At 72.1% G+C, this 54,346-nt stretch carries 57 protein-coding genes and 2 pseudogenes (1 of these 59 only partly in view); 31 read left to right on the top strand and 28 right to left on the bottom strand.

Annotation, left to right across the window (positions count from 1 at the left end):
* Positions 1-355, top strand: partial view of a DNA translocase FtsK gene (locus DK389_RS31580; protein ID WP_109895774.1) — the end only. Its footprint begins 2,309 nt before the window's first position; only the last 355 of its 2,664 coding nucleotides appear in the window; the start codon falls outside the window, past its left edge; it ends in the stop codon at positions 353-355.
* Positions 356-410: 55 nt separating this feature from the next.
* Here the strand turns inward: DK389_RS31580 and DK389_RS31575 are convergent, their stop codons facing one another.
* From DK389_RS31575 to DK389_RS31565, 3 genes are all read right to left on the bottom strand, one after another.
* Positions 411-1,451, bottom strand: coding sequence for an aldose epimerase family protein (locus tag DK389_RS31575; protein ID WP_109895772.1), 1,041 nt, complete (start codon positions 1,449-1,451; stop codon positions 411-413).
* A 54-nt stretch (positions 1,452-1,505) separates the two neighbouring features.
* Complete coding sequence (locus DK389_RS31570; RefSeq protein WP_109895770.1) at positions 1,506-3,299, bottom strand: ABC transporter ATP-binding protein; 1,794 nt, start codon at positions 3,297-3,299, stop codon at positions 1,506-1,508.
* A 117-nt stretch (positions 3,300-3,416) separates the two neighbouring features.
* The gene (locus DK389_RS31565) at positions 3,417-3,911 is read right to left on the bottom strand and encodes a Spy/CpxP family protein refolding chaperone (RefSeq protein WP_109895768.1); all 495 of its coding nucleotides are present in this window, start codon (positions 3,909-3,911) and stop codon (positions 3,417-3,419) included.
* Positions 3,912-4,140: 229 nt separating this feature from the next.
* Here DK389_RS31565 and DK389_RS31560 point away from each other — a divergent pair, with 229 nt between their 5' ends.
* A complete protein-coding gene (locus DK389_RS31560; RefSeq protein ID WP_109895766.1) occupies positions 4,141-5,097 on the top strand; it encodes a metal ABC transporter substrate-binding protein in 957 nt (318 codons plus the stop codon).
* 40 nt (positions 5,098-5,137) lie between these two features.
* On the opposite strand, the gene moaD is transcribed toward DK389_RS31560, so the two are convergent.
* The 4 genes from moaD to DK389_RS31540 all read right to left on the bottom strand — a co-directional run bounded on the left by moaD (position 5,138) and on the right by DK389_RS31540 (position 8,905).
* Positions 5,138-5,389, bottom strand: coding sequence for a molybdopterin converting factor subunit 1 (moaD, locus tag DK389_RS31555; protein WP_109897000.1), 252 nt, complete (start codon positions 5,387-5,389; stop codon positions 5,138-5,140).
* An 18-nt stretch (positions 5,390-5,407) separates the two neighbouring features.
* Complete coding sequence (gene pgsA / locus DK389_RS31550; RefSeq protein WP_109895764.1) at positions 5,408-6,007, bottom strand: CDP-diacylglycerol--glycerol-3-phosphate 3-phosphatidyltransferase; 600 nt, start codon at positions 6,005-6,007, stop codon at positions 5,408-5,410.
* A 73-nt stretch (positions 6,008-6,080) separates the two neighbouring features.
* Positions 6,081-8,129: an excinuclease ABC subunit UvrC gene (gene uvrC / locus DK389_RS31545; protein WP_109895762.1), complete on the bottom strand. Its 2,049-nt coding sequence runs from the start codon at positions 8,127-8,129 to the stop codon at positions 6,081-6,083.
* Positions 8,130-8,176: 47 nt separating this feature from the next.
* Positions 8,177-8,905: a chemotaxis protein gene (locus tag DK389_RS31540; protein WP_109895760.1), complete on the bottom strand. Its 729-nt coding sequence runs from the start codon at positions 8,903-8,905 to the stop codon at positions 8,177-8,179.
* Between the two features lie 257 nt (positions 8,906-9,162).
* Here DK389_RS31540 and DK389_RS31535 point away from each other — a divergent pair, with 257 nt between their 5' ends.
* Positions 9,163-9,966, top strand: coding sequence for a L,D-transpeptidase (locus tag DK389_RS31535; protein ID WP_109895758.1), 804 nt, complete (start codon positions 9,163-9,165; stop codon positions 9,964-9,966).
* 70 nt (positions 9,967-10,036) lie between these two features.
* On the opposite strand, the gene DK389_RS35835 is transcribed toward DK389_RS31535, so the two are convergent.
* The 3 genes and pseudogenes from DK389_RS35835 to DK389_RS31520 form a co-directional block, all read right to left on the bottom strand.
* Positions 10,037-10,432 (bottom strand): DUF2076 domain-containing protein, encoded by a 396-nt coding sequence (locus DK389_RS35835; RefSeq protein ID WP_109895756.1) that lies wholly within the window; start codon positions 10,430-10,432, stop codon positions 10,037-10,039.
* Positions 10,390-10,752 (bottom strand): annotated as a pseudogene (locus DK389_RS35830) (DUF2076 domain-containing protein); the annotation flags it as partial. The pseudogene DK389_RS35830 and the gene DK389_RS35835, both read right to left, overlap by 43 nt.
* A 274-nt stretch (positions 10,753-11,026) precedes the next feature.
* Positions 11,027-11,938, bottom strand: coding sequence for an outer membrane protein (locus DK389_RS31520; protein WP_109895754.1), 912 nt, complete (start codon positions 11,936-11,938; stop codon positions 11,027-11,029).
* Positions 11,939-12,024: 86 nt separating this feature from the next.
* Between DK389_RS31520 and DK389_RS33300 the strand changes: the two genes are divergently transcribed.
* Positions 12,025-12,177 (top strand): hypothetical protein, encoded by a 153-nt coding sequence (locus DK389_RS33300; RefSeq protein WP_162560982.1) that lies wholly within the window; start codon positions 12,025-12,027, stop codon positions 12,175-12,177.
* 36 nt (positions 12,178-12,213) lie between these two features.
* Here the strand turns inward: DK389_RS33300 and pgeF are convergent, their stop codons facing one another.
* On the bottom strand, positions 12,214-12,984 hold the full coding sequence (gene pgeF / locus DK389_RS31515) for a peptidoglycan editing factor PgeF (RefSeq protein WP_109895752.1): 771 nt from the start codon (positions 12,982-12,984) through the stop codon (positions 12,214-12,216).
* A 259-nt stretch (positions 12,985-13,243) separates the two neighbouring features.
* Here pgeF and DK389_RS31510 point away from each other — a divergent pair, with 259 nt between their 5' ends.
* Positions 13,244-13,447 (top strand): hypothetical protein, encoded by a 204-nt coding sequence (locus DK389_RS31510; RefSeq protein WP_109895750.1) that lies wholly within the window; start codon positions 13,244-13,246, stop codon positions 13,445-13,447.
* Between the two features lie 90 nt (positions 13,448-13,537).
* Here the strand turns inward: DK389_RS31510 and DK389_RS31505 are convergent, their stop codons facing one another.
* Both DK389_RS31505 and lgt read right to left on the bottom strand, forming a co-directional pair.
* Positions 13,538-14,608, bottom strand: coding sequence for a class I SAM-dependent methyltransferase (locus DK389_RS31505; protein ID WP_236960475.1), 1,071 nt, complete (start codon positions 14,606-14,608; stop codon positions 13,538-13,540).
* Positions 14,605-15,492, bottom strand: a complete 888-nt coding sequence (gene lgt, locus DK389_RS31500; RefSeq protein ID WP_109895748.1) for a prolipoprotein diacylglyceryl transferase — start codon at positions 15,490-15,492, stop codon at positions 14,605-14,607. The genes DK389_RS31505 and lgt overlap by 4 nt, the downstream gene beginning before the upstream one ends.
* Positions 15,493-15,679: 187 nt before the next feature.
* On the opposite strand from lgt, the gene DK389_RS31495 reads away from it, so the two are divergent.
* A complete protein-coding gene (locus tag DK389_RS31495; RefSeq protein ID WP_109895746.1) occupies positions 15,680-16,858 on the top strand; it encodes a PQQ-dependent sugar dehydrogenase in 1,179 nt (392 codons plus the stop codon).
* Between the two features lie 51 nt (positions 16,859-16,909).
* Here the strand turns inward: DK389_RS31495 and DK389_RS31490 are convergent.
* The 5 genes and pseudogenes from DK389_RS31490 to DK389_RS31470 form a co-directional block, all read right to left on the bottom strand.
* Positions 16,910-17,898: pseudogene (locus DK389_RS31490) on the bottom strand (catalase family peroxidase).
* Positions 17,899-18,027: 129 nt separating this feature from the next.
* Entirely contained in the window at positions 18,028-18,933 is a 906-nt protein-coding gene (locus tag DK389_RS31485) for a VOC family protein (protein ID WP_109895744.1), read from the bottom strand.
* A complete protein-coding gene (locus DK389_RS31480; RefSeq protein WP_109895742.1) occupies positions 18,930-19,829 on the bottom strand; it encodes an SMP-30/gluconolactonase/LRE family protein in 900 nt (299 codons plus the stop codon). The genes DK389_RS31485 and DK389_RS31480 overlap by 4 nt, the downstream gene beginning before the upstream one ends.
* Before the next feature lie 11 nt (positions 19,830-19,840).
* Entirely contained in the window at positions 19,841-20,305 is a 465-nt protein-coding gene (locus tag DK389_RS31475; protein WP_109895740.1) for a cupin domain-containing protein, read from the bottom strand.
* A 13-nt stretch (positions 20,306-20,318) separates the two neighbouring features.
* Positions 20,319-20,801 carry a DoxX family protein gene (locus DK389_RS31470; RefSeq protein ID WP_109895738.1) on the bottom strand — a complete coding sequence of 161 codons (483 nt, stop codon included), beginning with the start codon at positions 20,799-20,801 and terminating at the stop codon, positions 20,319-20,321.
* Positions 20,802-21,012: 211 nt separating this feature from the next.
* Here DK389_RS31470 and DK389_RS31465 point away from each other — a divergent pair, with 211 nt between their 5' ends.
* Entirely contained in the window at positions 21,013-22,581 is a 1,569-nt protein-coding gene (locus tag DK389_RS31465) for a GMC oxidoreductase (RefSeq protein WP_109895736.1), read from the top strand.
* 39 nt (positions 22,582-22,620) lie between these two features.
* Here the strand turns inward: DK389_RS31465 and DK389_RS31460 are convergent, their stop codons facing one another.
* Positions 22,621-23,484, bottom strand: a complete 864-nt coding sequence (locus tag DK389_RS31460; protein WP_109896998.1) for a carotenoid 1,2-hydratase — start codon at positions 23,482-23,484, stop codon at positions 22,621-22,623.
* Entirely contained in the window at positions 23,481-25,016 is a 1,536-nt protein-coding gene (crtD, locus tag DK389_RS31455; RefSeq protein WP_109895734.1) for a 1-hydroxycarotenoid 3,4-desaturase CrtD, read from the bottom strand. The genes DK389_RS31460 and crtD overlap by 4 nt, the downstream gene beginning before the upstream one ends.
* A gap of 116 nt (positions 25,017-25,132) precedes the next feature.
* Between crtD and DK389_RS31450 the strand changes: the two genes are divergently transcribed.
* From DK389_RS31450 to DK389_RS31370, 17 genes are all read left to right on the top strand, one after another.
* Positions 25,133-26,008, top strand: a complete 876-nt coding sequence (locus tag DK389_RS31450) for a polyprenyl synthetase family protein (RefSeq protein ID WP_109895732.1) — start codon at positions 25,133-25,135, stop codon at positions 26,006-26,008.
* Between the two features lie 16 nt (positions 26,009-26,024).
* Positions 26,025-27,212 carry a methyltransferase gene (locus tag DK389_RS31445; protein ID WP_109895730.1) on the top strand — a complete coding sequence of 396 codons (1,188 nt, stop codon included), beginning with the start codon at positions 26,025-26,027 and terminating at the stop codon, positions 27,210-27,212.
* A gap of 87 nt (positions 27,213-27,299) precedes the next feature.
* Complete coding sequence (gene bchC, locus DK389_RS31440; protein ID WP_109895727.1) at positions 27,300-28,238, top strand: chlorophyll synthesis pathway protein BchC; 939 nt, start codon at positions 27,300-27,302, stop codon at positions 28,236-28,238.
* A 2-nt stretch (positions 28,239-28,240) separates the two neighbouring features.
* Positions 28,241-29,218 carry a chlorophyllide a reductase iron protein subunit X gene (locus DK389_RS31435; RefSeq protein ID WP_109895725.1) on the top strand — a complete coding sequence of 326 codons (978 nt, stop codon included), beginning with the start codon at positions 28,241-28,243 and terminating at the stop codon, positions 29,216-29,218.
* Positions 29,219-29,229: 11 nt separating this feature from the next.
* Positions 29,230-30,837, top strand: coding sequence for a chlorophyllide a reductase subunit Y (bchY, locus tag DK389_RS31430; protein WP_109895723.1), 1,608 nt, complete (start codon positions 29,230-29,232; stop codon positions 30,835-30,837).
* Positions 30,837-32,303, top strand: a complete 1,467-nt coding sequence (bchZ, locus tag DK389_RS31425) for a chlorophyllide a reductase subunit Z (protein ID WP_109895721.1) — start codon at positions 30,837-30,839, stop codon at positions 32,301-32,303. Before bchY ends, bchZ begins: the two co-directional genes overlap by 1 nt.
* Before the next feature lie 104 nt (positions 32,304-32,407).
* Positions 32,408-32,626, top strand: a complete 219-nt coding sequence (locus DK389_RS31420) for a hypothetical protein (protein WP_109895719.1) — start codon at positions 32,408-32,410, stop codon at positions 32,624-32,626.
* A 133-nt stretch (positions 32,627-32,759) separates the two neighbouring features.
* Positions 32,760-32,987, top strand: coding sequence for a light-harvesting antenna LH1, beta subunit (gene pufB, locus DK389_RS31415; protein ID WP_109895717.1), 228 nt, complete (start codon positions 32,760-32,762; stop codon positions 32,985-32,987).
* Between the two features lie 13 nt (positions 32,988-33,000).
* The gene (pufA, locus tag DK389_RS31410) at positions 33,001-33,186 is read left to right on the top strand and encodes a light-harvesting antenna LH1, alpha subunit (protein WP_109895715.1); all 186 of its coding nucleotides are present in this window, start codon (positions 33,001-33,003) and stop codon (positions 33,184-33,186) included.
* 265 nt (positions 33,187-33,451) lie between these two features.
* Positions 33,452-34,276: a photosynthetic reaction center subunit L gene (pufL, locus tag DK389_RS31405; RefSeq protein ID WP_109895713.1), complete on the top strand. Its 825-nt coding sequence runs from the start codon at positions 33,452-33,454 to the stop codon at positions 34,274-34,276.
* Positions 34,277-34,292: 16 nt separating this feature from the next.
* Positions 34,293-35,270, top strand: a complete 978-nt coding sequence (gene pufM, locus DK389_RS31400; protein WP_109895711.1) for a photosynthetic reaction center subunit M — start codon at positions 34,293-34,295, stop codon at positions 35,268-35,270.
* Positions 35,267-36,442 (top strand): photosynthetic reaction center cytochrome PufC, encoded by a 1,176-nt coding sequence (gene pufC, locus DK389_RS31395; protein ID WP_109895709.1) that lies wholly within the window; start codon positions 35,267-35,269, stop codon positions 36,440-36,442. The genes pufM and pufC overlap by 4 nt, the downstream gene beginning before the upstream one ends.
* A 326-nt stretch (positions 36,443-36,768) precedes the next feature.
* Entirely contained in the window at positions 36,769-38,649 is a 1,881-nt protein-coding gene (locus DK389_RS31390; protein ID WP_109895707.1) for a type I secretion system permease/ATPase, read from the top strand.
* 115 nt (positions 38,650-38,764) lie between these two features.
* The gene (locus DK389_RS31385) at positions 38,765-40,102 is read left to right on the top strand and encodes an HlyD family type I secretion periplasmic adaptor subunit (RefSeq protein WP_418292090.1); all 1,338 of its coding nucleotides are present in this window, start codon (positions 38,765-38,767) and stop codon (positions 40,100-40,102) included.
* A 188-nt stretch (positions 40,103-40,290) separates the two neighbouring features.
* On the top strand, positions 40,291-40,416 hold the full coding sequence (gene ykgO, locus DK389_RS31380) for a type B 50S ribosomal protein L36 (RefSeq protein WP_003601867.1): 126 nt from the start codon (positions 40,291-40,293) through the stop codon (positions 40,414-40,416).
* Positions 40,417-40,515: 99 nt separating this feature from the next.
* Complete coding sequence (locus tag DK389_RS31375) at positions 40,516-41,178, top strand: tetratricopeptide repeat protein (protein ID WP_109895703.1); 663 nt, start codon at positions 40,516-40,518, stop codon at positions 41,176-41,178.
* The gene (locus tag DK389_RS31370) at positions 41,178-42,188 is read left to right on the top strand and encodes an alpha/beta hydrolase (RefSeq protein WP_109895701.1); all 1,011 of its coding nucleotides are present in this window, start codon (positions 41,178-41,180) and stop codon (positions 42,186-42,188) included. Before DK389_RS31375 ends, DK389_RS31370 begins: the two co-directional genes overlap by 1 nt.
* 4 nt (positions 42,189-42,192) lie before the next feature.
* On the opposite strand, the gene pyk is transcribed toward DK389_RS31370, so the two are convergent.
* The gene (gene pyk, locus DK389_RS31365) at positions 42,193-43,632 is read right to left on the bottom strand and encodes a pyruvate kinase (RefSeq protein ID WP_109896997.1); all 1,440 of its coding nucleotides are present in this window, start codon (positions 43,630-43,632) and stop codon (positions 42,193-42,195) included.
* A gap of 153 nt (positions 43,633-43,785) precedes the next feature.
* The gene (locus tag DK389_RS31360) at positions 43,786-44,463 is read right to left on the bottom strand and encodes a winged helix-turn-helix transcriptional regulator (RefSeq protein WP_109895699.1); all 678 of its coding nucleotides are present in this window, start codon (positions 44,461-44,463) and stop codon (positions 43,786-43,788) included.
* 84 nt (positions 44,464-44,547) lie between these two features.
* On the opposite strand from DK389_RS31360, the gene DK389_RS31355 reads away from it, so the two are divergent.
* Entirely contained in the window at positions 44,548-44,985 is a 438-nt protein-coding gene (locus tag DK389_RS31355; protein WP_109896996.1) for a VOC family protein, read from the top strand.
* Between the two features lie 71 nt (positions 44,986-45,056).
* Positions 45,057-45,827: a VOC family protein gene (locus DK389_RS31350; RefSeq protein WP_109895697.1), complete on the top strand. Its 771-nt coding sequence runs from the start codon at positions 45,057-45,059 to the stop codon at positions 45,825-45,827.
* 23 nt (positions 45,828-45,850) lie between these two features.
* On the opposite strand, the gene DK389_RS31345 is transcribed toward DK389_RS31350, so the two are convergent.
* Positions 45,851-46,330 (bottom strand): DUF1036 domain-containing protein, encoded by a 480-nt coding sequence (locus DK389_RS31345; protein WP_109895695.1) that lies wholly within the window; start codon positions 46,328-46,330, stop codon positions 45,851-45,853.
* Positions 46,296-47,627, bottom strand: a complete 1,332-nt coding sequence (locus DK389_RS31340; protein WP_109895693.1) for a glycerate kinase type-2 family protein — start codon at positions 47,625-47,627, stop codon at positions 46,296-46,298. Before DK389_RS31340 ends, DK389_RS31345 begins: the two co-directional genes overlap by 35 nt.
* Positions 47,628-47,795: 168 nt before the next feature.
* Between DK389_RS31340 and DK389_RS31335 the strand changes: the two genes are divergently transcribed.
* The 4 genes from DK389_RS31335 (at position 47,796) to DK389_RS31320 (ending at position 50,190) form a co-directional block, all read left to right on the top strand.
* Entirely contained in the window at positions 47,796-48,548 is a 753-nt protein-coding gene (locus DK389_RS31335) for an N-formylglutamate amidohydrolase (protein ID WP_109895691.1), read from the top strand.
* A 55-nt stretch (positions 48,549-48,603) separates the two neighbouring features.
* Positions 48,604-48,912: a DUF1244 domain-containing protein gene (locus DK389_RS31330; RefSeq protein ID WP_109895689.1), complete on the top strand. Its 309-nt coding sequence runs from the start codon at positions 48,604-48,606 to the stop codon at positions 48,910-48,912.
* 87 nt (positions 48,913-48,999) lie between these two features.
* Entirely contained in the window at positions 49,000-49,809 is an 810-nt protein-coding gene (locus DK389_RS31325; RefSeq protein WP_109895009.1) for an IS5 family transposase, read from the top strand.
* 114 nt (positions 49,810-49,923) lie between these two features.
* On the top strand, positions 49,924-50,190 hold the full coding sequence (locus DK389_RS31320) for a DUF2312 domain-containing protein (RefSeq protein WP_109895687.1): 267 nt from the start codon (positions 49,924-49,926) through the stop codon (positions 50,188-50,190).
* A 10-nt stretch (positions 50,191-50,200) separates the two neighbouring features.
* Here DK389_RS31320 and DK389_RS31315 read toward each other — a convergent pair whose 3' ends face one another.
* Entirely contained in the window at positions 50,201-50,686 is a 486-nt protein-coding gene (locus tag DK389_RS31315) for a MarR family winged helix-turn-helix transcriptional regulator (RefSeq protein WP_109895685.1), read from the bottom strand.
* Positions 50,687-50,926: 240 nt separating this feature from the next.
* Between DK389_RS31315 and DK389_RS31310 the strand changes: the two genes are divergently transcribed.
* Complete coding sequence (locus tag DK389_RS31310; RefSeq protein ID WP_109895683.1) at positions 50,927-51,706, top strand: DUF1499 domain-containing protein; 780 nt, start codon at positions 50,927-50,929, stop codon at positions 51,704-51,706.
* 7 nt (positions 51,707-51,713) lie between these two features.
* On the opposite strand, the gene DK389_RS31305 is transcribed toward DK389_RS31310, so the two are convergent.
* From DK389_RS31305 to DK389_RS33295, 3 genes are all read right to left on the bottom strand, one after another.
* Entirely contained in the window at positions 51,714-52,670 is a 957-nt protein-coding gene (locus DK389_RS31305; protein ID WP_109895681.1) for an MBL fold metallo-hydrolase, read from the bottom strand.
* A 107-nt stretch (positions 52,671-52,777) separates the two neighbouring features.
* A complete protein-coding gene (locus tag DK389_RS31300) occupies positions 52,778-53,770 on the bottom strand; it encodes a DUF2865 domain-containing protein (RefSeq protein WP_236960472.1) in 993 nt (330 codons plus the stop codon).
* Between the two features lie 258 nt (positions 53,771-54,028).
* Complete coding sequence (locus tag DK389_RS33295; protein WP_162560981.1) at positions 54,029-54,184, bottom strand: hypothetical protein; 156 nt, start codon at positions 54,182-54,184, stop codon at positions 54,029-54,031.
* Between the last annotated feature and the right edge of the window lie 162 nt (positions 54,185-54,346).

Raw genomic sequence — 54,346 nt, 5'->3', positions numbered from 1 at the left:
GGCGCATCTGAAGCGCCAGGGCCGGCCCGCCTACCTCGACGCCGTCACCGCCGACGACGCGTCGGAGGAGGGGGCCAAGGGGGCCAAGGGCGCTGCCGCCGAGATCGAGATGGACGGCGCCGTGTTCGACCAGGGCTCCTTCGGCGAGGCCGGCGGCGACCTCTACGAGCAGGCGGTGCAGGTGGTGCTGCGGGACAAGAAGGCGTCGACCAGCTACATCCAGCGCCGTCTCCAGATCGGCTACAACCGCGCCGCCTCGCTGATGGAGAAGATGGAGATCGACGGGATCGTCGGCCCGGCCAACCACGCCGGCAAGCGCGAGATCCTGGTCGAGACCGAGGGGCAGGGGATGTGACGCGCGATCACGTTTCGGACGTGCGGACGTAGATCGCGATCATCGCTCCGCCCCCTCACCCGATGTCGAACCGGTACTGCGTCGTCGCGGTGAAGCGGGTGCCGGGCCGCAGCACGGAGGAGGGGAAGTCCGGCCGGTTCGGGGCGTCGGGGAACCCTTGCGTCTCGAAGCAGACCGCGTCGCCCGAGCGGTAGAGGCGCCGGCTCGGGCCGGCGAGCGTCCCGTCGAGGTTGTTGGCCGTGTAGAGCTGCAATCCCGGCTCCGTGGTCGAAACCTCCAGGCGCCGGCCACTGCCCGGGTCGAGGCAGGTCGCGACGGGGCGCAGGCGCGTGCGGCCGCCGCGCAGCACGAAATTGTGGTCGTAGCCCTTGGCAAATGCCAATTGCGGCACCGCCTCCCGGATGCGCGACCCGAGCGCCGCCGGCTCCCGGAAGTCGAAAGGCGTACCGGCGACGGGCGCGATCTCTCCGGTCGGGATCTGCGAGGCGTCGGTCGGCGTGTAGGAATCCGCCGCGATCGCGACGACGTGGCCGAGCGCGTCGCCCGAGCCCTCGCCCGCGAGGTTGAAGTAGCTGTGGTTCGTCAGGTTCACGACCGTCGGCCGGTCGGTCCAGGCGGCGTAGTCGATCCGCAGCGCATCGTCCCCGGTCAGCGCGTAGGTGACGCTCACGTCGAGGTTGCCGGGGAATCCCTCCTCGCCGTCGCAGGAGCGGTAATGCAGGACGAGGCGGGCGGGCTCGGCTGCCGCCACTCGCCAGACCCGCTTGTCGAACCCGTTCGGGCCGCCGTGGAGCGTGTTCGGGCCGTCATTGACCGGCAGGCGGTATTCCTGCCCGTCGAGGCTGAAAGCTCCCCCCGCGATGCGGTTGGCGTAGCGGCCCGTCAGCGCCCCGAAATGCGGATTGCGGGCCTCGTAATCGGCGAAGTCCGAGAAGCCGAGCACCACGTTGGCGGGCCGGCCCGCCCGGTCCGGCACGTCGAGCCGGGTAAGGATGCCGCCGTAATCGATGATCTCGGCCTGGAGCCGCCCGCGGGCGAGGGCGTAGCGGGTGACGCCGCGCCCGTCGCGGGTGCGGCCGAAGGGTTCGCCTGCCATCGCCGGAGCCTCCTCGGATGAGGGCCGGCATATAGCATCCCGCCCGATCCCCGCTCAGGGAACGGCCGGTAACGACTCGGTGTGGGCCGGCTCGCCGTCCGAGAGCTGAAGCCGGTGGAGGCGGGCGTAGGTGCCCGCCCCGGCCATCAGCGCGGCGTGGGTCCCCGTCTCGACGACGCGGCCGGCCTCCATCACCACGATCTGGTCCGCCTCCCGCACGGTCGAGAGGCGGTGGGCGATGACGAGGGTGGTGCGGCCCCGCATCAGCCGCTCCAGCGCCCCCTGCACGAGCCGCTCGGACTCGGAATCGAGGGCCGAGGTCGCCTCGTCGAGGAGCAGGATCGGGGCGTCCTTGAGGAAGGCGCGGGCGAGCGAGATGCGCTGGCGTTCGCCCCCCGAGAGGCGGCCTCCGGCGGGGCCGACGCGGAAGCCGTAGCCTTCGGGGAGGCGGACGATGAAGTCGTGGGCGGCGGCCGCCCGCGCGGCGGCCTCGATCTCGGCCTCGGTCGCACCCGGGCGGCCGAAGCCGATATTGGCCGCGATGGTATCGTCGAACAGGACGACCTCCTGGGAGACGACCGCGACCGCCGCCCGCAGGGACGGGATCGTGACGGCGCGCACGTCCTGCCCGTCGATCGTCACGCGCCCGCCGGTCACGTCGTAGAGGCGCGGCACGAGGTTGAGGAGCGAGGACTTGCCGGAGCCCGAGCGCCCGACCAGCGCCGTGGTGCGGCCCGCCGGCACCGTGAGGTCGATCCCTTCGAGCGCCGGCACGTCCTCGCGGTAGCGGAACCGCACCGCCTCGAACCGGATCTCGCCGGGCCCCGCCGCCAGCGGCGTCGCGCCCGGCGCCTCTCGGATGCGGGGCGCCTCGTCCATCAGGGCGAAGTAGCGCTGGAGCGCCGCGGCCGCCTCCTGCAGGATCGCGTTGAGGGTGCCGAGCGCCCGCGCCGGCTGGGCGGCGAGAAGCAGGGCCGCCGTGTAGCCCGTGAAGTCGCCGACCGTGCGCTCGCCCGACATCACCCGCTGCCCGACGAGCATCAGGACGGCCGCGACCGCGACGCCTCCGCCGACCTCCAGAAGCGGGTCGAGCCGGCCGCGGGCATTCGCCGTCTTCATCTTGAGGCGGCGCACGTTCTCCAGCGCCTCCGCGGCGCGGCCCTTCAGGTAGCCCTCCAGCGCGTAGGTCTTGGCGACGCGGGCGCCGGCGAGGCTCTCGCTGATGAGGCTCGCGGTGGCGCCCATCTGCTCCTGCGTCGTCGTCGAGACCCGGCGAAGCTTCTTGCCGATCCGGCCGATCGGCCCCGCCACGAACGGCACCGTCACGGCGGCGATGAGGGTCAGGAGCGGGTCCATCCAGATCAGCGCCGCGACGAGGCCGATCAGCATGGCGACGTCCCGCAGCAGCACCGTCGAGATGCGCGTCAGCGCCTCCTTGATGAAGGCGAAGTCGGTGGTGAAGCGCTGGGTGAAGGCGGCCGGGCTCTCGCGGGCGAGCTGGGCGAGGTCGGACTCGATCAGGTGCCCGTAGAGCGCCGCCTGCATGTCCGCCTCGACCCGGGTCACGACCCGGTTCGTCAGCACCGTCTGGCCGAACAGGGCGAAGCCCCGCACCGAGGTGACGGCGATGACGATGAGCGGCCCGTAGGCCAGGGCCCCGATGTCCTTGTTGTCGAAGGCGTCGAAGGCGCTCTTGATCAGCATCGGGTAGAGGCCCGTCGCGGCGCCGACGAGAGCGATCAGCACCAGCACGACGGCGAGCGTGCCCCGGTGGGGCGAGAGCCACTCGCGCCAGACCCGCCAGATCAGCGGGAGCGTGTCGGTCTTCAAGCGGGGGCGGCGCGCCATTCTGTCTTCCTGGCGCCGCGGGACCCTCGATGTCCCCGCGGCGGCTCGGGCGGTGTTTGCCGCCGCCGCCGCCGCGGATCAAGCGCGGCCGCTCCCCGACGATTCGGGGGCGACGGGTCAGCGCTCCTCGCCGGGGCCCCGATGATGCCGGCGCCAGCCGCCGTGGCCCTCGCCGCGCATCGGCCGGGCCAGCACGAGGGCGCGCCGCTTCTGGTCCTGGTCGAGGGTAGCGTAGAGGGGCGTCGAGGCGTCGGCGAGCTTGCGGAGCGCCTCGCCGCGGGCGGTGGCGGCCTCCGCCATGGCGCGGATCGCGGCCGGCGCATCATCGACCATGCGGCCGCGCTCGGCCCGGGCCGCGCGCTGCTCGCGGCGCAGGCGCGCGAGGTCGCGGATCGCCGCCTCGACCGGCGGCCACAAGGTCTCCTGCTCGGGCTTGAGGCGCAGCCCGGCGTGGAGCGCGGCGATGCGGGCATCCGCGAAGGCCTCGCGGTCCTCCGGCGAGAAGGCATTCCAGCGCCCGGGCGGGCGGGAGAACGGGTCGTCCTTGGCGACGGCACCGCCGACGACGCCGAGGCCGACGAGAATCAAGCCGACGGTCACGAATCTGCGCATGGCTCTCTCCTTGGGAAACACCTGCGGGGCCTCCTCGCGGGCCCGCGCCGCCGGATCGCGACGCGGGACGCGGGGCCCAGAATGGCCAAGGTCGAATGGCCGCACCCTGTCGCGCGCATGAAAGCTTCGTCATGTTCGGCCATGGCCCGTGCCCGGCAGCGCGGCCGCCAGGGTTGGCAATGTAACACTATTACATTATTTCCGCGGCGGGACGAGCGGGAGCGGGACGATGCGGGGATACGGCGCGCGGCATTTCGGGGCGGGGCTCGCGCTCGCGCTGGCCGTGCTGGGGCTGGCGGGACGGGCGGAGGCGGCCGAGCGCCTGCGCGCCGTCGCGACCTTCTCGATCCTCGGCGATCTCGTGCGGCAGGTGGGCGGCGAGCGCGTCGAGGTCGCGACCCTGGTCGGGCCGGACGCGGACGCCCACGGCTACAGCCCGGCTCCGGGCGACGGCCGGATCCTGTCCAGGGCCGAGATCGTCTTCGTGAACGGGCTCGGCTTCGAGGGCTGGCTCGACCGGCTGATCCGGGCCTCCGGCGCGAAGGCGCCCGTGATCGTCGCGGCAAACGGCGTCCGGACCATCGCGACCCCGCACGACCACGCGGGCGATCACGGCCACGCGCATGCGGGCGAGGCGGAAGCGGGGGCCGCCCCGCATGCCGATCCCCATGCCTGGCAGAGCATCGCCAACGCCAAGGTCTACGTCGCCAACATCCGCGACGGCCTCGCGAAGGTCGATCCGGCCCACGCGGAGGATTTCTCGCGCAACGCCGCCGCGTATCTTGCGAAGCTCGACGCCCTCGACGGCGAGGTGCGCGCCGCCATCGCCGCGATCCCGCCCGAGCACCGCCGGGTGATCACCACCCACGACGCCTTCGGCTATTTCGGCGCGGCCTACGGCCTGCGCTTCATCGCGCCGCAGGGCGTCGCCAACGAGAGCGAGGCGAGCCCGCGCAGCGTGGCGCGGATCATCCGCCAGATCCGCCAGGAGCAGGTGCCGGCCGTCTTCCTGGAGACGATCGCGGATCCGCGCCTGATGGAGCAGATCGCCCGCGAGAGCGGCGCGAAGATCGGCGGCCGGGTCTATTCGGACGCCCTGTCTGGCCCCTCCGGCCCGGCCCCGACCTATCTCGACATGATGCGCAGCAACCTGCGTGAGTTCTCGGCGGCGCTCGGCCGCGGCTGAACCCCGCCTCTCCCGTTCGGGAGAGTGGCGCGGCCTGACCCTATCCCCCGGTCATCGGCGGGAAGAAGGCGATCTCCGCCGCGCCCGTGATCGGCGCGTCGGGCTTGGCGTGGACCCGGTCGATCGCGGCGCGCACCACGCCCGCGTTCTCGAAGGCGTAAGCGTATTCCTCGCCCCGGCCCTTCAGCCACGCCACCAGGTCGGAGACGGTGCCGATGCCGGGCGGCAGGTCGACGCTCTCCTCGGCCTTGCCGACGCGCTCGCGCACCCAGGCGAAATAGATGAGCTTCACCGAAAACATCCTCCGGCCTCAGCGCGGATCGTCGATCACGTGCTTGATCCCGGCTCTCATGTAGTCCCAGCCGGTCCAGATGGTGAGGGCCGCCGCGACCCAGAGGAGCACGATGCCGATGCGCTCGGTGCCGGGCAGCACCGTCTCGCCGGCCGGACCCGCCACGAGGAAGCCGATCGCGACGAGCTGCACCGTCGTCTTCCACTTGGCGATGCGGCTCACCGGCACGCTCACCTTCAGCTCGGCGAGATACTCGCGAAGCCCCGAGACCAGCACCTCCCGGCACAGGATCACGATGGCCGCCCACAGGCTCCAGCCCGCGATCGTGTTGTCGGCCGCGAGCATCAGCAGGCAGGCGGCGACGAGAAGCTTGTCGGCGATCGGGTCGAGCATGCGCCCGAGCGCCGAACTCTGCGCGTAGGTGCGGGCGACGTAGCCGTCGAGATAGTCGGTGATGCCGGCGAGCACGAACACCGCGAAGGCCGCGAAGCGGGCGCCGATCTCGTCCGGCCAGAAGAGCAGGCCGACCACGACGGGCACGGCGGCGAGGCGGCCGTAGGTCAGGCAGTTCGCGAGCGTCCAAGCCTGCGACCGACGTCGGGGGAGGACGGCGTTCATCGGCGCGGTGAAATCACGGGGCGGTGAACGCGTCAACCGTCCGGTTTCATCCCCGGCTTCCCGTCCCACGGAGTCAGGCGCCGGCATGGAAGAAGTCGTAGACGGCCCGTGCCGTGGCGGCGTTGACGCCCGGGGTCTTGGCGAGATCCTCGAGGGCCGCCCGCTGGATCGCCTTCACGGTCCCGAAATGATGGAGGAGGGCGCGCTTGCGGGTCGGCCCGATGCCGGCGATCTCGTCCAGCGGGTTCCTGACCATCTCGCGCTTGCGCTTGGCCCGGTGCGTGCCGATCGCGAAGCGGTGGGCCTCGTCGCGCAGGCGCTGCACGAAGTAGAGGGTCGGGTCGCGCGGGGGCAGCTTGAAGGGCGGGCGGCCGGGCACGAAGAAGGTCTCGCGGCCCGCGTCCCGGTCGCGTCCCTTGGCGATGCCGACGAGGGGCACGTCCGCGACGCCGACCTCCTGCAGCGCGGCGCGCGCCGCGTCGAGCTGACCCTTGCCGCCGTCGATCAGGACGAGGTCGGGCCAGGCCGGGAAGGCGTCGGAATCCGCCTGCGGCTCGGGCACGGGCTCGGGCGGGCCGCCCTCCAGCGCCGCCACCGCCGCTTCGTTGGCGGTCCGGGGCGCCTCCTTGACGAGGCGCTTGAAGCGGCGCTGCAGGACTTCCCGCATCATCCCGTAATCGTCGCCCGGCGTCAGCTCCTCCGACTTGATGTTGAAGGTGCGGTAATGCGGCTTCATGAAGCCCGTCGGCCCGGCCACGATCATGCCGCCGACCGCGTTCGTGCCCATGATGTGCGAGTTGTCGTAGACCTCGATGCGGCGCGGCGCCCTGTCGAGGCCGAAGGCTTGCCCGAGCGCCGCCAGCAGCTTGCCCTGGGAGGCGGTGTCGGCAAGCCGCCGGGCGAGCGCCTCCTTGGCGTTGCGGCGGGCGTAGTCGACGAGGTTCTTGCGCTCGCCCCGTTGAGGCAGGTGGATCTCGACCCGGTGCTCGGTGCGGCTCGACAGGGCGGCGGCGACGAGTTCCGCATCCTCGATGGCGTGGCTCGTCAGCACGATCCGGGGCGCCGGCTTGTCGTCGTAGAACTGGCTCATGAAGGAGCCCAGCACCTCCTCAGGGCTCATCGTCCGGTCGGCCTTCGGGAAGTAGGCGCGGTTGCCCCAGTTCTGGAAGTTCCGGAAGAAGAACACCTCGATGCAGAACTGGCCGGCCTGCTCGTCGAGGGCGAAGACGTCGGCCTCCTCGACCCCTTGCGTGTTCACCCCTTGCGTGCCCTGGATCGCCGAGAGCGCCGCGATCCGGTCGCGGAAGCGGGCGGCGCGCTCGAATTCCATGGCCTCGGAGGCGGCCTCCATCTCGGTCCGCATCCGGTCCTTCACGGCGTTCGACTTGCCGGCCAGGAACGCGTTGGCGGATTCCGCGAGCCCCCGGTACTCGTCGAGCGGAATCTCGCCGGTGCAGGGGCCCGAGCAGCGCTTGATCTGGAACAGCAGGCAGGGCCGGGTGCGGTTCTCGTAGTAGCTGTCCGTGCAGGTGCGCAGCAGGAAGGCGCGCTGGAGCGCGTTGACCGTGCGGTTGACCGCCCAGACGCTGGCGAAGGGCCCGTAATAATGGCCCTTGCGGCGGCGGGCGCCCCGGTGCTTGACGATTTGGGGCGCCTCGGAATCGCCGGTGACGAGGATGTAGGGGAAGGATTTGTCGTCCCGCATCAGCACGTTGAAGCGGGGCTTCAGCTGCTTGATGAGGTTGGCCTCGAGGAGCAGCGCCTCGGTCTCGGTGGCGGTGGTGACGAACTCCATCGCCGCCGTCTGCGAGATCATGCGGGCGATGCGGTTCGAGTGCGCCTGGCCCCGCGCGTAGGAGCCGACCCGGGCCTTCAGGTTCTTGGCCTTGCCGACGTAGAGGACGTCGCCCTTGTGGTCGAACATCCGGTAGACGCCGGGCGAGGTCGGCAGCGTCGTCCAGAAGCGGCGGATCACCTCGGTGCCGGCCGTGACCGCACCGGGCTCGAAATCGAAGTCGATCTCGGGGGATTCGTCGAGGGGGGCGGCGTCGGAGAAATCCTCCGGCCCCTCGCCGTCGTCGAACGTGTCGGGAGGTACGTCTGTCCGGGCTCTGCGGCTCATGCCGCAGATGTAAGCCGCGCCGATTCGCGAGGGAAGGGGCGGCTCCGTCAGTCGAACAGGGCGTCGATGTCGGTCTGGTCGACGTGGCCGATGTCGTCCGCGAGCTTCGGCCCGTTGAGCAGCGAGGATTCGTCGTCGATGCTCGGGCCGGTCTCCTGCAGGCTCGCGAAGTCGCGGAAGCTGTCGAGGCCGCTCCAGGCCTCGATGACCCGGTCGAGATGGTCCTCGACGAATTTCAGCACGCCGACGATCTTGCTGATGCGCTGCCCGGTCAGATCCTGGAAGTTGCAGGCCTCGTAGGCGACGATGACCTTCTCCAGGATCACGTCGACATGGTCCTGCCCGGCCTTGCCCAGCGAGGCCCGCAGCATGTTGGCGTTGGTCTCGATCTCCTCGATGGCGCCGAGCAGCGATGTGGTGGCGCGCTCCGTCGACTCGACGACCGCGTCGAGCTCGTCGGCGGCGCGGCGCATGCCCTTGCCGGTATTCTCCGAGCGGTGAAGCGCGGCGATCTCCTGCTTGGTGCGGGTGATCGCGTCCTTCATCAGGTCGAGTTCGCCCCGCATCGAGAACGCCTCGGACAGCTCCCGCCGGCAGGCGTCGATGGTCTCGCCGGCGCTCGCCTGCGTGACCCGGCGCAGATCCTGGATCGCCGAGAGGATCTCGTCGAGGCGCGCGCCCTGCGCGGCCGACACCTCGGGCGCGGCCGCGCCCGCGGCGGGGATCTGGGGGCCGAGACCGAGAGCGTCTTCGATGCGGTAGCGCTTGGTGGTCATCGTCTCGGGTCAACCGGCATGAGGGACGATGGCGAAAATGCCGGAAACTGGTTGCCAGTTGCTGAATGGAAAAGGCCGTGGTCACGCTTTTACGCGGCGTTGAGGATGACGGCATTCCGCGACCGGACAACGGCGTCTGCGTGAACGATTCACCACGTTCCTTCACGGGTTTCACGGCCATCGCGTCAAACCTTCGCGGAGCCCTGCGGCGAGCCCGGGGTAGCGCGCCATGAGGCGCCGGACGGAAGGTCATGAGGATGCGTGAAGCGTGGTGCGTGGCGGCGGCGCTCGCCGCGATGGGATGCGGCGTGGGATCCGGCGGAGCCGCGCAGGCGCAGAGCCGCGGATACCAGCAGCAGGCGGCGGCCGGCGCCTATGGCGGCGGCTTCATCGAGTTCCTGATGACGGGGGAAACGCCGCGCCCGCGGGCCGAGCGACCGAGCCCCCTCGGCCCCGCCGGGGCGACGCTGCCGGCGCATCAGGCGGCCTACGGCTACGGCGGGGCCTCGGCCCCCAGGCTGCAATCGGGCGATCCGGTGCCGCCGGGCTACGCCGAGCCCGCCCGGATCGCGGCCGTCCCGCCGGCGCAGGATGAGACGCGCATCGCCCGGGTCCTCGATCCGCAATTCACCCGCCAGGTTGTGCCCTACCCGGGCCCGCAGCGGCCCGGCACCATCGTCGTCGATACGCCGTCGCGCTTCCTCTACCTCGTGCAGCCGGGCGGCCAGGCGATCCGCTACGGGATCGGCGTCGGCCGGCCGGGCTTCACCTGGGCGGGCCTGAAGACGATCACCCAGAAGCGGGAATGGCCGGACTGGACGCCGCCGGCCGAGATGATCCGGCGTCGGCCGGACCTGCCGCGCCACATGGAGGGGGGCCCCGAGAACCCCCTCGGCGCGCGCGCGCTCTATCTCGGCTCCTCGCTCTACCGGATCCACGGCACCAACGAGCCGCACACGATCGGCCAGTCGGTCTCCTCGGGCTGCATCCGCATGATGAACGAGGACGTGATCGACCTCTACGAGCGCGCGAGCGTCGGCACCCGAGTCGAGGTCCTCTAGGGCAGACACGCGAAGGCCCGGCCCCGCGGAGCGCGGGACCGGGCCTCCCTGCGTTCGGGAATGCGACGGATCAGGTCCAGTCGCTGTCGTCGCCGCCGCCGAGATCCCCGTCGAAATCGCCGCCGGGGTCATTGTCGAACGACGCGTCCTGGAAGCCGCCGTCGCTGCCGCCACCGAGCGGGGCACCGAAATCCTCGGTGCCGCCCGCCGGCGCGCCCAGACCCGCCGCAGCGGCGCTGCCGAGCTGCGAGTGACCGCCCGCGAAGGCGTTCGAGAGGGCGCTGCCGAGCAGCATGCCGCCCGCCGCGCCCGCCGCCATCGGCAGCGCCGTGGCGAGGAAGCCGCCGCCGCGCGCGGGCGCCTGGGGCTGGCCGGCCCAGGGGCCGCCCTGCTGGCCGCCGTAGCCCTGCTGCTGCGGATAGCCCTGCGGCGGGCCGCCGTAGCCGCCCCCGCCCTGATTCCCCAAGGCTGGCCGGCGGGACGCTGCTGGTATTGCGGCTCGGGCTGGCGCTGGCCGCCGCCGCCGAAGATGCTCGAGAGGAAGCCGCCCCCGCCGCCCTGAGGCTGCGCCTGCTGCTGGCGGCGCGCCTCCTCCAGCTGCTCGTTCAGGCTCTTGATCGCCTCTTCCTGAACGTAGATGAGCTGCGCCATGGCGTAGGGCGCGTAGGGCTGGGCGCGGATCTTGTCGGCGATGAAGCGCTCGGCGTCGGCGTCGCGGGGCTGGCTCGCAGCCTGCTCCAGGCGCTGGAAGATGCCGGAAATGACGTCGCGTTCTTCGCTGTTCATGGAGTCGTCCTCCTACAGGCAAGCGGGAGGCTCACTGCACTCCGCGCGGGCGGAGACGAGATGGGGAGGGTGCGGCGCTTTTGTCAGGGGGGCGCGCACGAACTTCGCCGTGATGTTCGGCCGCGGGACGTTTCGCGGTCGCGGCGGGATGAAAACGGCGCCCCCTCAGACACGGCCGCGCGGTGCCCGGAAACGCGAAGAGCCCGGCCTCACGGCCGGGCTCTCGCTCGCTGGCGACGGTCCTGGCGGACCGCCTGATCGGGCCAGCCGGGTCTTAGTAGGATCCGAACTTGTAGTTGAGGCCGGCGCGGACGACGGCGAACTCGTCGTTGCGGTTGCGGCCGGCGAAGCCGAGCGTGTCGTAGACCGGGACCAGGCCGCCGGCGGTGTTGAGGCCGCCCACCAGGGTGTTGACGCCCGTCCGGCCGCGATCGAGGTTCACGTACAGACCTTCGACCTTCAGCGTCACCGCCGAGGAGCGGAAGAAGTTCAGGAACGAGTCGGTCGGCAGCGCGTACTCGATGCCGCCGCCCACGGTCCAGCCGGTCAGGAAGTCGCTGCCGCGGGCCACGTTGGCGAAGTTGCCCAGGCTGGTGTCGCCCGAGGCGTAGGCGAAGCCGCCGGTGCCGTAGATCAGCGTGCGGTCGAAGGCGTAGCCGAGGCGGCCGCGCACCGTGCCGAAGAAGTCGAGCGTGCTCAGCGTGCCGTTCACCGGAACGAAGTTCGGGTTGATCGTGCCGACCGGCGCGGTGGTGGTGAAGCGGTTGTTCCGGCCCGAGCCGAAATCGAGGTACTGGGCGTCGGCCTCGACGCCGACCACCACGCCCGAGCCCGGCGTGAACTGGTAGTTGTAGCCGATCTGGCCACCGCCGGTGAAGCCGTCGCGGTCACCCGAGCGGTAGAGCAGGGTGTTGCCGACCGGCAGGATCGAGGTGGTCACCGGCGCGCCGCCGACGCCCGTCAGGGTGACCGGGTTGCCGGCCGTCTGCAGGAAGCCGTTGCGGTTGTTGCCGGTGTCGAACGCGTAGCCGGCGTTGAAACCCGCGTAGAAGCCCGTCCAGGTGAACACCGGGACCGGCGCGAACACCGGCGGCGGCGCAGCGCGACGCGGAAGATCGGCAGCGAGAGCGGAACCGGCGAGCGCGATTCCGGCGAGGGCGGTTGCGCCCCGAAGCATGGCCTTCATGATCTGGTCCTCACTCGTGAGTGCCGGCGGCCTTTGCGGCCCGTCCTCCGGCACGAGTTCCCCGTCTTATGCGAGCGATCCCAGGGATGCTGTTGCTGTGCGACCACGCCGACCGCGTCGAAGGCGGCCCCTTTGTGGCGATGATCGCCTCATTCTTCCCCTGGCATCTTGAACCGGAAACGCGCTCCAATGGCCAAGGTTCAGTTGCGGCCACGCTTTTTCTGCTCAGACGTGGTTGACAAATTGTCGCACCCCCGCGGGCGAAATGTGGCCGTTCAGGGTGCGAGAGCGATCGCGGAAATCAGGCGCCCGTAGTCGCTCTCGCCCCGATGCGTGGTCCGGCGGAAGCTGTAGAAGCGGTCGGGGTCGGCGTAGGTGCAGAGCCCGACCGACGCGGTCCGCGCGATCCCGGCCTCCCGCAGCCGCTCCAGGATGAAGCCTGGCAGGTCGAACTGGGCGTGGCCCTCCCGCGTGCCCGGGGCGAGGAAGCGCTCGCCCCCGGGAGCCTCGCGGGAGAAGCGCGCGATGAAATCCGGGCCGACCTCGTAGGAGTTCTGCGCGATCGTGGGGCCGAGCACGGCGACGATGCGGCCCCGCTCGGCTCCGAGCGCCTCCATGGCCGTGACGGTCGCAGCGACGACGCCGCCCAGCGCGCCCTTCCAGCCGGAATGGGCGGCGCCGACAACCCGATTCTCCGGATCGGCGAACAGGATCGGCCCGCAATCCGCGGTCGCGATGCCGAGGGCGAGGCCGGGCACGCGGGTGACCATCGCGTCCGCCTTGGGTCGCTCGGCGAGAGGTGAGGGCGCCTCGACCGTGACCACGTCGGCCGAGTGGATCTGATACAGGCTGACGAGGCGCCCCTCCGGCAGGCCGAGATGCGCGCACATCCGGGCCCGGTTCTCGGAGACGCGCTCCGGCCGGTCGCTCGACCCGATCCCGCCGTTGAGGGACGCGTAGACGCCCTCGGAGACGCCGCCCTCGCGGGTGAAGAAGGCGTGGCGGATCGTCGGAAACGGCTTCAGCTCGGGCGCTTCGAGGAACATCGGGAACTCCGGGTCGGGCCGGGCGGGCCATGTCGCTGGAACGCGTTCGATAGCGCACCCGCGGGGGCGAGACGATGGCGGGGCCAGCCATGTCCCCAAGGCGGCCGCATCCCTCTGCGGGCCGCGCGTTTCCCCGTGCCGGCACGGCCTCGTTCCCGAATCGACGCGCGCGTCGGGAACCCGGGCGGCGGAACCGACTTCATCTCCCGCTTTCAGGCTGTCTCCCGGGCAATCGGGCGACGCAGCATGAGGAAGGATGATGGCCCAGCAGATCCAGCCCGACCGTCCCATCTGGCCCTCCATCCCCGAGACGGGACTCCCCCCGCGTCATGCGCCCCTCGACAAGGGCGCGGACCGCGCCCGCGCCTCTAAGACGGGCCTCGGCGGCCCGCTCCCGCCCGCGCCGCAGGGACAGCCCGTCCGCGCCCCGGCCTCCGACGGCTTCGCCTCGTTCGAGAGCTGAGCGGGCAGGGACGGAAACCGGAACGGAGATCGGGGCGGGAATCGGAGGTGGGGATCGGGGGCGGCTTCGGCCGCCCCTTCCTTTTGCCCGTCATCGCGCCGGAAGGCCCGGCAGCTGCGCGAGATCCGGACTGCCGATCGCCATCACCTTGAACAGGTGGCCCATCCCGCGCTCGGCCGGATCGGTCAGGCGCGCCACGGCCGTGGCGATCGCGGCGGCCTGCGCCGGATCGGCCGAACGCGTCAGCCGCTCGGCCCGGGCGAGCAGGCCGAGATCCATGAGGAAATCGCGCTGCGTGACCGGCCCGTGCACGCGCGCGCCCTCGCCCTGCGCCGCGCGGGCCAGTGCCGCGAAATCCACATGGGCGGTGAGATCCGCCTCGCCCGGCTCCGCCAGCGGATCGACGAAGCGGTGGCGGGCGAGCGCCTGGAGCGTGTCCCCGAAGCCCGGCGCGACGTGCCCGTAATCGATGAGGAGCAGGGCCCCGCCCGCGCGCGCCAAGCGCGCGGCGAGCGCGCGCATCACGCTCAAGCCGGCGGCGGGCAGCGTCATCAGCGCGCCGGGCGGCGCCTCGGCCCGGATGCCGGGCTCGGGATCGGGCGCGAGGCCGAAGCCGAGCCCGCCCTCCGGCGCGAGCCCGACGAGGCGTTCGCACCAGCCGCGCTCGGTGCGGGCGAACTGGCGCACGGGCAGGCAATCGAAGAACTCGTTGGCGATCACGATCGCGGGCCCGTCCGGCAGATCGGCGGGGTCTTCGTGCCAGGTCGGCCGGAACCGGGCGAGGGCTGCCGCCTGGGCGGCGCGCAAGGGAGGGCTCGTCTCGACGAGGTGGAGATCGACCTGCCCGTCCGGCAGGACCGAGCCGAGGGCCCGCAGGGCGTCCGCCATCAGCGTTCCCCGTCCGGGCCCGAGCTCGACGAGGAGCGGGCGGGCGGCGGGATCCATCATCCCCCGGACGGCGGCGATCCAGAGGCCGATCAGTTCCCCGAACATCTGGCTGATCTCGGGCGCGGTAGTGAAGTCGCCCCGCGCGCCCAGCGGATCGCGGGTGCGGTAATAGCCATGGACCGGGTGGCCGAGGCAGAGGCTCATGTAGCGGTCGACGCCGATCGGCCCCGTCTGCCGGATCAGCAGGGCGATCTCCTCGGCGAGCGGGCTCACGCCTTCACCGGGACGTCGCCGGCCTCCTCGACCGGGCGGCGCGGGCGGGTGTGGCCGCGGGCCGCGAGCACGATGTAGGCAAGCCCGACCAGCGCCATCGGCAGGCACAGCAGCATGCCCATTGTGACGCCGCCGCCGAGCGGCCCGAGATCGGCGCCGAACAGGTAGCCGAGCTGGCGGTCCGGCTCGCGGAAGAACTCGCAGAACGTCCGGGCAAGCGCGTAGCCGAGGACGAAGATGCCGCCGAGCAGTCCCGGCTTGCGGAAGCCGAAGCGGCGCACGCAGAGCGCCATCACCACGAAGAGGAGGAACCCCTCCGTCGCCGCCTCGTAGAGCTGGCTCGGGTGGCGGGGCAGGGGGCCGCCGCTGGGGAAGACGACGGCGTAGGGGAAGTCGGGCGCGATCCGGCCCCAGAGCTCGCCGTTCACGAAATTGGCGATGCGCCCGAAGAACAGGCCGATCGGCACCGTGACCGCCGCGAGATCGAGGAGCGTGTAGCCGTTGAGCTTGCGCGCCCGGGCGAAGATCAGCATCGCCAGGATGGCGCCGAGGAAGCCGCCGTGGAAGGACATGCCGCCGTTGCGGATCGCGAAGATCTCGATCGGGTCCGCGAGATACATCGGCAGATTGTAGAACAGCACGTAGCCGAGGCGGCCGCCGAGCACGACGCCGAGCGCCACCCAGACGATCAGGTCGTCGATCTCGTTGAGCGTCGGGCGGCGCACCACGCCCCAGAGCCGGTCGGCCATCACGAGGCGGCGCGCGTAGTACCAGCCCCCGACGAGACCGGCGATGTAGGCGAGCGCGTACCACTTGATGGTGATCGGCCCGATGGCGACGGCCACCGGATCGATCGCCGGGAAGGGCAGGGCGAGAAGGGGCATCCCAGGGACCTCCGGGTTCGGATCGGGCGCATTGGACGTCCGGGCCCGGGGCCGTCAAGCCGGGCCGGGCCGGCGGGCCCTGCGCTCATGCGTCCCGGCCGCGCCCCGGAACCGGGTCCCCCGGGAGCGGTTGCCCGTCGGCCCTCCCGCCCGCACCCGCCCCGCCCGATCCCGCAAGGACCGTCTCATGCCGCTCGGCCGCACCCTCCTGTCCGCCACGCTCTGCCTCGCCGCCCCGGCGGCCCTCGCCCAGGCCCTCCAGAACCCGGGCACGGCGAGCGTCGAGGCGCACGTGGTGAAGCCGGCGCCGCTCGAGGCGACGGAGGCGCGCATCGCGGGCCTGAAGCTGCCGGAGGGATTCCGCATCGATACGTTCGCGACGGGGCTCGGCAAGCCCCGGGTCATCGTGGTGGCGCCGGACGGCGCCCTCTACGTCAGCGACCGCGACGCCGGCACCGTCACGCGGATCGATCCCGCGAAGCCCGGCGAGCCGCAGGTCGTCCTGCGCAAGAAGGACGTGCACGGCCTGGCCCTCCACGAGGGCCGGCTGTTCTACGTCACCGTGAAGGCGATCTACGCCGCGCCGCTCAACAAGGACGGGGCCCTCGGGCCGGAGACCGAGATCGTCGCGGACCTGCCGGATGCGGGCCAGCACCCGAACCGCACCATCGGCTTCGGGCCGGACGGGATGCTCTATGCGAGCCTCGGCTCGACCTGCAACGAGTGCGAGGAGCGCAACCCCGAGAACGCCACGATGGTGCGGATGAAGCCCGACGGCAGCGCCCGCGAGATCGTCGCCTCGGGCCTGCGCAACACGATCGGCTTCGACTGGCAGCCGCAGACCAAGGCCCTCTACGGCTGGGACGACGGCGTCGACTGGCTCGGCGACGCGGAGCAGCCGGAGGAGTTCAACCGCATCGAGGCCGGCAAGAAATACGGCTGGCCCTTCATCTTCGGCGCCGGCATGAAGAACCTCTACCGCGAGCCGCCGAAGGGCAGCCTCGCGGATTGGGACAAGGCGAGCGAGCGCCCGATCCTGACCTGGACGGCGCACGCCTCCTCCATGCAGATGGTCTTCTACGACGGCGCCCAGTTCCCGAAGGCGTACCGGGGCGACGCCTTCGTCACGATGCACGGCTCGTGGAACCGGAAGCCCCCGAGCGGCTACGAGGTGCTGCGGGTGCGCTTCGAGAACGGCGAGCCGAGATCCGTCGAGCCCTTCGTGAGCGGCTTCCTCAGCGAGGGCGGACCGAGCGGCTGGTCCCGCTTCGCCCGCCCCTTCGGTCTCGCGGTCGCCAAGGACGGCAGCCTCTATCTCGGCGACGACCAGCACGGGATCATCTACCGGATCAGCTACGGGGGCTGAGCCGTCCGGTCCCGGAGACGCCGTCGCGTCCCCGGGATCGCGGCCCGGCCGCTACTGCGTCCGGCGGCCGAACGAGACCGCGTAGGCCTGGACGCGGGCGTCGATCAGCGGATCGTCCGAGACCTCGATGCCGTCGGTCAGCGCGTTCGGCATGAAGAGCAGCGCCTTCTCGGCGGTGGCGCTGTCCGGCACCGTCTTGGTGATGGTCAGCGTGCCGAGATCGACGGTGCGGCGATCGTCGGGCCAGGGCTTGGTGGCGTCGTTCGTCGGATCGCCGGCTTGCGCGAGCTGGGCGAGAACCCGGAAGGTCGCGGGCTCCCGCGCGAGGCGGGGGCCGATCTCGTCGACGAGGTAGTTCGGGCCTTCGTCTTCGCTTCCGCCTCCCCGAGGAGTTCCTCGCCCTGCGCCGGCACGATGCGATAGCGGAAGGGCTGGCGCTTGCCGTCCGTGTCGACGAAGACGAAGGCGTTGACGCCGTTGTAGGTCTGGCGGGCGAAGCTCGTCGGGGTCTTGGCGGTGCCGCCGGCCGCGGCCGCGGCGGGGTGGCTCTTCCCGAACTGCTCGAGCGGTGTCGGATGCGGCGCGTCGGGCCCGCTCTTGGAGGCGGCGATCAGCAGGTCGCGGAACTCCTCGCCGGTGGCGACGGGAAAGAACTTCAGGGCATTCACCACCACATCCATCTCGGAGCCGTCGGCGAGCTTGAACTTGAGGGCCATGCCGTGCGGGTTCGCCTGCACGGATCCGTCGGGAATCGTCGGCACGCCGGTCGCGTCCGAGAAGCGGACCGTGACCGGCACCGAAGCGCCCGCGAACAGGGACGCCTTGCTGAGCTTCGCGCCCTCGGCCGAGGGCGTGAAGCTGCCCTCCGCCACGACGCCCTTGGCGTGGTTGGCGCGGATGCCCGCGTGCTTGCCGAACAACGTGTTCATCGCGTCGACGGTCTGCTCGGCGGTGGTCGCGCTGTCCTGCGCCTGCGCCGTGCCCGACAGACTGACGGCTAGGCCGAGGGCCAGGGCGCGGACGAAATTCCTCTGCATCATGACGATCCCCCTTGGCGACGGACGCTCCGAGCGGGGCCGAAGCGTCGCACTGCGGTGCGGCAATGTCTGGCAGAGGACGAAGGCGACGCAAGGAATTTCACGCCCCGGTTGAGCCGACCGTGCGCTTCGTCACCCTTCGCGGAGGAACAGCATCCCGTGGCCGTCCGGCCCCGCGGCGTAGGCGGCGCTGCCGTCCCGGGACAGCGTGACGGCATGGCCGCCTCCGCGAAGGCGCGCAGCTAGGCCGTCAGGGTCGGGGGCGGCGAAGACGAGACGGGTGGTGGCCCGGTCCCGCGGCCCGAAGACCGGGCCGGAACGTGTCCGCGCCGCCGGGCGCCGGTAGTGCAGCAACTCGACGTGCGGGGTCGGGCTCGGCGGCGCGAGGCCGATCACGTCGACCTCCGGGTCCGGCACGCCGTCGAGGCGCTCCTGCTCAGGGCCGGAATTCAGGCCGCGCCCGTCGATCGCGAGGCCGATCAGGCTCGTGAAGAACCCGATCGCGGCCTCGCGGTCGCTCACCGTGATCGCCGAGTGGTCGATGCCGAGGAACAGGCCTGGCGCGGCGCGCCAGCGCGCGGCGGCCGGCCCGTCGGGAAAGTGGATCAGCTCGACCGGGTGCCCGTCCGGATCGCGGAACTTGTAGGCCGTGACCCCGCCCGAGGATGCGGGCAGGCGCTGCGGCCCGCCGTGGCTGATCGGCTCGGGATTCAGGGCGCCGAGCCGCTGCATCGCGGCATCCATGTCGCGGACCGGGATCGCGATGTGCTGGAAGATCGGGTCGGTGGCGGCCCGCTCGGCCGGGTAGGGGGCACCCGGCGGGTCGAAGGCGAGGACGTCCACCGCCTGCGCGCCGAGCCCCATCCGCAGGCGCGTCGCCCGGGCCTCGCCGAGGCCCATCGCCTCGAGGATCGGCGGCGGCACGGGCTCCGGCGGCGCGACGCGCGTGAAGCCGAGCCCGTCCCGGTAGAACGCCTCCGCGCGTTCGAGATCCGCCACGGTCCGGCTGACGCCGAGGAGGGCTGAGACGCCGCTCACAGGAGGCGCGCCCCGCGCACGTTGACGTAGATCGCGTACAGGGTGTGCGAGGCGCAGAGGAACAGGCGGCTGAGGTTGCGGCCTCCGAAGGCGAGGTTCGACACCGTGGACGGCACCAGAATGCGCCCGAGCAGGGTGCCGGACGGGTCGATGCAGTGGACGCCGTCCGCGGCGCTCGACCAGAGGTTACCGTATTCGTCGCAGCGGAACCCGTCGGCATAGCCCGGCTCGACCCGGTGGAAGATGCGGCCTCCGCTCAGGGCCGCCTCGCCGACCTCGAAGACGCGGATGTGCTGCAGCGGGTCCTCGACGAATTGCAGCCCGCTCTCCGAGACGTAGAGCCAGCGCTCGTCCGGCGAGAAGCAGAGGCCGTTCGGCCCCTGAAAATCGTCGGCGACGACGCTGAGCGCCCCGTCCCGCGGGTCGAGCCGATAGACGGTCGCGGGCAGTTCGGAATCCTGCTTGCCGCCCTCGTAGTCGGTCTGGATGCCGTAGGGCGGGTCGGTGAACCAGATCGTCCCGTCCGAGCGGCAGACGATGTCGTTGGGCGAGTTCAGGCGCTTGCCGCGATAGCGGTCGGCCAGCACCGTCACGCTGCCGTCGATCTCGGTCCGCGTGATGCAGCGGCCCCGGTGCGAGCAGGAGAGGAGCCGGCCCTCCCGGTCGCGGGCGTGCCCGTTCTCGAAATGCGCCGGCTGGCGGAACACGCTCAAGCTCCCGCTCTCGCTCCAGCGCATCACCCGGTCGTTCGGCACGTCGCTGAACAGGAGCTCGCCCCGGTCCGCGAACCAGACCGGCCCCTCGCACCAGCGAAAGCCCTCGCCGAGCCTTTCCAGGGGGGCGTTCGGCAGGATGTAGGCGAGAAACCGGGGATCGTGGACCGCGAAGCCTTCCATCACGTGCCTCCTCAGCGGAAGCGGCCGGGTTGGCCGATCGTCGGCGCCGCGTCCTCGATCTGCACCACCATCAGCACTGCGGGCGCGTCGCCGACCGTGCCGGAGAGATGGCCCTGGCGCCCGTGCGCGTCCGGGCGGGTGTTCTGGTCCTCGCCGAAGGAGAGTTCGCCCGGCCCCATCTCGACGCGGGTGCCGTCGAGGGTCTCGACGAACCAGCGGCCCGACAGGGGCACGATCCATTGCGGCTTCGGGTTCTCGTGCCACTGCCCGACCCAGCCGACCGGCTGCACCGTCACCATCACGGTGGAGCGGTCCGTGAACCGGGTGCCCTGCCATTGCGGGTCGGCCGGCGGCTTCATGGTCTTGAGGTCGAACTCGGTGAGCTCGAACCGGTCCTGGTGGCTGACGCCCTCGGCGTCCGTCCAGACGTGCCAGTAGGGCACCTTCGGCTTCTCGCCCGCCATGTCGCCCGCCATATCGGCCTCCGGGTCAGGGTGTTGGCAGGGAACGCGCGACCTCGGCCGGGGCTGCCTGCGGGCCGGACGAGAGCGGGTGGCCGATCACAGCGGAGGCCGGCGCGTAGCTGCCCCCGAGGGTGACGAGGAGGAGGCCGCCCACGAGCCCGAAATTCTTCCAGAAATCCCAGAAATGGGCGTTGCCCTCGCCCTTCTTCGACCAGAAGCCCGGGAATTCCCAGAAGCGGTGGAACAGGATTGCCGTGACCGCGCAGAAGCCCGCGAGGAGAAAGGCGGCGAGGCGGTCGTAATAGCCGGTCACGATGCAGATGGGCGCGACGACCTCGACGAGCGTGCCGAGCACCAGCATCAGGGCGGCGCCGGGCAGCGGTCCCGAGGAGGCCTGCTTCATGGCGTCGTCCCAGTGCATCACCTTGTCCAGCGCGCTGAAGGGGAAGAGCACCACGAGGCAGATCTTGGCGAGCAGCGGGCCGGCGGCGAGGTCGAGCCAGGTCATCGGAAGTCCCGTCCTTCGGCGTCAGGAGCGCGGCGGTCGAACCGCCGGGTGAACGCCTACGCTTGCCCCGGGTTGCGGCGGATCGCAGCCCTGTGTGCGGTGCGGGACGGAGCGCCGAAGCGGCGCCGAATCGTGGTGGTGTCGCGTCGCGGAACGGCGCGGGCACGGCCACGTTGGCGGCACGCGGGACGCCGAGCCGGGGAGAGCCGCGATGGCGCAGGACCGTTACGACGTCATCATCATCGGCAGCGGCCCCGGCGGCGGCTCGGTGTTCCAGCGGCTGGCGCGGACGGGCAAGCGCGTCCTCCTCCTCGAGCGCGGGGACTACCTGCCCCGCAGCCAGGACAACTGGAACGCGAAGACGGTCTTCGTCGACGGCGCCTACCAGGCGCGGGAGACGTGGTACGGCGGCGACGGGCGCCGCTTCAGCCCGGCGCTCCACTACTACGTGGGCGGCAACTCCAAGGTGTATGGAGCCGCGCTCCTGCGGCTGCGCGAGGAGGATTTCGGCGCGGTCCGCCACGTCGACGGGATCTCGCCGGCCTGGCCGGTCTCCTACGCCGAGTTCGAGCCCTACTACACGCAGGCCGAGCAATTGTTCAGCGTCCACGGCAACCGGGGCGAGGACCCGACCGAGCCCTGGGCGAGCGCGCCCTACGACCATCCGGGGGTCGCGCACGAACCGCGCATCCAGAAATTGTCAGACGATTGGGCGAAGGTGGGGCTGCACCCGTTCCACCTCCCGCTCGGCATCCGCCTCGACGAGCGGAACGGCAAGCCGACGCCGACCAGCATCTGCATCCGCTGCGACGCGTTCGACGGCTTCCCCTGCCTCCTCAACGGCAAGGCCGACGCGCAGGTGATGACGGTCGACCCGACGCTCGCCGCCTACCCGAACGCCACCCTTCTGACGAACGCCTACGTCGCGCGGCTGGAGACCGATCCCGCCGGCCGGACGGTCACCGGAGTACACGTCACGCGCGAGGGCAGGGAGGAGCGCTACGCCGCCGACATCGTGGTGGTGGCCTGCGGGGCGCTCTCCTCGGCGCTGCTGTTCCTGCGCTCGGCCAATGGAGCGCACCCGAACGGACTCGCAAACGGCTCCGATCAGGTCGGCCGCAACTACATGCGCCACAACATGTCCGTGCTGATGGCCCTGTCGAAGGAGGTCAACGACACGGTTTTCCAGAAGACGCTCGCGGTCTCGGACTTCTACTTCGCGTCCGAGGATTGGGAATACCCGATGGGCCTGATCCAGATGTGCGCGAAGACGCATCCGGACCAGATCCGCGGCGAGGAATTCCCCAAATGGACCGGCTTCCTGCCGGACGCGCCCTTCGACATGGTGGCGCGCCATTCCATGGATTTCTGGTTGCAGAGCGAGGACCTGCCCCATCCCGACAACCGCGTGACGATCGCCGCCGCCGGCCGCACCATCCTCGACATCCGCGAGACGAACCGGGAGGCGCATGACCGGCTGAGGGCCAAGCTCTCCGACCTGCTCCGGCCCGGCGGCGCCTACACCTACCTGTTCGAGCGCTCGCTCTATCTCGGCAAGAACATCCCGCTCTCCGGCACGGCCCATCAGGCGGGCACGCTCCGCTTCGGCACCGACCCGGCGGCGTCGGTGCTCGACCTCAACTGCAAGGCGCATGAGCTCGACAACCTGTACGTGACGGACGCGAGCTTCTTTCCCTCGATCGGCGCCGTGAACCCGACGCTGACGATCATCGCGAACGCGCTCCGCGTGAGCGATCACATCGCGGACCGACTGACGTAGAGCGCGCACACCCGTCCTGGCGCGAGAAGGCGTGCCCCATCAATGGCTTGCGGCCCGCCGCGGCATCCGGAAGGGCAGCATCAGCCGGACGATCGGATTCCGGAAGCGGGCGAGCGACAGGCTCTCGTGCACCGCCTGGACCGGCTCGCCGCCGAGCGTCGAGGCCAGCAGCGAGCGCGCGTAGAACGGCGTGTCCTCGAAGGTCCGCAGCACCCGGGCGTGCCCGTCGTCGCTGCGGGTGGCGCGGGGGATCCGCCACAGCCCGGTCGGGGGCAGGGCGGCCGGCAAGGGCGGGCGGATGTCCCGGCGCGCGCCCGCCCGGTCGAAGCGGAGCGACAGGTTCTGGCCGGAGCCGTCGCGGCGGCGCACGTCGTAGAGGATGGCAGCCCCGTCCGGCATGTCGGCCCGGCACCAGGTCCAGCTCGTGAACGAATCCTCCAGGGCCGTGTCGCCGTCATTCGTGTCGAAATAGGCCGTGCCGCGCCACGCGAGAGCCGGCTCGTCGAGCCGCACCTCGACGGGGGAGGAGGGCGCCATCGGCCACCAGCGATGGTCGCCGGCCGCGTCCAGGGTGAAGGGCCCTCGCGTGAAGCCGGGCGGATGGAGGCGCACCGTGCCGCGCACCCGCCTCGGGATCGGCGCCGTCACCTCGTCGATGCGGATCGTCAGGGCGGTGCCGTCCCATTCCATCGCGCTCGGGCCGATGCGGATGTGGTCGGCGTCCCGCGCCAGCGCGGCCCGCCCGCGCTCCGTCATGCAGAAGCGGCCGGGGCGGCCGTAGAGCACGACGTTCAGGGCGCAATGGTCGAACGGGTCGCGGGCCGGGTCCCAGGCGTAGTAGGGCGAGAACACGGAGCCGATGAAGGCGATGAGGGTGAGGCCGTGCTCCCCGTCCTCGCTCAGCGCGTCGACGTACCACCACGCGTAGCCGCCGGGGCCGACCGGCGTGTCGAAGGACGGCCGAGATCCCGCAGCAGGCTGTCCGCCGCGATCCGGCCCGACTGCGCCGCCATCGGCACCCCCGGGCCCGGATGGACGCTCCCCCCCGCGAGGTAGAGGCCGGGCAGGCCGGTCCGCGCCCCCGGCCGCCGGAAGGTCGCCGCCCAGCCCTTCGAGGCCCGGCCGTAGAGCGCTCCCCCCGTCCCCGGGAACAGGGCCGCGAAGTCCGAGGGCGCCGTCGTCACCGTGCCGGGCTCCGGGTCCAGCGCCAGCCCGCAGGCCGAGAGGCGCGCCCGCATCGAGGTCTCGCATGAGCCGATCTCCTCCGCTGTGAGGGGGGTCTCGCCCCGGGCCGGGGCGTTGACGAGCAGGAGCAGGCGCTCCGGGGCGCCGGGGGGCGCTCCGTCGTCGCTCCGGTCCTGCGCGCAGACGTAGACGGTCGGATCGTCCGGGAGCCGCCCCCGGCGGATCGCCTCGAACTCGGCCCGGTAATCGCCCGAGAAGAACACGCTGTGATGCGCGAGCGGGAACCCGTCCGTGCGCGCCGCCATGCAGAACGTCACCGCCGAGAGGGAGCGCTCCGCCACGGCCACGCCCTCGGCGGCGCGGGCCGCCTCGCGCCCGAACAGGCCGGCGGCGAGCGCCGAGACGTCGGCGTTTGCCACGACGATCTCGGCCGCGATCCGCTCGCCGCCCTCGGTGACGACACCCGAGACCCGGCCGCCCTCGGCGAGGATCGCGGCGGCGCCGGTCCGGTAGCGGATGCGGGCGCCGCGCGCCTCGGCAAGCTCCGCCACGGCTCGCGCGAGGCGGCTCAGGCCGCCCTCCACGTACCAGACCCCCGCCTGCTCCACATGGGCGACAAGCATGAGGGTGGCGGGCGCCTCGAAGGGCGAGGAGCCGCAATAGGTAGCGTAGCGGCCGAAGAGCTGGCGCAGGCGCGGATCGCCGAAATAATCGCCGAGGGCGCCCCAGAGCGTCGCGAAGGGCTGGATGCGCCAGAGATCCGCCATGCCCCAGGGGCCGACCCGGAAGGCGAGGTCGATCGGGCTCGGCCGCTCGCCGCGGATGAACGGGCCTTCGAGGGTCCGGTAGACCTCGGCGGCCCGGGCGCAGAAGCGGCGGTAGCCCTCGGCCTCCCGCGCCCCGGCGAAGGCCGCGATGGCGGAGGCCGATTCGTCGATGTCGGCGAAGAGGTCGAGCCGCTCGGTCCCGCTCCAGGCGTGGCGGGCGAGGAGACGGGCGGGCGAGAGCCGCACGTGCTCGTCGAGCCGCGCCCCGGCCTCGGAGAAGATCTCCTCCAGGAACCAGCGCATGGTGAAGACGGTGGGGCCGGCCTCCACCGCGCGGCTCCCCACGGCGACCGCGCGCATCTTGCCGCCGGGCGCGTCGGCCCGCTCCAGCACCGTCACGTCGAGGCCCGCATGGGCGAGGCGGAGTGCCGCCACCAGCCCCCCGATCCCCGCTCCGACGACGACGACGCGCTCCGTCCGCACGAGCCCGGCCCCCTCTCGATCCCATCCGATGCGGCGTTGCTATCGGCCCGCACACGTGTCAACTATATTGGACAGATTGCACCGACAATCCAGAACGACATTTACGGGAGGTGCGGATGGATGCCGGCAGGCGGATCGAGCGCGTTCTCGACATGGCGGTGGCCCACGCGGAGGCGCCCGGCGCGCCGCCCCGGCTCGCGGAGGCGATCCGCTACGCGGTCTTCCCGGGCGGCCACCGGATCCGCCCTCGCCTCTGCCTCGCGGTGGCGGCGGCCTGCGGGGACGACGACCCGGCCGCCTCCGACGCGGCGGCGGCCGCGATCGAGCTCCTGCACTGCGCCTCCCTCGTCCACGACGATCTGCCCTGCTTCGACGACGCGCCGATGCGCCGGCAGAAGCCCTCGGTCCACGTGGCCTACGGCGAGCCGCTGGCGGTGCTGACCGGCGACGCGCTGATCGTGCTCGCCTTCGAGACCCTGGCGCGGGGCGCCGCGCGGCGGCCGGAGCGGCTCGCCTCGCTCGTCGGCCTCGTCGCCCGCGCGGTCGGCTCGCCCGCCGGCATCGTGGCGGGGCAGGCCTGGGAATCGGAGCCGGAGGTCGCCCTCTCGAACTACCAGCAGGCCAAGACCGGGGCGCTGTTCGCCGCCGCCACCGTGACGGGTGCGGCCGCCGCGGGCGCGCCCTCGCTGCCGTGGCGGCTCCTCGGCGAGTGCCTCGGCGAGGCCTATCAGGTCGCCGACGATCTGCGCGACGTCGCCTGCCGCCAGGAGGAGATCGGCAAGCCGGCGGGGCGCGACGCCACGCTCGGGCGCCCGAACGCGGCGCTCCTCCTCGGCATGGGCGGCGCCCTGGAGCGCCTGAAGCGGCTCGCCCGCGAGGCGATCGAGGTGATCCCGTCCTGCCCCGGCGCCGATGCGCTCCGCGCCGAGATCACCGCCCAGACCCGCCTGTTCCTGCCGGCGAGCCTGCAGCGGGAGGAGCTGCTGGCGTGAGGGGCGCGCAGGCACGATGAGCCCGCGGGCCGGCACCGCGCCCGCGCAGGACGCGCCCGTCCGGGCCTCGACCTGGCGCGAGACGTGGCGCGAGCGCTGGCGGGCCTTCCGCAACGCGCGGGTGGCGAGCCCGGCCTTCCAGCGCTGGGCCGCCGGCTTCCCGCTGACGCGACGGGTGGCGCGCGCCAACACCCGCGCCCTGTTCGACCTCTGCGCCGGCTTCGTCTACGCGCAGGTGCTCTACGCCTGCATCCGCCTCGACCTGTTCCGCCTCCTGGCGGACGGGCCGATGGGCGCCGAGGCGCTGGCCCAGCGCCTGCGGCTCGCCCCGGACCGCGCCGAGCGCCTGCTCCGGGCGGCCGCCTCCCTCGACCTCCTCGCCCGCCTGCCCGACGGGCGCTACGCGCTCGCCGATCTCGGCGCGGCGCTGATCGGCAACCCCTCGATCGCCGCGATGATCGAGCACCACGCGATGCTCTACGACGACCTGCGCGATCCCGTGGCGCTCCTGCGCGGCGAGGCGGGCCCGACCCGGCTGTCAGCCTACTGGCCCTACGCCGAGGCGGCGGATTCCGGGGCGATCCCGGCCGAGGCCGTGGCCGGCTACAGCGGCCTGATGTCGGCCTCGCAGGCCCTGATCGCCGAGGACGTCCTCGACGCCTATCCCTTCGCCGACCATGCCTGCCTGCTGGATGTCGGCGGCGGGGAGGGCACCTTCGCGGCCGCCGCGGCGCGGCGCTTCCCGGGCCTGCGCCCGATGCTCCTCGACCTGCCGCCCGTGGCCGAGCGGGCGCGCGCCAGCCTCGCCGCGCAGGGCCTGGCGAGCCGAATCGCCTGCCACGGCGGCAGCTTCCTCGATTCGCCCCTGCCGCGGGGCGCCGACGTGATCACGCTCGTGCGCATCGTCCACGACCACGACGACGGGCCGGCCCTGCGCCTCCTGCGCGCCGCCCGCGCCGCGCTGCCCCCCGGCGGCCGCCTCGTCATCGCCGAACCGTTGGCCGGCACACCAGGCGCCGAGCCGATCGGCGACGCGTATTTCGGCTTCTACCTCCTGGCGATGGGCAGCGGGCGGGCGCGCTCGGCGGACGAGCTCGGCCGCATGCTGACGGAGGCCGGATTCACCGGGATCCGGACGCGCGCGACCCGCCGCCCGCTGCTCGCCGGCATGGTCGTCGCCTCACGTCCGTTTGAGAATGTGTAAATATGCCTTGACGCATGTTGTTGTCATTCTAGGATGACGGTAATGGCGGGCCACAAGGCTCGCCGATGGGGCGGAAGGGCATCGGGCATGGACGCGATCGCCGTCGTTCTCGAAAAACCGGAGCAGCTGGCGCTCACCCGCCTGACGCTGAGCCCGGCTGTCGAGGGCGACGCCGTGGTCGCCGTCACCTTCAGCGGCATCTCCACCGGGACCGAGCGCCTGCTCTGGTCCGGCCGCATGCCGAGCTTCCCCGGCATGGGCTACCCCCTCGTCCCCGGCTACGAATCCGTCGGCACCATCGTCGAGGCGCCGCCCGGCTCCGGGCTGAAGGCGGGGCAGAGCGTGTTCGTGCCGGGCGCCCGCTGCTTCGGCGCGGTGCGCGGCCTGTTCGGGGGCGCGGCCTCCCACCTCGTGGTTCCGGCCGACCGGCTTGTCCCGATCGATCCGGGGCTCGGCGAGCGGGGCGTGCTGATCGCGCTCGCGGCGACCGCCTACCACGCGCTCGCCGGCATCAGCCCGGGCGAGCGCGCCCTCATCGTCGGGCACGGGGTGCTCGGGCGGCTGCTCGCCCGCCTCAGCGTGCTGACCGGCGCCGTCCCGACCGTGTGGGAAACCAATCCGGTCCGGGCGCGGGGCGAATTCGGCTATCCCGTTCTCACCCCGGAGACGGATGCGCGGCGCGACTACGCCACCATCACCGACGTCAGCGGCGATTCCGGGATCCTCGACGCGCTGATCGCGCGGCTCGCTCCCGGCGGCGAGATCGTGCTCGCCGGCTTCTACGAGGCGCCGCTCGCCTTCGCCTTTCCGCCGGCCTTCCTGCGCGAGGCGCGGATCCGGGTCGCGGCGGAATTCCGGCCCGCCGACCTCGCGGCGGTGACGGCCCTGATCGAGCGCGGCGCGCTCTCCCTCGACGGCCTCATCACCCACCGCCGCCCCGCAGCGGAGGCGGGCGAGGCCTACCGCACGGCCTTCGGCGAGGCCGCCTGCCTGAAGATGATCCTCGACTGGAGGGCTCGGCCTTGAACATGCACCTGACCGGCGCGGCTCTCCGCGCGGAAGCAGCTCATGAGCCGGACCCGGTTCCGACCACCGCGCGCAAGGACACGCAGATCATCGCGATCTACGGCAAGGGCGGCATCGGCAAGTCGTTCACCCTGGCCAACCTCAGCTACATGATGGCCCAGCAGGGCAAGAAGGTGCTGCTGATCGGCTGCGACCCGAAGAGCGACACCACCTCGCTGCTCTTCGGCGGGCGCGCCTGCCCGACCATCATCGAGACCTCGACGAAGAAGAAGCTCGCGGGCGAGGCGGTCGCCATCGGCGACGTCTGCTTCAAGCGCGACGGCGTCTACGCGATGGAGCTCGGCGGGCCGGAGGTCGGGCGCGGCTGCGGCGGCCGCGGCATCATCCACGGCTTCGAGCTGCTCGAGAAGCTCGGCTTCCACGAATGGGGCTTCGACTACGTCCTGCTCGACTTCCTCGGCGACGTGGTCTGCGGCGGCTTCGGCCTGCCGATCGCCCGCGACATGTGCCAGAAGGTCATCGTCGTCGGCTCGAACGACCTGCAATCGCTCTACGTCGCCAACAACGTCTGCTCGGCGGTGGAGTATTTCCGCAAGCTCGGCGGCAATGTCGGCGTCGGCGGCCTCGTCATCAACAAGGACGACGGCACCGGCGAGGCGCAGGCCTTCGCCGAGAGCGTCGGCATCCCGGTCCTCGCCTCGATCCCGGCCGACGAGGACATCCGCCGCAAGAGCGCGAATTACGAGATCATCGGCAAGCCGGACGGGCGCTGGGGGCCGCTCTTCGCCGACCTCGCGCGGAACGTCGGCGAGGCCGCGCCGCACCAGCCCAGGCCCCTCAGCCAGGACGGGCTGCTCGGCCTGTTCGCGAGCGAGACGGTCGGCCGCGACGTGGTGCTGGAACCCGCCACCTTCGAGGACATGTGCGGCACGAGCCCGATCGTGAAGCCGTCCCTCGAAGTCGTCTACGACACGGTCTGAGGGGAGCGCACATGGCCGTCACCCTCGACATCGCCGATCTCCGCGCCCGCCGCGAGCGCCCGGCCTCCGCCCTCCAGGGGGCGCAGGCCGCGGGCGGGGTCGTCGACCTCGCCGCCACCAAGGGCGACGGGAACCCGGGCGACGGGAACCCGGGCGACGGGCTCGGCTGCCACGGCGGCAAGGACACGCTGCGCGCGGCCGCCGCGGCTGCCGGCATGAGCGAGACGCTGGAGGCGCTGGCGCGGGACTATCCGGCAGGTCCCCACGATCAGCCGCAGAGCATGTGCCCGGCCTTCGGCTCCCTGCGCGTCGGCCTCCGGATGCGGCGCACGGCGACGATCCTGTCGGGCTCGGCCTGCTGCGTCTACGGGCTGACCTTCACCTCGCATTTCTACGGGGCGCGCCGCAGCGTCGGCTACGTGCCGTTCAACTCCGAGACCCTCGTCACCGGCAAGCTGTTCGAGGACATCCGCGAGGCGGTGCACGCCACGGCGAAGCCCGAGGATTACGACGCGGTCGTGGTCATCAATCTCTGCGTGCCGACCGCCTCCGGCGTGCCCCTGCGGCTGCTGCCGAAGGAGATCGACGGGGTGCGGGTCATCGGCATCGACGTGCCGGGCTTCGGCGTGCCGACCCATGCGGAAGCCAAGGACGTGCTGGCCGGCGCCATGCTGCGGGTCGCCCGCACCGAGGCCGAGCAGGGCCCGGTCCAGGCCCCCCGCGCCGGCCGCTCCGAGCGCCCCACCGTGACGCTGCTCGGCGAGATGTTCCCGGCCGATCCCGTGGTGATCGGCGCGATGCTCGGCGCGATCGGGCTCGCCGCCGGCCCCGTCGTGCCGACGCGGGAATGGCGCGAGCTCTACGCCGCCCTCGACGGCGCCGCGGTCGCGGCGATCCACCCGTTCTACACGGCGAGCCTGCGCGAGTTCGAGGCGGCGGGCCGGCCCGCGATCGGCTCGGCGCCGGTCGGCCACGACGGCACGGCCACGTGGCTCACCCGGATCGGCGAGGCCTGCGGCGTGCCGCGGCAGGTGGTCGAGGCCGCCGAGAACCGGCTTCTCCCGCCGATCCGCGCGGCGCTCCAGGCCGCCCCGATCCGCGGCCGCATCACGCTCTCCGGCTACGAGGGCTCGGAACTCCTCGTCGGGCGCCTCCTCGTCGAGAGCGGGGCGGACCTGCGCTACGTCGGCACCGCCTGCCCCCGCACCCTCCACTCGGAGGAGGATCTCGACTGGCTCGAATCCCGCGGCGTCACGGTGCGCTACCGGGCCTCGCTGGAGGACGACCTCGCCGCCTTCGCCGAGTTCCGGCCGGATCTCGCCATCGGCACGACGCCGGTGGTGCAGAAGGCCAAGGAAGCGGGCACGCCCGCCCTCTACTTCACGAACCTGATCTCGGCCCGCCCCCTGATGGGGGTGGCCGGCGCCGGCTCGCTCGCGGCGGTGATCAACGCGGCCCTCGGCAACCGGGCCCGCTTCGACCGCATGCGCGACTTCTTCGAGGGCGTCGGCACCGGCCACGCCGCCGGCATCTGGGAGGAGGTCCCGAAGGCCCGCAAGAGCGCGGCGGCCGCCAAGCCCAAGGCGCATGCCCACGACCCGATCGGGGAGATGGCCTGATGCTCGTCCTCGATCACGACAGAGCCGGCGGCTACTGGGGCGCGGCCTACGTCTTCACGGCGATCAAGGGGCTGCAGGTCGTCATCGACGGGCCGGTCGGCTGCGAGAACCTGCCGGTCACCTCGGTCCTGCACTACACCGACGCCCTGCCGCCGCACGAATTGCCGATCGTGGTGACGGGGCTCGCCGAGGAGGAGCTCGGCCGCCACGGCACCGAAGGGGCGATGAAGCGGGCGCACGCGACGCTCGACCCGTCGCAGCCCAGCGTCGTCGTCACGGGCTCGATCGCCGAGATGATCGGCGGCGGCGTGACGCCGGAGGGCACGAACCTCCAGCGATTCCTGCCCCGCACCATCGACGAGGACCAGTGGCAGGCCGCCGACCGGGCGATGCGCTGGCTCTGGCAGGAGCACGGCGCCAAGCGCTTCGCCAAGAAGGGCATCTCGGCCCGGCCCGAGCGGAAGGCCGGCGAGCGGCCCCGCGTCAACATCGTCGGGCCCGCCTACGGCACCTTCAACATGCCCTCCGACCTCGCCGAGATCCGCCGCCTCGTCGAGGGGATCGGGGCCGAGATCAACCTCGTCTTCCCCCTCGGCTCGCACCTCGCGGACGTGCCGAAGCTCGTCAACGCCGACGCCAACATCTGCCTCTACCGGGAATTCGGGCGCCTCCTCTGCGAGGATCTGGAGCGGCCCTACCTGCAGGCGCCGATCGGGGTGCTCTCGACCACGAAGTTCCTGCGCTCGCTCGGCGAGATCCTCGGGCTCGACCCGGAGCCCTTCATCGAGCGCGAGCGCCACACCACGATCAAGCCGGTCTGGGACCTGTGGCGCTCGGTGACGCAGGATTTCTTCGGCACGGCGAGCTTCGGCATCGTCGCCACCGAGACCTACGCCCGCGGCGTGCGCCACTTCCTCGAGGAGGAGATGGGCCTGCCCTGCAGCTTCGCAATCGCCCGCAAGCCCGGCGCCAAGCCGGACAATGCGGGCGTGCGGGAGGCGGTGGCAAAGAGCCCGCCCCTGGTCCTGTTCGGCTCCTACAACGAGCGGATGTACCTCGCCGAGACCGGCGCCCGCTCGGCCTACGTGCCGGCCTCGTTCCCGGGCGCCGTCGTCCGGCGGCACACGGGCACGCCCTTCATGGGCTACTCGGGCGCGACCTACCTCGTCCAAGAGGTCTGCAACGCCCTCTTCGACACGCTCTTCCACATCCTGCCGCTCGCCCGCGACATGGATGCGGTCGAGGCGACCCCCGCCCGTCTCCACCGGGAACTGCCCTGGGAGGAGGCGGCCCGCGCCGCCCTCGACGCCCTCGTCGAGCGCGAGCCCGTCCTGGTGCGGATCTCGGCGGCCAAGCGCCTGCGGGACGCGGCCGAGGCCCGCGCCCGGGGCGAGGGCGCCGCCATCGTCGCGGCCGACCACGTCGACCGGGCCCGCGCCGGCCTCAAGCTCGGGGCCGCAGCATGAGCGCCGCCCTCTTCCCCGCCGTGCGGACGCCCCGCCCGGCATCGTTCCAGCCCGAAGATCAGCCGGCCCGTCCCGAGAGGGGACGGCCTGAGGAGAGCAAGGCCATGCGTGGACCGAACGCGACGTCGCGCCTGCACCGGGAGGCCCTTCAGTTCCGGGTCATCCTGGCCGCGACCTACCCCCTCTTCCTCGCCGCCGCGATCTCGCAGCGCCTGCTGCCGGGCCGCGGCCCCGACCGCCCGGCCCTCGGCGCCCGCCGCTCCGTCTTCGGCGAGGCGCGGGCCATGGCGGTCTCGGCGATCCCCTTCGCCTTCATGGGCTGAGGGGCGGGCCGACGGCCCCGAGATGCTTCCGTCCCGGTGAACGGGTGGAAGTCCGGCCGTGGCGGACGACGCGCCACGGTGACACCCGCCGCGCCCCCGACGGCGCGGCCAGCCCAAGCGGAGGTCTTCGACGATGGCCAATGGATTGGAAAGACCGAGCAGCCTGTCCGGGCTGACGGAGCCGGAAGCCAAGGAGTTCCACGCGATCTTCTTGACGAGCTTCATCATCTTCACGGCGATCGCCGTGGTCGCGCACATCCTCGTCTGGATGTGGCGCCCCTGGCTGCCCGGCCCGAAGGGCTACGCCGCCCTCGACAGCGTGACGAGCGCCGCCCACGGCCTCGTCTCGATGCTCTCCTGAGGAGGACCGCACCATGCACAAGGTTTGGCTTCTCTTCGATCCGCGCCGCACCCTCGTGGCGCTCTTCACCTTCCTGTTCGTCCTGGCGCTGCTGATCCACTTCATCCTGCTCAGCACCGACCGGTTCAACTGGCTCGAAGGCCCGAAGAAGGCGGCGGCCGCGGCCACCCTGCAGATCGTGCCGCCGACCCCGGCGTGATCCGCACGGCCCGGGCGAGGCCGCGCCGAAGCCCGGACCCTGCACGAGACCAGCCGCGGACGGGGCCGCGCCGGGAGACCGGCACGCCCCGCCCGCTGCGACGACCGCGCCGTGACGGCCGATGCGCGCCGTGACGCCCGATACGGTCTTCGCTTCCAGCAAGCGGAGACCGTATCGGGCAGCCCGCGCGGCGTCTGAGCGAAGGCGAAATCCGCCATCCCGAAGGGATCAACCGGATTTCCTACGAGCCCCGGGAGGTTTCGCGATGGCGATGCTGAGTTTCGAGAAGAAGTACCGGGTCCGCGGCGGCACGCTCGTCGGCGGCGACCTGTTCGATTTCTGGGTGGGGCCGTTCTACGTCGGCTTCTTCGGCGTGACGACGATCTTCTTCTCCGTGCTCGGCACGGCGCTGATCCTCTACGGGGCGGCGATCGGCCCGACCTGGAACGTCTGGCAGATCAACATCGCGCCGCCCGACCTGAAATACGGGCTGGCGCTGGCGCCCCTGAAGGAGGGCGGCCTCTGGCAGCTCATCACCTTCTGCGCCATCGGCGCCTTCTGCTCCTGGGCGCTGCGCGAGGTCGAGATCTGCCGCAAGCTCGGCATCGGCTACCACGTGCCCTTCGCCTTCTCGGTGGCGATCTTCGCCTACGTGTCGCTGGTGGTGATCCGCCCGTTCCTGATGGGCGCCTGGGGCCACGGCTTCCCCTACGGCATCCTCTCGCACCTCGATTGGGTCTCGAACACGGGCTACCAGTACCTGCACTTCCACTACAATCCGGCGCACATGCTCGGCGTGTCGTTCTTCTTCACGACGACCTTCGCCCTGTCGCTGCACGGCTCGCTGATCCTCTCCTCCACCAACCCGCCTAAGGGCGAGGTGGTGAAGACGCCCGAGCACGAGGACACCTTCTTCCGCGACACGATCGGCTACTCGATCGGGACGCTCGGCATCCACCGCCTCGGCCTGTTCCTGGCCCTCTCGGCGGGCTTCTGGAGCGCCGTCTGCATTATCATCAGCGGACCGTTCTGGACCAAGGGCTGGCCGGAATGGTGGGGCTGGTGGCTCAATCTCCCGGTCTGGCGCTGAAGGGGGAGCCGACGCCATGGCGTATTACCAGAACATCTTCACGCAGGTGCAGGTCAGGCCGATCGATCCGGAGATGGGCGTGCCCGTCGCGGTCGACCGGCGCTGGGGCCGGCCGTTCCACAGCTACCTGTTCGGCCTGTTCGGCAACGCCCAGGTCGGCCCGATCTACGGCGGCTATCTCGGCGCCCTGTCGCTCGCCTGCGGGCTCATCGCCTTCGAGATCATCGGCCTCAACATGTGGGCCTCGGTGAACTGGGATCCCGTCCAGTTCGTGCGGCAACTTCCCTGGCTGGCGCTGGAGCCGCCGCGCCCGCAATACGGGCTCAAGGTCCTGCCCCCGCTCAACGAGGGCGGCTGGTGGCTGATCGCCGGCTTCTTCCTCACCGCCTCGATCCTGCTCTGGTGGGTGCGGCTCTACCGGCGGGCCCGGGCGCTGGGCCTCGGCACCCACGTGCCCTGGGCCTTCGCCTCGGCCATCTGGCTCTACCTCGTCCTCGGCTTCATCCGGCCGGTGATGATGGGCTCGTGGAGCGAGGCGGTGCCCTTCGGCATCTTCCCGCACCTCGATTGGACGGCGGCCTTCTCGCTGCGCTACGGCAACCTCTTCTACAACCCATTCCACATGCTCTCGATCGTCTTCCTGTACGGGTCGACGCTGCTGTTCGCCATGCACGGGGCGACCATCCTGGCGACGAGCCGCTACGGCTCCGAGCGCGAGATCGACCAGATCGTCGACCGCGGCACCGCCACCGAGCGCGCCGCCCTGTTCTGGCGCTGGACCATGGGCTTCAACGCCACGATGGAATCGGTCCACCGCTGGGCCTGGTGGTTTGCCGTCCTGACGACGCTGACCGGGGGCATCGGCATCCTGCTCACCGGCACCGTCGTGGACAATTGGTACCTGTGGGCGGTCAAGCACGGCGTCGCGCCGGCCTATCCCCATGTCTACGGCCCGATCGTCGATCCTCTGAGCGCGGCCGGAGGTGGCCAATGAAGACCCTTCTCTCCGTCGCGGGCGCAGTCGTCGCGCTGTTCCTCACCCTCGCGATGTTCGGCACGGCGGGCTGGGACCGGCCGCCGCTCGTCACGAGCCAGAACGGCTATCGCGGCACCGCGATGGCCCAGGTCGAGACGCGGGCCGACGCCCGCGAGGTCAAGGCCGCCAACCAAGCCCCCGAGCCCGCCGCACCGGCCGAGCCCGGCGACGACCTCGCGGGCAAGACCTACGAGAACGTCAAGGTCCTGCAGAACCTGACCACGAACGAGTTCAACCGCCTGATGGTCTCGATGACGGAGTGGGTCTCGCCCGAGCAGGGATGCACCTACTGCCACAACACCGAGAACATGGCCGACGACAGCCTCTACCAGAAGCGCGTCGCCCGGCGGATGCTGCAGATGACGCAGCACATCAACGCGACCTGGAAGGAGAAGCACGTCCACGAGGCGGGCGTGACCTGCTACACCTGCCACCGCGGCCAGCCGGTCCCGGCCAACATCTGGTTCACCGATCCGGGGCCGCAGGCCCGCTCAGGGTTCATCCCGCGCAACAACGGCCAGAACCTCGCCAAGGAATCGGTCGGCCTGTCCTCGCTGCCCTACGACACCCTGACCGAGTTCCTCGGCCAGAAGGCGATCGACAACAACGTCATCCGGGTGAACGCGACGACGGCGCTGCCGGAGGGCAAGGGCAAGCCGATCCAGGACGCGGAGAAGACCTACGGCCTGATGATGCACATGTCGCAGGGTCTCGGGGTCAATTGCACCTACTGCCACAACACCCGCGCCATCTCGAACTGGGGCGAGAGCACGCCGCAGCGCGTCTCGGCCTGGCACGGGATCCGGATGGTGCGCGACCTCAACGGCGACTACATGGAGCCGCTGCAATCGACCTTCCCGAGGAACCGCCTGGGCGCGCTCGGGGACGTGCCGAAGATCAACTGCACCACCTGCCACAACGGCGTGAACAAGCCCCTCAACGGCGCCCACGTGGTCGAGGCCTATCCCTCCCTGACCAAGTCCACGGAGATCGCCGCGACCGGGCCCGCACCGGCCGCGCCGGACGGCGGCGGGGCGGCGCCCACGGCCGTTCCGGCGACGCCCGCTCCCGCGACGCCCGCGCCGGCTCCGGCCGCACCCGCGCCGCAGCCCCCCGCGCCCAAGCCCTGAGCGCGACCTCGACGGGGAGGGCGGCCTCAAGTGCCCGCCCTCCCACGATCCGGGCAGGTCCAGGCACGATCCGGGCACAATCCGGGACCGCTGCCGCCGCGCCGTCCCAGGAAGGCCGCCTGATCCGGCCGGGCTCACGATGAACAAGCTCGGCCGCCCGACAATATTGGCGCTCGCGAATGCTTGGCCGTAGTGCCGGGCGCGAAGAAAAAGGCCGTCCGCTCAAATCCGCCACGATTGCCCTGCAACTACGCTCTCGTTTTCCCACATGACCGGTCGTGCCGACCTGGCTACAAGCGCGCGGGAGCGAGAGATGGAGCGGGATTTTGTTGAGGGGGCGTGACTCCACCGAAATCGTCTCGGCGTTGAGCCGGTGCCGTTCGGCGTTCATCGGCGTCGGTGTGATGAGCGGGCTGGTCAACGTGCTCTACCTGACCGGCTCGTTCTTCATGCTGGAGGTCTACGACCGCGTCATCCCGAGCCGCTCGGTGCCGACGCTGGTCGGCCTGATGGCCCTGGCGCTGGTCCTCTACGCCTTCCAGGGCCTCCTCGAGATGATCCGCTCGCGCATCCTGGCCCGGGTCGGCGCGGCGCTCGACGAGGCGCTCTCCGCCCGCGTCTTCGACCTCGTCGTGCGCGCGCCGCTGAAGGGCGCCACCCCCGGCGACGGCCTCCTGCCGCTGCGCGACCTCGATGCCCTGCGCGGCTTCCTCTCGGGCGCCGGGCCCGGCGCCTTCTTCGACCTGCCCTGGATGCCGATCTACCTCGTCATCTGCTTCCTGTTCCATCCCCTGATCGGCGTCGCCGCCATCGTCGGCGCCCTGGTGCTGGCCCTCGTCACCTACGTCACCGACCGCTCCACCCGCACCCCCGCCCAGGCCGCCACCGGCCATGGGCTTCGCCGCAACGGCCTGGCCGAGGCCGGCCGGCGCAACGCCGAGGTGCTGGCCGCGCTGGGCATGCAGGGCCGGGTCGGGGCCCGCTGGGCTAGCGCCAACCGCGACTACATGGAGGCCCAGCAGCGCGTCTCGGACGTGGCCGGCGGCTTCGGGGCCGGCTCCAAGGTCTTCCGCATGGCCCTGCAATCGGGCGTGCTGGCGCTCGGCGCCTGGCTGGTGATCAACAACATGGCCACCGCCGGCATCATCATCGCGAGCTCGATCCTGGTCTCGCGCGCGCTCGCCCCGGCCGAGCTGGCGATCGCCAACTGGAAGGGCTTCGTGCAGGCCCGCCAGGCCTGGGGCCGGCTCTCCGAGCTGCTCGCCCGCATCCCCGCCGTCAGCCAGCCCCACGCCCTGCCCGCGCCCACCCGCTCGCTGGCGGTCGAGGGGGTGAGCGTCGCCCCTCCCGGCGCGCCCCGCCTCGTGGTGCAGGACCTCTCCTTCGCCCTCCAGGCCGGCCAGGGGCTCGGGGTGATCGGGCCGTCGGCGTCGGGCAAGTCCTCGCTGGTGCGCGCCCTCGTCGGCGTCTGGCCGCCGGTGCGCGGCAAGGTCCGGCTGGATGGCGCCGCCCTCGACCAATGGTCGAGCGCCGATCTCGGGCCGCATATCGGCTTCCTGCCCCAGGAGGTCGAGCTGTTTGCCGGCACGATCGCGGAGAACATCAGCCGCTTCGAGGTCAGCCCCGACCCCGAGCACGTGATCGCGGCCGCCCGGGCAGCGGGCGTGCACGAGCTGATCCTGCGGCTCTCCGAGGGCTACGACACCCGCATCGGCGAGGGCGGGGCCGGGCTCTCGGCCGGCCAGCGCCAGCGGGTCGGGCTGGCGCGCGCGCTCTACCGCGAGCCGTTCCTGGTGATCCTGGACGAGCCCAACGCCAACCTCGACAACGAGGGCGAGAACGCGCTGACGCAAGCCATCCTGGGGGTGCGCCAGCGCGGCGGCATCTGCGTGGTGGTGGCCCACCGCCCGAGCGCGCTCGCCGCGGTGGATCTCGTTCTGATGATGGCGGACGGGCGCGCCCAGGCGTTCGGGCCCAAGGACGAGGTGTTCAAGCGGGTGCTGCGCCCGGCACCGGCCCCGGTGGCGGCCGAGCCACAGGCGCCGATGCCGCGGGCGATGGGGTTTGGAAGCGGTCCCGGCGGTAGTCAGGCCAGCGGTCAGGCAAGCGGCCTGGCAAGCGGCCTGGGAAGCGGCCAGGGCGGTCCCGGCGGCGGCCCGATGGGCGGTCCGGCCCAGCCGCCGGCCGGCCTGCAGGAGAGCGCGTGATGCTGGGCGAGCGCGTGATGCTGGGCGAGCGCGTGATGCTGGGCGAGCGCCGGATGCTGGGCGAGCGCGTGATGGGTGGGGCTGAGATGCGGGGGATCGTGAGATGTCGGTGAGCATGAGCCCGGGCCTGGCCGCCCCCGGCCTGATCGGCCCGCCGCGCCCGCGCGCGCTCGGCTCGATCCGGCGCCACCTGGCCCTGGCCATCGGCCTGTCGGCGGCCCTGATCGTCGGGGTCGGCGGCTGGGCGACCTTCACCCAGATCTCGGGGGCGGTGATCGCGCCGGGCCAGCTCGTGGTGGAGTCGGACGTCAAGAAGGTGCAGCACCCGACCGGCGGGGTGGTCGGCGAGCTGCGGGTGCGCGAGGGCCAGCGGGTCAAGGCCGGCGACGTGCTGATCCGGCTCGACGAGACCCAGACCCGGGCCAACCTCGACATCGTGCTCAAAGCCCTCGACGAATTGTCCGCGCGCCGCGCCCGCGACGAGGCGGAGCGGGACGGGGCGGGCCGCGTGACGTTCGGGCCCGAGCTGCTGGCGCGCTCCTCCGACCCGGCGGTGGCGCACCTGCTCGAGGGCGAGGGGCGGCTGTTTGCGGCCCGCGTGGCCGCGCGGGAGGGCCAGAAGGCGCAGCTGCGCGAGCGGGTGGCGCAGCTCGGCCAGGAGATCACGGGGCTGACCGAGCAGGCGGCGGCCAAGGACCGGGAGATCCGGCTGATCGGCTCGGAGCTGAAAGGGGTGCGCGAGCTGTTTGCCAAGAACCTGGTGCCGTTCTCGCGGGTGACCGCGCTGGAGCGGGACGCGGCGCGGCTGGAGGGGGAGCGGGGCCAGCTGATCGCCTCGACGGCCTCGGCGCGGGGCAAGATCACCGAGACGGAGCTGCAGATCCTGCAGGTGGACGGGGACATGCGCACGGAGGTGGGCAAGGAGCTCGCTGAGATCCGGGGTCGCTGGTCGGAACTCGTGGAGAAGCGGGTGGCGGCCGAGGACCAGTTGAAGCGCATCGACCTGCGCGCGCCCCAGGACGGGACGGTGCACCAGCTGGCCGTGCACACGATCGGGGGTCTGGTGGTGCCGAGCGAGCCGGCGATGCTGATCGTGCCGTCGGCCGACCAGCTGGCGGTGGAGGTGAAGATCCAGCCGCAGGACATCGACAACGTGCGGGTGGGCCAGGCGGCGGTGCTGCGCTTCCCGGCCTTCAACCAGCGGGTGACGCCGGAGATCGACGGGGTGGTGAGCCGGGTCTCGGCGGACGTGACGAGCGATCCGAAGACGGGGATGAGCTACTACGTGGCGCGGATCCAGGTGCCGGAGGAGCAGACGGCGCGGCTGGGGGGCTCGAAGCTGGTGCCGGGCATGCCGGTGGAGAGCTTCATGCAACTCGGCGAGCGCTCCGTGCTCAGCTACCTCACCAAGCCCCTCACCGACCAGATCGCCAAAGCCTGGAAAGAACGATAGCCGAGCCGAGAGCGGGGCGGACGCTCCGTCCCGCTCCGCGGCGGCTTGCCTCCGCGGGGCGAATCCTGATAAGGGAGCCGCCTTTCCGCGATGCGTCCGCTGCCATCGCCGGGGATGCCGCGAGGCGCTCCCGTTCCCGAGACTTGAACCGATAGGCGGCCGGGACCCTCCGCGCCGAGAGAAGACCGATGAAGATTCGCAACTCGCTGAAGTCGCTCCGCGGCCGGCACCGTGACAACCAGCTCGTGCGCCGCAAGGGCCGCGTCTACGTGATCAACAAGACCCAGAAGCGCTTCAAGGCCCGCCAGGGCTGAGGCGATCCGGCCCGCGGGCTTCACGGTCCGCGGGCGCCGCGATCCTGCGCGGCAAGCGAGCGCGTTGACGCGCGCGCCGGGGGCGCACAAGCTCTCCGGATGCTGCGCCTCCTTCCCCGATCTCCGGCGGCCGCCCTGGCTGTGCTGTTGGGCTCCGCCCTGTTGCCCGCCGCCGCGGCGCCGCCCGGCACGCTCTCGCGCGAGCCGCAGGCCGAGGATCGGGCCAAGCCTGACACCGCCAAGCCCGACACGGCCAGGCCCGAGGCGGCCAGGCCCAAGCCGCCTGCCAGCCTCGAAGAGCTGTTCGCGCGCCTGCGCGAGACCGAGGACGATGCCGAGGCGAAGGGCATCTCCAAGCTGATCGAGCGGCGCCTCGACCGGTCGGGCAGCGCCACCGCCGACCTCCTCACCGAGCGCGCCGGACAGGCGATGGCGTCCCGGGACTTCCCCCTCGCCGTCGAGCTGATGGACCGGGTGCTGACGCTCGAACCCGGCTGGTCCGAGGGCTGGAGCCGGCGGGCCAGCGTGTTCTGGCACCTCTCCGACAAGGCCGCGGCGATCGCCGACCTGCAGCGCGCCCTCGTGCTGGAGCCGCGCCACTACGAGGCCTGGGCGACGCTCGGCCGGGTCTATCTCTCGCTGGACGACAAGGTGCGGGCGCTCAGCGCCTTCCGCCGCGCCGCCGCCCTCTACCCGCGCATGGACAAGGTCCAGAGCTCGATCGAGCGGCTCGCCCCCGAGGTCGACGGCCGCGACCTCTGATGGGCTTCGCGCCGCAGGCGCTGGCCGTCCTCCTCGGCCTCGCCGCGGCCCTGATCGGCGGCGCGCTCGGCCTCGGCGCCGTCGCCAGCCTGCTCATCACGCTCCGTGCCGAGGCGCAATTTCCGCCCGCCGGGCCGTTCGTCCCGGTGCGGGGCGGGCGCCTCGCCGCGATCGAGGCCGGTCCGCACGAGGGGGCGCGCGCCACCGTGATCCTGCTCCACGGCGCCTCGGCGAACGCGGCGGAGCCGATGGAGGGCGTCGGCCGCCTTCTCGCGGCGCAGGGTTTTCGCGTGATCGCCTTCGACCGGCCGGGCTTTGGCTGGAGCGACCGCCTCGACGCCGCGACGCCCGCGGCGCAGGCGGCCGCCATCGCCGAGGCGCTGGAGCGGATGGGCGTCGGCCCCGCCATCGTGCTCGGGCATTCCTGGTCCGGCGCCCTCGCGGCGAATCTCGCGCTGGAGCATCCGGAGCGGGTGGCGGGCCTCGTCCTGGTCTCGCCGGTGGCCCTGCCGTTCCCGCAGCGCCCGGACCCGCCCTGGTACTGGCGGCTCGCCGCGCGGCCGCCCGTCGCATGGCTCCTCAGCCGGACTCTCGGGCCGCCCGTCGCGATGACCTACCTGGAGGGCGCGGCCAGGGCGGTATTCGCGCCGCAGCCGGTGAGCGCGGATTACCTGACGCGGGCGCGAGCCGCCCTCGTCCTGCGCCCAGGCACCCTGCTCTCCAACGTCCAGGACCTGATCGGCCTGCCCGCGGCGTTGGCGGAGCAGGGCCCGCGCTACGGCGCGATCCGGACGCCGACCGTGATCGTGGCGGGCGAGTCGGACCCGGTCGTGCGGACGAACCTCCAGGCCCGGCCCCTCGCGGAGCGGATCCCCGGCGCCGAGCTCGTGGTCCTGCCGGGCATCGGCCACATGGTCCACTACGTCGCCGCCGACGCCCTCGCGCGGGAGGTCGGCCGGATCGCCGGGCGGATCGCGGAGCGGCAGCCGGTGCCGGCGGCCGCTCCCTGAGCGCTCAGGCCCGCGCGGCGTGCTCGCGGGTCACGAAGGCGATGCGCACGAGGTTCGTCGCGCCCGGCGTGCCGAAGGGGACGCCCGCCACGACGATCACCCGGTCGCCGACTTCCGCGAAACGCTCGCGCACGGCGAACTTCGCGGCCCGGAAGGCCATGTCGTCGACGTCGCTCGCGTCGTTCGTGACGATCGGGTGCGTGCCCCAGGCCATGGCGAGGCGGCGCGCGGTCTCGCGCTTCGGGGTGAGCGCGATCACGGTGGCGTTCGGGCGCGAGCGGGCGAGGCGCAGCGCCGTCGAGCCCGAATGCGTCCAGGCCATGATCGCGTTGAGGCCGAGGGAACCAACCATCTGGTGGGCCGCCGCCGCGATCGCGTCCGAGGCTGTCGCCTCGGGCGCAGAGCGCTGCTGGGCGGTCAGGATGTCCCAGTAGAGCGCGTCCTTCTCCACCTGCTCGGCGATGCGGTTCATGGTGGCGATCGCCTCGACCGGGAAGGCCCCCGAGGCGCTCTCGGCCGAGAGCATCACCGCGTCGGCGCCCTCGTAGACGGCCGTCGCCACGTCCGAGACCTCGGCGCGGGTCGGCACGGGGGCGGTGATCATCGATTCGAGCATCTGCGTCGCGACGACGACGGGCTTGCCGAGGCGCCGCGCGCCGCGGGTGATCCGCTTCTGGACGCCCGGCACCTGCTCCAGGGGCATCTCGACGCCGAGGTCGCCGCGAGCGACCATGAGGCCGTCGGAGACTTCCATGATCTCGTCGAGGCGGGTCAGCGCCTGCGGCTTCTCGATCTTGGCCATCACCAGCGCCCGGCCGGCGGCCAGCGCCTTCACCTCGGCCATGTCCTCGGGGCGCTGCACGAAGGAGACGGCGATCCAGTCGGCCCCGGCATTGAGCCCGGCCTCGAGGTCCAACCGGTCCTTGTCGGTCATGGCCGGGACCGGGATCACCGTGTGGGGCAGCGAGACGCCCTTGCGGTTCGAGATGCGGCCGCCGACCTCGACGCGGGTCACGACGCGGCCCTCGCCCACCTCGGTGACGGTCAGGCGCAGCTTGCCGTCGTCGATGATGACGGAATGGCCGGGCTCCAGCGCGGTGAGGATCTCGGGATGGGGCAGGTAGACGCGATCGGCGTTGCCCGGCGTCTGGTCGCTGTCGAGGACGAAGCTCGCCCCGTTCGCGATCATGGCGCTGCCCTCCGCGAAGGCGCCGAGGCGCAGCTTCGGGCCCTGCAGATCGACGAGGATCGCGATCGGGCGCTTGGCCTCGCGCTCGATGGCGCGGATCACCTCGATCTTCTCGGGCAGCTTCTCGCGCGGCAGGTGGCTCATGTTGAGCCGGAACACGTCCGCACCCGCATGGAAGAGCTTCGTGATCATCTCCGGCGTGTCGGAGGCCGGTCCGAGCGTGGCGACGATCTTCGTGCGGCGTGAGCGTTTCAATCCGGCCTCCATCTAGGCAGCGCGAGCCCGGCGGTGCGTCGTGTCCGGCCGGTTGAGGGCGAGCGGCCACAAGCACCGGCCGGGCCCCCGCGTCAAGCGGCCGGGCCCGGCAATCGCCGTTTCACGGGGGAGGGGCGCGCCGGGCGCCGGCCCTCACGCCTTCGGGGGAAGCGGGAACAGGGTGACGAAGCGCTCCGCGAGTGCCCGGTCGCCATCGATCCCGAGCGCGCCGGCGAGGGCCTCGAAGGACTGGCCGCCGTAGACCGCCGCGGCGATGACGGGGGCGGGGCCCGTCAGCACGAGATCGGCGCCATCGACCGGGCCCCGGTCCACATGGATCGCCCCGTCCCGGAGGTGGGCGAGGAAGGTCTCGGCCCCGATGCGAAAGCCGATGCGGGCCGAGAGATCTCCGGCCCGCGCCGGGTCGAGCATGGTGCGGAAGGAGAGGAAGAGCGAGGTGGCGCTGAAGGGCAGCGTCGGGTCGTGCAGCGGCGAGCGCGCCGCCCAGCGGCCCAGGGCCTGGAAGATCGGCTCGCTCTCGTAGCCCCATGGCGTCAGCGCGTAGACCTGCGTTCCGGCGGGCGGCGGCAGCTTGCGGCGGACGAGGACGCCCACCGCCTCCAGCCCTTCGAGGCGCTGCGTCAGCACGTTGGCGCTGATGCCGGGAAGATCGGCGCGCAGATCGCTGAACCGCTTCGGGCCGAGCATGAGCTCCCGCATCACGAGGAGCGCCCAGCGCTCGCCCACCAGATCGAGGGCGTGCGCGGCCGCGCAGGCGTCGTCGTAGCGCCGCCCCGGCCGTGCCTCATCAGTTACTTTTTCTAACTTCATGGTTGCAATTTATAACCAAATCAGGCATCACGGTCAAACTTGGCCGTGGGGGCCGGGCATGAGCGAACGAGAGAGGGAATGCCGATGCCGCAGATGATCTTCGTGAACCTGCCCGTGCGCGACGTGGCCAAGTCGACGGCCTTCTACGAGGCGGTCGGCGCCACCAAGAACCCGAATTTCTCGAACGACGACGCCTCCTGCATGGTGTTCTCGGACGTGATCCACGCGATGCTCCTGAGCCACGCCTTCTTCGGCACCTTCACCACGAAGACGATTCCGGACGCACGGGAGACCTGCCAGGTCCTGATCTGCATCTCGCAGGAGAGCCGCGAGGCGGTGGACGCGATGGTGGCCCGCGCCGAGGCCGCGGGCGGGCGGCCCGATCCCGGCCCGAAGCAGGATTACGGCTTCATGTACGGCCGCAGCTTCGAGGATCCCGACGGGCACGTCTGGGAGATCAGCTGGATGGATCCCGTCGCGGCAGCCAAGGGCCCGGAGGCCTACGCGGCGGGCAACGGCTGAGGCGACATCGAACGGTCGCGCCGAATCGGGCACGATCGGCCGTCCACCGACGCGAAGAGAGGGAGTCCGCCATGTCCGAGAGCGCCAATACCTTCGTCTGGTACCAGCTCATGACGACCGACACGGGAGGCGCCGAGGCTTTCTACCGCGCCGTGGTGGGATGGGAGGCGCAGCCCTGGACGGGCGGCGGCGGGCCCTACACGATCCTCAGCGCAGGGGACCGCCCGGTCGCCGGCATCGCGCCGCTCGCCGACGAGGTGAGGGCGCAAGGGGGCCATCCGGGCTGGAGCGGCTTCGTCAGCGTGGCAGACGTCGACGCGGTCGCCGAGCGGGTGGTCGCGGCCGGCGGCGGCGTGCGGAAAGGGCCCGAGGATCTGCCCGAGGTCGGGCGCTTCGCCGTCGTCACCGATCCGCAGGGGGCGTTCTTTGTCCTCTTCCGGCCGAGCGGTCCCGCGATGCCGGAGGTCCCCGCCGCCACGCCCGGCCATTTCGGCTGGCACGAGCTCTTCGCGACGGACTGGGAGGCCGCCTTCGCCTTCTATGCCGGCTTGTTCAGCTGGACGAAGGACCGGGCCGTCGATCTCGGGCCGATGGGCACCTACCAGACCTTCGCGGCGAACGGGCGCGCGATCGGCGGCATGATGAACCGGCCGCCGGGCATGCCGGTCTCGGCCTGGGGCTACTACGTCACCGTTCCGGAGATCGACGCGGCCGCCGCCCGCGTCACCGAGCACGGCGGCAAGATCCTGATGGGCCCGCACGAGGTGCCGGGCGGCTCCTTCATCGTGCAGTGCATGGACCCGCAGGGCGCCTTCTTCTCGCTCGTCGCCGCGCGGCGGTGAGGGCGGTCACGGGGAGGGGGCGGTCACGGGGAGGGGGCGGCCGGCTGGTTCGGGTCGGTGAGCTGGATCGTCCAGCTCTTCTGCTCGCCGGTATCGACCTCGAAGAAGCCGTTGCGGTCGTAGCCGCGGGCAAGGCAATCCTCGACCCCGCGGATCGTGAACTCGGAATCCTTGGTGCACATCAGCGAGCGCCCGCTCCACTCGCCCCCGCGCGTGTAGTCCACCGCGAAGACGTAGTAGAAGCGGGCCGCGAGCGCCCCCTTCAGGAGCGTCTCGCAAGCCTTCGGCGTCAGATCCCACCAGCCTTCCGTGACCCAGCCCTGCGGGTCCCGGTAGCCCAGCGCGACGCCGACCTTGCTCGCCGTCAGGTTGCACATGCGCAGGTCCGCCCGCGCGGGCCCCGCGCCGAGGAGGCAGAGGGAGGCCGCGAGGGCGAGCCCGAGCGCTGCGCGGCCTGCGCTCACGGGCTCAGCCGACGAGGATGATGCGGCAATCGTTGACATTGGTGCGGGTGGGGCCGGGCTGGACGAGGTCGCCGATCGTCGCGAAGAAGCGCGTCGAATCGTTGTCGGCGAGCATCGCGGCCGGATCGAGGCCGGCCGCGCGGGCGCGCTCCAGGGTGGTGGCGTCGACGAGGCCGCCGGCCGGGTCGGTCGCCTCGCCGCGGCCGCCGTCGGTGCCGTCGGTGTCGGCCGCGATGCCGGCGATGCCGGGCTCGGCCTCCAGCGCGATGGCGAGCGCCAGCGCGTATTCCTGGTTCGGACCGCCGTGGCCCTCGCCGCGGATCGTCACGGTCAGCTCGCCGCCGGAGATCAGGGCCACCTTGCGCCCCTGCGCCTTCGCCTCGCGGGCGAGCCGCGCGTGCTCGGCCGCCACCTCGCGGGCCTCGCCCTCGAGGTCCGAGCCCAGCATGACCGGCTCGTAGCCGGCCTTCGCGGCGGCGGCGGCGGCGGCCTCCAGCGCGTCGATCGGCCGGGCGATGATGCGGTACTCGGCCCGCGCGAAGGCCGGGTCGCCCGCCTTCGGGGTCTCGTTGTTCGGGTCGTTCAGGAGGGCCTTGGCCGCCGCGGGCAGGGGGATGCCGCGGCGCTCGCAGATGGCGCGGGCCTCGGCCAGCGTCGACGGGTCGGGCACGGTCGGGCCGGAGGCGATCACGGCGGGATCGTCGAAGGGCACGTCGGAGATCGCGAGGGTGAGGATGCGCGCCGCGTTGCGGGCGGCCAATGCGAGGCGCCCGCCTTTGATCCGCGAGATGTGCTTGCGCACCGTGTTGATCTCGTTGATCGGCGCGCCCGAGCGCAGGAGGGCCCGGGTGATGGCCTGTTTCTCGGCGAGCGTCAGGTCGCCGGCCGGCGCGATCCAGTTGGCCGAGCCGCCGCCCGAGAGCAGCACCAGCACCTCGTCGTCCGGGCCGGCCTCGGTCGCGATGCGCAGCGCCTCCTTCGTCGCCTCGATGCCGGCGGCGTCCGGCACCGGATGCCCTGCCTCGACCATGCGGATCAGCGGCGCCTCCTCGCCGTAGCCGTGGCGGGCCACCGCGAGTCCGGTGATGCGGTCGGCCCCGAGCCCGTGCTCCTCGCGGTAGAAGCGGCTCGCCACCGCCGCCATGCTGCCGCCGGCCTTGCCGGCGCCGAGGATGACGAGGCGGCCCTTCGGCGGCGGCGGAAGGTGGGGCAGGAGGCAGCGCGCCGGGTGGGCGGCGGCGATCGCCTCCGTGAGGAACCCGTTGAGCAGGCTGCGCAGATCGGTCGCCCCGGTCTCGTTCGGGCTCCCGGTCGGGGCGGGCGTGGTGGCACTCATGCGGGCGTCCTCGCGCGTCGTGTCGTCTTCTTCTCGTGCGTCCTCGCCATCGCGCCCGCGTCAGCGAGGGGAGGGCGACGGGCCTCATGTTGCCGTGAGCGCACGATCCTTGATACGTGCTCTGCCCGAGCCTCGACCTGTCGGCAAGCTGGAAACGAACCGGATCCCATGCCCGTCCCGCATCCGCCCCATCCCGTCGAGACGGTGCCCGGCGATCCGGCCTGCGGGCTGCTCCTGGTCTGCGACCACGCCTCGAACTTCGTGCCGGAGGACATCGTCCTCGGCGTGCCGGAGGCGGAATTCGGCCGCCACATCGCTTACGACATCGGCGCGGCCGGGGTGACGCGGGCGCTCGCCCGCCATCTCGGGGCGCCAGCGATCCTCACCCGCTTCTCGCGCCTGATCATCGATCCGAACCGGGGCCGGGCCGACCCGACCCTGGTGATGCGGCTCTCGGACGGGGCAGTGGTGCCGGGCAACGCGCGGATCGACGAGGCGGGCAAGGCCGAGCGCGTCGCCCGCTTCTACGAGCCCTTCGACCGGGCGATCGACGCCGCCGTCGCCGCCGGGGAGGCGGCGGGCGCTGCCCCCGTCCTCGTCACCATCCACAGCTTCACGCCGTACTGGCGCGGCGTCGCGCGGCCCTGGCAGGTCGGCATCCTCTACGACCGGGACGACCGGTTGAGCGCGCCCCTCATCGCGGGGCTCAAGGCGGATCCGGCCGGGCTCACGGTCGGCGACAACGAGCCCTACGGCGGGGGATTGCCGGGCGACACGATCGACCGCCACGCCACGGCCCGCGGCCTGCCGAACGCCCTCGTCGAGATCCGCCAGGACCTGATCGCGGGCGAGGCGGGCCAGGCGGAATGGGCCGAGCGCTTCGCCAAGCTGCTGCGCCCGATCCTTCGCCCCGCCGCTTGACGCGGGCCCCCGCGCCGCCGACCTCAGCGGACACGCACACCAGGAGCTTCCCGAGATGTCCGAGATCGATCCGAAGACCCAGACGGAGCTGGAGGCCGCCGTGTTCCGGCGCCTCGTCTCCCACCTGCAGAACCGCCCCGACGTGCAGAACATCGACCTGATGAATCTCGCGGGCTTCTGCCGCAACTGCCTCTCGAACTGGCTGAAGGACGCCGCCGACGCGCGCGGCCTGCCGCTGACCAAGGACGAGAGCCGCGAGCAGGTCTACGGCATGCCCTACGACGCCTGGAAGGCGCAGCATCAGGCCGAGGCGACCCCGGAGCAGCAGGCCGCCTTCGCCAAGCGGCAGGCCGAGCCGCACTGAGAGCCTGTTTGAGCACCTCCGCCGGCCGTCCCCATCTGTCTCATGAGCCAACATGAATTCCGCCTGGCGGGGCGGAGTGGAGAGCAGATGTGGACGGACCGACATCGGACGCGTCATGAGTCGCGCCTGAAGGACATGGTGTTGCAGGCTGGCTTGGACGAGGTGGCCTGTTTTCTGAAACGAGCCGATCCGCCGGGCCGTCCAGAAGCGACAGCGGCGCGTCAAGTGCTGGCCGGGATCGCTTGGCACCTGCGGACGGGCGGAGGTTGGCGGGCATTGCCGGCCGGCTTTCCGCCCTGGCGCACGGTCTATGGCTGGTTCCGGCGCTGGATCGAGAAGGGCCTGTTCGAGAGCCTGATGCGGGCTCTGGCGCGCCGTCAGCGGCGGCGTTGCGGACGTCGGCCCGATCCACGGCTGGCGGTCATCGACACGCAAAGCGTCAAGTGCATCGGGGTCCGCGGGCCGCGCGGCTACGATGGTGCCAAGAAGCTGGTCGGGCGCAAACGCGTGGCTCTGGTGGATGCCCAAGGGCACGTCCTGGCGCTGGCTGTCGTGCCCGCCAACGTGCAGGATCGCGACACGCTGCCGGCGCTGGATGCGGGCAAGCAGACGTGGCCCAGCCTGCGTCTGGCTCTCCTCGACGGTGCCTTCACGGCCGAGCGCTGCCAAGAATGGTGCAACCTCCACGGCATGCGCCACCGCGTGGTCGAGAAGCAGCCGGACCAGAAGGGCTTCGTCGTGCTGGAGCGGCGCTGGGTCGTAGAGAGAACCTTCGGCTGGCTCAGCCACTGGGGTGGCCTGCTCCGTGAGCGCGCTGGTCGCCTCGACGTTGCAACGGGACGCCTCGCCTGCGTCGCCAGCCTCATGGCCGCCAACGCCCTCAACAATCCCGCCTGAAAACAAGACCTCAAACAGGCTCTGAGATCGAGGGCTAATCTCCCGGTAAGGTTGCTCGCCTACCACCCCGCGTGAGGCGCCGCGCGGCGCACCGATGAAAGGACTTTCGCAGACATGGCAGCCTCAGCAAGCCCGGCGGTCGACCCCTCCTCGGTCGCCGCCGACCAGCTCAAGAGCTTCATCGAGCGCATCGAGCGCCTGGAGGAGGAGAAGGCGGGCCTCGCCGGCGACATCAAGGACGTCTACGCCGAGGCGAAGGGCACCGGCTTCGACACCAAGGCCCTGCGCAAGATCATCTCCCTGCGCAAGAAGGACCACGCCGAGCGCCAGGAGGAGGAGGCGATCCTGGAGCTCTACATGCAGGCGCTCGGGATGGCGTAGGCGATCCCGCTCAGGGTCGACCGGCCTCGTCGGCGCGCACGAGGTCCCGCCACTGCAGCACGAGGCGCTCGAAGGCGGCGACATCCTCGGGCGCGAGGCGGCCGAGCGTGCGCGCCACGTAGGCCTCCTGCGCCGCGATGCCCCGCGAGGCTAGGGTGGTCCCCGCGGGCGTGAGATGCAGGGCGTGCGAGCGCCGGTCCCCGGGAATCGCCCGGCGCTCCACGAGCCCCGCCTCGACCAGCCGGTCGATCAGCCCCGACACGTTGCCCTTGGTCACGTAGAGGCGCGCGGCCAGTTCCTGCTGCGTCAGGCCCTCGCGCTCGGTCAGGGTCGACAGAACGTCGAATTGCGGGATCGAGAGGCCGATCTCGCGCAGTTCCGCGCCCACGGCGGCCGAGACGCGCCGGTTCAGCCGGATGAACCGGAACCAGACCCGGAGCGGATCGACGGGCTCAAGGTCGGCGGCCGGGGCTTGCTGGGCGGTGAGACGCGACATCGTGGCTTGCCTATAGCAGACCCGCGACGAGCCGGCAGCGGGTCCACCGGAGACAGCTGTGGGAGGTTTGGCGCGTACGTGGCCGACCAATGATGATCCTGGGCGCCACGCGCACCGGTTGCGGAGAGCGGCGCGGGTGGCGCCGGGAACAGCCCGGCTGTAAAGCTTGCCCCCCGCCCGTCCGCGACCCCGCGCGGCCCGCCTCAACGCCCGTCAGCCCCGGACGCCGAACCCGCCATCATGCGCCGCCTGCTCATCGAGGAACCCGTCACCCGCGCCGGCGGCCTGTCGCGGCAGGTGGCGTGGCTCGCGCTCCTCGTCACGGGGATCGCCCTCCTCGTCGTCCGCGACCCGCGGGCGGAGACGGTGCCCGCGCTCGCCACCCTCGGGAGCGGGCTGGCGCTCGCCCTGGTCTCGCTGGCGCTCGCGGCCTTCGCCTTCCTGCGGGTCTGGCGCGAGGGGGCGCGCGGCCTCGGGCCGGCCTTCGGCGGCCTGTTCCTGTCGCTCGTGATCCTCGCCTACCCGGCCTATGCCGGCCTCCGGGGCCTGCGGCTGCCGGCGATCAACGACGTCACGACCGACATCGAGAACCCGCCCGCCTTCTCGCGCTCGCGCACGGCCTTCGCCGCCCGCAACGGGCGCTACCCGGCCGATCCCGGACCGGCCGCGCGGGAGCGCCAGAGATCCGCCTACCCGCAGATCGCGCCGCTGACCCTCGACATCGACGTCGACCAAGCGTTCGAGCTCGCCCGGAAGGCGGCGATCAACCGGCGCTGGCAGATCGTCGAGGCGATCCGGCCCGGCGGGCGCATCGGCAACGGGCGCATCGAGGCGATCGCCCGCGGCCTCGTCCTGAACCTGCCGGACGACGTCACCGTGCGGGTGCATCCCCGCGCCGACGGCGCGCGCATCGACGTGCGGTCGGCCTCGCGGCTCCCCGGCCGCGATCTCGGCGTCAACGCCGACCGGATCCGCGCCTATCTCGACGAGGTCGCCAACCTCGCCATCGCGGTGAAGTAGGGGTCTTTCAGGCGCCGCGCGGACCGGCCGGGACCAGGCCGGCCCGATAGCGCCCCTGGAGCCGGGCCGGCCCGTCCGTGAGGACGAGGCCGCGCTCGACCAGATCCTCCAGATGGGCGAAGACCGAGAGGGCGGCCGCGCCCATCAGCGCCGGGTTGAGGCCCTGGTAGATCGCCTCGACGATGCTGCGGATGTCGGCCTCGCCCGCCGCCACCTGCGCCCGGATCGCGGTCTCGCGCTGGCGGCGGTGGGCGGCGAGCCCGCGCACGAAGCGGCGGGGATCGCGCACCGGCCCGCCGTGCCCCGGCCAGTAGATCGTTTCCGGGCGCTCGCGCAGCTTGTCGAGGGAGTCCATGTAGGCCCGCATCGAGCCGTCCGGCGGCGCGACGACGCTCGTCGACCACGCCATCACGTGGTCGCCCGAGAACAGGGCGGCCTCCTCCGGCAGGGCGAAGGCGAGGTGGTTCATGGTGTGGCCGGGCGTCTCGACGGCCACCAGCGTCCAGCCGGGGCCGGAGACCGTCTCGCCCTCGGTGAGTTCCCGGTCCGGACGGTGGAGCTTGTCGGCGCTGGCGTCGAGCATCGGCAGCTCGCCCTCGGCGAGCGAGCGGGCCGCCCGGTGCGGACCGCATCCGACGATCGGCGCACCCGTCCGCGCGGCGAGCAGGCGCGCGCCCGGCGAGTGGTCGCGGTGGGTGTGCGTCACCACGATCGCCTCGACGCTCTCGCCGGGCAGGCCGGCGAGCAGCGCCTCGACATGGCCCGCATCCTCGGGGCCCGGATCGATCACCGCGACGCGGCCGCGGCCGACCACGTAGGTGCAGGTACCGCTCGCCGTGAAGGGGCCGCCGTTCGGGGCGACGCGTCGGCGCACGAGCGGGCTCAGCGCCTCGATCGTGCCGGGAGCGGGCGGTGCCCCGTCGAAGGCCGGCTCGGCCTCGGGCCCGCCATTCGTCTCGTTCATGGATCGGGTCTCGACTTGATCGGGTCTCGGCTTGGGGCCCGCTCCGCCGGGCCCGCCTGTCCGGGCCGGACTACGACATCGGGCGGCTGCCGACAACGCGGCCCCGATCAGCGGGCGTAGGGCGAGGCCTCGACCACGCGGACCGGGCTGAGGCCGCCCCGCGCCTCCGCTGCCCGGGGGACGCCCTGAAAGCCTTCGCCGGCCGCGGCGACGCGGACGATGCCGGCGCGGTCCGCGGCCCGCATCGCCCTGCGGAAGGCGCGGATCTCCGCCTCCCGGCGCAGGATGCCGACCTTGTCCTCGATCGTGCGGGTGCGGGCGGCGGACAGCGTCCGGGCCTTGCGGAAATCGACGAGTTCGAGGACGCCGGAGCGGCTCTGGCTCACCACCGCCGCGGTGGTGCGCAGGGCGACGACGTCGCCGCGACGCAGGGTCGGGTCCTGCGCGATCGGCAGGGGCGCCGCGCCCCCCGGGGGCTGGCAGGCGCAATCCGCCACGCGCCGCCGGCGGTAGACGTTCGCAAAGGCCGCCCCGAGATAGGGCTGCCCCTTGAGGCTCACGGCCCGGTCGAGGTCGCTCTCGCGCGGAGCGAGCGTGTAGAGGCTGGTGGCGGCGCCGGGGCAGGCGGCGGCGCAGGCGGCCTCGTGAACGGGCAGGTCGCGGCGCGCGCCGAGATGGCCGAGCGGGAAGAGGAAGCCGTCGCAGGCGCGCACACAGACCGTGCGCGTGCCGGCGAGCGTAAGAGCCGCCGCCCGGTCGCGGCGGAGCGATGCGCGCCGGGGGTGTGCCGCTCGGATCCGGAGGTCCGCGAGGCGGTGGTGGGCCGGCGGCGCGAGGCGGCGGCTCGGGACCCCGCGCCCATCGGGCAGGTTCGCGTAGCGCCGGGGCTGCGGCATATCCGCGGCCAGCCGTGTCGGCGCCGGGCGGAACAGGTCCTCGAAGAAGCCGAGGAGGCCGTTGCGCTCGGAGGCCCGCACCAGGCTCGCGCTGATGATCACGGCGCCGATGCCGAGGATCAGTCCGGCCAGCGCCGTGCCGATCATCTGCCGGGGCGTACCCCCGGCCGCGGCGAACCGGCCCAGCCGCGCGCTGATAGACATGAGAACGCCCCCCGGCCGCGGCCGAATCGTCGAGCCGAGTCCGGCCAGAGCGCTGTTTAAGCAGCCCTCACCGCCCGTACAATTGCGGACGATCACGGATGGCAGGGGGAACAACAGATGAGGCGGAGGCCGGGATTTCGCAGAACCTGTGCCAAGACTGGACATCCGTGCCGCCGAAGACCGCTCAGGGCACGAAAAAGCCGCCCGCAGGCGGCTTCGACAGGGCTTAGTCCGTGCGCCCCCGGGGCGGCTGTCAGATCAGCGGCGCGCGTCCCTGCGGCCCCGCACCCGGACGGGCACCGGCACCGGCTGCGGCGACGGCATCGCGCCCTCGAGGAGGCGCGCGGCGCCCTTGAGGGCGGTCGAGGCGGCCTCGGCGAAACGCTTGGCGACGGCGGTGGCGAAATCTCTCATCTCAGAGCTCACGTTCAGGGCTCACACGGTGACGGCTCACGGTCACGGCTCACGTGAGCCGGGAACCGTCTACGAACGCGGTGCCGCCCGACCCTGTTCCGGGCCGGCCCACCGCGCGGTGCGGTTCGATGCGGAAGATGGGGGCTCGAACGGCGCCGTGCG

The organism is Methylobacterium durans (assembly GCF_003173715.1).
GTDB lineage: Bacteria > Pseudomonadota > Alphaproteobacteria > Rhizobiales > Beijerinckiaceae > Methylobacterium > Methylobacterium durans.
This window is presented reverse-complemented; position numbering and strand designations above follow the sequence as displayed.

Excerpts from the sequence above, each read along its gene's own strand:
- DK389_RS31445 (WP_109895730.1), top strand. The coding sequence starts at position 26,025 with ATGAGCCCGCGGGCCGGCACCGCGCCCGCGCAGGACGCGCCCGTCCGG.
- DK389_RS31345 (WP_109895695.1), bottom strand. The coding sequence starts at position 46,330 with ATGTCAACGATTGCCGCATCATCCTCGTCGGCTGAGCCCGTGAGCGCA.
- pufM (WP_109895711.1), top strand. The coding sequence starts at position 34,293 with ATGGCGTATTACCAGAACATCTTCACGCAGGTGCAGGTCAGGCCGATC.
- DK389_RS31475 (WP_109895740.1), bottom strand. The coding sequence starts at position 20,305 with ATGGCGGGCGACATGGCGGGCGAGAAGCCGAAGGTGCCCTACTGGCAC.
- lgt (WP_109895748.1), bottom strand. The coding sequence starts at position 15,492 with ATGCCCCTTCTCGCCCTGCCCTTCCCGGCGATCGATCCGGTGGCCGTC.
- DK389_RS31560 (WP_109895766.1), top strand. The coding sequence starts at position 4,141 with ATGCGGGGATACGGCGCGCGGCATTTCGGGGCGGGGCTCGCGCTCGCG.
- DK389_RS31360 (WP_109895699.1), bottom strand. The coding sequence starts at position 44,463 with ATGAAGTTAGAAAAAGTAACTGATGAGGCACGGCCGGGGCGGCGCTAC.
- bchC (WP_109895727.1), top strand. The coding sequence starts at position 27,300 with ATGGACGCGATCGCCGTCGTTCTCGAAAAACCGGAGCAGCTGGCGCTC.
- ykgO (WP_003601867.1), top strand. The coding sequence starts at position 40,291 with ATGAAGATTCGCAACTCGCTGAAGTCGCTCCGCGGCCGGCACCGTGAC.
- DK389_RS31540 (WP_109895760.1), bottom strand. The coding sequence starts at position 8,905 with ATGACCACCAAGCGCTACCGCATCGAAGACGCTCTCGGTCTCGGCCCC.
- DK389_RS31370 (WP_109895701.1), top strand. The coding sequence starts at position 41,178 with ATGGGCTTCGCGCCGCAGGCGCTGGCCGTCCTCCTCGGCCTCGCCGCG.
- DK389_RS31325 (WP_109895009.1), top strand. The coding sequence starts at position 49,000 with ATGTGGACGGACCGACATCGGACGCGTCATGAGTCGCGCCTGAAGGAC.
- pufL (WP_109895713.1), top strand. The coding sequence starts at position 33,452 with ATGGCGATGCTGAGTTTCGAGAAGAAGTACCGGGTCCGCGGCGGCACG.
- bchY (WP_109895723.1), top strand. The coding sequence starts at position 29,230 with ATGGCCGTCACCCTCGACATCGCCGATCTCCGCGCCCGCCGCGAGCGC.
- uvrC (WP_109895762.1), bottom strand. The coding sequence starts at position 8,129 with ATGAGCCGCAGAGCCCGGACAGACGTACCTCCCGACACGTTCGACGAC.
- DK389_RS31340 (WP_109895693.1), bottom strand. The coding sequence starts at position 47,627 with ATGAGTGCCACCACGCCCGCCCCGACCGGGAGCCCGAACGAGACCGGG.
- DK389_RS31305 (WP_109895681.1), bottom strand. The coding sequence starts at position 52,670 with ATGAACGAGACGAATGGCGGGCCCGAGGCCGAGCCGGCCTTCGACGGG.
- pgeF (WP_109895752.1), bottom strand. The coding sequence starts at position 12,984 with ATGTTCCTCGAAGCGCCCGAGCTGAAGCCGTTTCCGACGATCCGCCAC.
- DK389_RS31320 (WP_109895687.1), top strand. The coding sequence starts at position 49,924 with ATGGCAGCCTCAGCAAGCCCGGCGGTCGACCCCTCCTCGGTCGCCGCC.
- DK389_RS31575 (WP_109895772.1), bottom strand. The coding sequence starts at position 1,451 with ATGGCAGGCGAACCCTTCGGCCGCACCCGCGACGGGCGCGGCGTCACC.
- DK389_RS31480 (WP_109895742.1), bottom strand. The coding sequence starts at position 19,829 with ATGGAAGGCTTCGCGGTCCACGATCCCCGGTTTCTCGCCTACATCCTG.
- DK389_RS31570 (WP_109895770.1), bottom strand. The coding sequence starts at position 3,299 with ATGGCGCGCCGCCCCCGCTTGAAGACCGACACGCTCCCGCTGATCTGG.
- DK389_RS31335 (WP_109895691.1), top strand. The coding sequence starts at position 47,796 with ATGCCCGTCCCGCATCCGCCCCATCCCGTCGAGACGGTGCCCGGCGAT.
- DK389_RS31330 (WP_109895689.1), top strand. The coding sequence starts at position 48,604 with ATGTCCGAGATCGATCCGAAGACCCAGACGGAGCTGGAGGCCGCCGTG.
- DK389_RS31520 (WP_109895754.1), bottom strand. The coding sequence starts at position 11,938 with ATGAAGGCCATGCTTCGGGGCGCAACCGCCCTCGCCGGAATCGCGCTC.
- DK389_RS33295 (WP_162560981.1), bottom strand. The coding sequence starts at position 54,184 with ATGAGAGATTTCGCCACCGCCGTCGCCAAGCGTTTCGCCGAGGCCGCC.
- pufA (WP_109895715.1), top strand. The coding sequence starts at position 33,001 with ATGCACAAGGTTTGGCTTCTCTTCGATCCGCGCCGCACCCTCGTGGCG.
- pufB (WP_109895717.1), top strand. The coding sequence starts at position 32,760 with ATGGCCAATGGATTGGAAAGACCGAGCAGCCTGTCCGGGCTGACGGAG.
- DK389_RS31300 (WP_236960472.1), bottom strand. The coding sequence starts at position 53,770 with ATGTCTATCAGCGCGCGGCTGGGCCGGTTCGCCGCGGCCGGGGGTACG.
- DK389_RS31385 (WP_418292090.1), top strand. The coding sequence starts at position 38,765 with ATGAGCCCGGGCCTGGCCGCCCCCGGCCTGATCGGCCCGCCGCGCCCG.
- DK389_RS31535 (WP_109895758.1), top strand. The coding sequence starts at position 9,163 with ATGCGTGAAGCGTGGTGCGTGGCGGCGGCGCTCGCCGCGATGGGATGC.
- bchZ (WP_109895721.1), top strand. The coding sequence starts at position 30,837 with ATGCTCGTCCTCGATCACGACAGAGCCGGCGGCTACTGGGGCGCGGCC.
- DK389_RS31450 (WP_109895732.1), top strand. The coding sequence starts at position 25,133 with ATGGATGCCGGCAGGCGGATCGAGCGCGTTCTCGACATGGCGGTGGCC.
- DK389_RS31355 (WP_109896996.1), top strand. The coding sequence starts at position 44,548 with ATGCCGCAGATGATCTTCGTGAACCTGCCCGTGCGCGACGTGGCCAAG.
- DK389_RS31470 (WP_109895738.1), bottom strand. The coding sequence starts at position 20,801 with ATGACCTGGCTCGACCTCGCCGCCGGCCCGCTGCTCGCCAAGATCTGC.
- pufC (WP_109895709.1), top strand. The coding sequence starts at position 35,267 with ATGAAGACCCTTCTCTCCGTCGCGGGCGCAGTCGTCGCGCTGTTCCTC.
- DK389_RS31350 (WP_109895697.1), top strand. The coding sequence starts at position 45,057 with ATGTCCGAGAGCGCCAATACCTTCGTCTGGTACCAGCTCATGACGACC.
- DK389_RS33300 (WP_162560982.1), top strand. The coding sequence starts at position 12,025 with ATGCTGTTGCTGTGCGACCACGCCGACCGCGTCGAAGGCGGCCCCTTT.
- pgsA (WP_109895764.1), bottom strand. The coding sequence starts at position 6,007 with ATGAACGCCGTCCTCCCCCGACGTCGGTCGCAGGCTTGGACGCTCGCG.
- DK389_RS31495 (WP_109895746.1), top strand. The coding sequence starts at position 15,680 with ATGCCGCTCGGCCGCACCCTCCTGTCCGCCACGCTCTGCCTCGCCGCC.
- DK389_RS31375 (WP_109895703.1), top strand. The coding sequence starts at position 40,516 with ATGCTGCGCCTCCTTCCCCGATCTCCGGCGGCCGCCCTGGCTGTGCTG.
- DK389_RS31315 (WP_109895685.1), bottom strand. The coding sequence starts at position 50,686 with ATGTCGCGTCTCACCGCCCAGCAAGCCCCGGCCGCCGACCTTGAGCCC.
- DK389_RS31420 (WP_109895719.1), top strand. The coding sequence starts at position 32,408 with ATGCGTGGACCGAACGCGACGTCGCGCCTGCACCGGGAGGCCCTTCAG.
- DK389_RS31565 (WP_109895768.1), bottom strand. The coding sequence starts at position 3,911 with ATGCGCAGATTCGTGACCGTCGGCTTGATTCTCGTCGGCCTCGGCGTC.
- DK389_RS31310 (WP_109895683.1), top strand. The coding sequence starts at position 50,927 with ATGCGCCGCCTGCTCATCGAGGAACCCGTCACCCGCGCCGGCGGCCTG.
- DK389_RS31510 (WP_109895750.1), top strand. The coding sequence starts at position 13,244 with ATGGCCCAGCAGATCCAGCCCGACCGTCCCATCTGGCCCTCCATCCCC.
- DK389_RS31435 (WP_109895725.1), top strand. The coding sequence starts at position 28,241 with ATGCACCTGACCGGCGCGGCTCTCCGCGCGGAAGCAGCTCATGAGCCG.
- DK389_RS31465 (WP_109895736.1), top strand. The coding sequence starts at position 21,013 with ATGGCGCAGGACCGTTACGACGTCATCATCATCGGCAGCGGCCCCGGC.